Annotated in this window: 43 protein-coding genes and 1 pseudogene (1 of these 44 running past the window's edge); 20 read left to right on the forward strand and 24 right to left on the reverse strand. The window is 49.9% G+C overall.

The annotated features are described in order from the left end of the window. Positions 1–208: 208 nt before the first annotated feature. Positions 209–2,113: an alkaline phosphatase D family protein gene (locus AC6R0R_RS16805; protein ID WP_500627553.1), complete on the reverse strand. Its 1,905-nt coding sequence runs from the start codon at positions 2,111–2,113 to the stop codon at positions 209–211. Beyond that, on the reverse strand, positions 2,106–2,489 hold the full coding sequence (locus tag AC6R0R_RS16810) for a VC1380 family protein (RefSeq protein WP_500627554.1): 384 nt from the start codon (positions 2,487–2,489) through the stop codon (positions 2,106–2,108). Before AC6R0R_RS16810 ends, AC6R0R_RS16805 begins: the two co-directional genes overlap by 8 nt. Positions 2,490–2,605: 116 nt before the next feature. On the opposite strand from AC6R0R_RS16810, the gene AC6R0R_RS16815 reads away from it, so the two are divergent. The 5 genes from AC6R0R_RS16815 (at position 2,606) to AC6R0R_RS16835 (ending at position 11,891) form a co-directional block, all read left to right on the forward strand. Further along, complete coding sequence (locus tag AC6R0R_RS16815) at positions 2,606–3,949, forward strand: MipA/OmpV family protein (RefSeq protein ID WP_500627555.1); 1,344 nt, start codon at positions 2,606–2,608, stop codon at positions 3,947–3,949. A 125-nt stretch (positions 3,950–4,074) separates the two neighbouring features. Continuing rightward, entirely contained in the window at positions 4,075–7,998 is a 3,924-nt protein-coding gene (hrpA, locus tag AC6R0R_RS16820) for an ATP-dependent RNA helicase HrpA (protein ID WP_500627556.1), read from the forward strand. A gap of 147 nt (positions 7,999–8,145) precedes the next feature. Next, positions 8,146–8,628, forward strand: a complete 483-nt coding sequence (locus tag AC6R0R_RS16825) for an outer membrane beta-barrel protein (RefSeq protein WP_500627557.1) — start codon at positions 8,146–8,148, stop codon at positions 8,626–8,628. Positions 8,629–8,954: 326 nt separating this feature from the next. After that, positions 8,955–11,129 carry a catalase/peroxidase HPI gene (katG, locus tag AC6R0R_RS16830; protein ID WP_500627558.1) on the forward strand — a complete coding sequence of 725 codons (2,175 nt, stop codon included), beginning with the start codon at positions 8,955–8,957 and terminating at the stop codon, positions 11,127–11,129. A 195-nt stretch (positions 11,130–11,324) separates the two neighbouring features. Beyond that, positions 11,325–11,891, forward strand: coding sequence for an isochorismatase family protein (locus AC6R0R_RS16835; RefSeq protein ID WP_500627733.1), 567 nt, complete (start codon positions 11,325–11,327; stop codon positions 11,889–11,891). 53 nt (positions 11,892–11,944) lie between these two features. Here the strand turns inward: AC6R0R_RS16835 and AC6R0R_RS16840 are convergent, their stop codons facing one another. The 8 genes from AC6R0R_RS16840 to AC6R0R_RS16875 form a co-directional block, all read right to left on the reverse strand. Continuing rightward, entirely contained in the window at positions 11,945–13,201 is a 1,257-nt protein-coding gene (locus AC6R0R_RS16840; RefSeq protein WP_487901184.1) for a dicarboxylate/amino acid:cation symporter, read from the reverse strand. Positions 13,202–13,539: 338 nt separating this feature from the next. Beyond that, the gene (gene trpA / locus AC6R0R_RS16845; RefSeq protein WP_500627559.1) at positions 13,540–14,346 is read right to left on the reverse strand and encodes a tryptophan synthase subunit alpha; all 807 of its coding nucleotides are present in this window, start codon (positions 14,344–14,346) and stop codon (positions 13,540–13,542) included. After that, on the reverse strand, positions 14,346–15,536 hold the full coding sequence (gene trpB, locus AC6R0R_RS16850) for a tryptophan synthase subunit beta (RefSeq protein WP_500627560.1): 1,191 nt from the start codon (positions 15,534–15,536) through the stop codon (positions 14,346–14,348). Before trpB ends, trpA begins: the two co-directional genes overlap by 1 nt. Before the next feature lie 40 nt (positions 15,537–15,576). Beyond that, positions 15,577–17,016, reverse strand: coding sequence for a bifunctional indole-3-glycerol-phosphate synthase TrpC/phosphoribosylanthranilate isomerase TrpF (trpCF, locus tag AC6R0R_RS16855; protein ID WP_500627561.1), 1,440 nt, complete (start codon positions 17,014–17,016; stop codon positions 15,577–15,579). A gap of 12 nt (positions 17,017–17,028) precedes the next feature. Further along, positions 17,029–18,027 (reverse strand): anthranilate phosphoribosyltransferase, encoded by a 999-nt coding sequence (gene trpD, locus AC6R0R_RS16860; RefSeq protein WP_500627562.1) that lies wholly within the window; start codon positions 18,025–18,027, stop codon positions 17,029–17,031. A gap of 16 nt (positions 18,028–18,043) precedes the next feature. Further along, on the reverse strand, positions 18,044–18,634 hold the full coding sequence (locus tag AC6R0R_RS16865) for an aminodeoxychorismate/anthranilate synthase component II (protein WP_500627563.1): 591 nt from the start codon (positions 18,632–18,634) through the stop codon (positions 18,044–18,046). A 4-nt stretch (positions 18,635–18,638) separates the two neighbouring features. Beyond that, positions 18,639–20,201 (reverse strand): anthranilate synthase component 1, encoded by a 1,563-nt coding sequence (locus tag AC6R0R_RS16870; RefSeq protein WP_500627564.1) that lies wholly within the window; start codon positions 20,199–20,201, stop codon positions 18,639–18,641. 165 nt (positions 20,202–20,366) lie between these two features. Further along, positions 20,367–20,531, reverse strand: a complete 165-nt coding sequence (locus tag AC6R0R_RS16875) for a hypothetical protein (RefSeq protein ID WP_500627565.1) — start codon at positions 20,529–20,531, stop codon at positions 20,367–20,369. 126 nt (positions 20,532–20,657) lie between these two features. Here AC6R0R_RS16875 and rnm point away from each other — a divergent pair, with 126 nt between their 5' ends. The 4 genes from rnm (at position 20,658) to AC6R0R_RS16895 (ending at position 25,795) form a co-directional block, all read left to right on the forward strand. Next, complete coding sequence (gene rnm / locus AC6R0R_RS16880; RefSeq protein ID WP_500627566.1) at positions 20,658–21,521, forward strand: RNase RNM; 864 nt, start codon at positions 20,658–20,660, stop codon at positions 21,519–21,521. Positions 21,522–21,566: 45 nt separating this feature from the next. Next, positions 21,567–22,187, forward strand: a complete 621-nt coding sequence (locus AC6R0R_RS16885; protein WP_334552436.1) for an L-threonylcarbamoyladenylate synthase — start codon at positions 21,567–21,569, stop codon at positions 22,185–22,187. A gap of 108 nt (positions 22,188–22,295) precedes the next feature. Then, positions 22,296–23,240, forward strand: coding sequence for a 23S rRNA pseudouridine(2605) synthase RluB (rluB, locus tag AC6R0R_RS16890; protein ID WP_500627567.1), 945 nt, complete (start codon positions 22,296–22,298; stop codon positions 23,238–23,240). 281 nt (positions 23,241–23,521) lie between these two features. Further along, positions 23,522–25,795: a bifunctional diguanylate cyclase/phosphodiesterase gene (locus AC6R0R_RS16895; protein ID WP_500627568.1), complete on the forward strand. Its 2,274-nt coding sequence runs from the start codon at positions 23,522–23,524 to the stop codon at positions 25,793–25,795. Positions 25,796–25,855: 60 nt separating this feature from the next. Here AC6R0R_RS16895 and cydC read toward each other — a convergent pair whose 3' ends face one another. The 3 genes from cydC to trxB all read right to left on the reverse strand — a co-directional run bounded on the left by cydC (position 25,856) and on the right by trxB (position 30,455). Then, complete coding sequence (gene cydC, locus AC6R0R_RS16900; RefSeq protein WP_500627569.1) at positions 25,856–27,577, reverse strand: heme ABC transporter ATP-binding protein/permease CydC; 1,722 nt, start codon at positions 27,575–27,577, stop codon at positions 25,856–25,858. Then, entirely contained in the window at positions 27,570–29,357 is a 1,788-nt protein-coding gene (cydD, locus tag AC6R0R_RS16905; protein ID WP_500627570.1) for a heme ABC transporter permease/ATP-binding protein CydD, read from the reverse strand. The genes cydC and cydD overlap by 8 nt, the downstream gene beginning before the upstream one ends. A 129-nt stretch (positions 29,358–29,486) precedes the next feature. Beyond that, positions 29,487–30,455 carry a thioredoxin-disulfide reductase gene (gene trxB, locus AC6R0R_RS16910; RefSeq protein ID WP_500627571.1) on the reverse strand — a complete coding sequence of 323 codons (969 nt, stop codon included), beginning with the start codon at positions 30,453–30,455 and terminating at the stop codon, positions 29,487–29,489. Positions 30,456–30,841: 386 nt separating this feature from the next. Here trxB and AC6R0R_RS16915 point away from each other — a divergent pair, with 386 nt between their 5' ends. Further along, the gene (locus AC6R0R_RS16915; protein WP_500627572.1) at positions 30,842–31,501 is read left to right on the forward strand and encodes a 2OG-Fe dioxygenase family protein; all 660 of its coding nucleotides are present in this window, start codon (positions 30,842–30,844) and stop codon (positions 31,499–31,501) included. Next, complete coding sequence (locus AC6R0R_RS16920; RefSeq protein ID WP_500627573.1) at positions 31,485–32,720, forward strand: cysteine desulfurase-like protein; 1,236 nt, start codon at positions 31,485–31,487, stop codon at positions 32,718–32,720. Before AC6R0R_RS16915 ends, AC6R0R_RS16920 begins: the two co-directional genes overlap by 17 nt. A 134-nt stretch (positions 32,721–32,854) precedes the next feature. Here the strand turns inward: AC6R0R_RS16920 and AC6R0R_RS16925 are convergent, their stop codons facing one another. Then, a complete protein-coding gene (locus AC6R0R_RS16925; protein ID WP_500627574.1) occupies positions 32,855–33,679 on the reverse strand; it encodes a DUF2797 domain-containing protein in 825 nt (274 codons plus the stop codon). 219 nt (positions 33,680–33,898) lie between these two features. On the opposite strand from AC6R0R_RS16925, the gene AC6R0R_RS16930 reads away from it, so the two are divergent. Continuing rightward, on the forward strand, positions 33,899–35,197 hold the full coding sequence (locus AC6R0R_RS16930) for a GGDEF domain-containing protein (RefSeq protein WP_500627575.1): 1,299 nt from the start codon (positions 33,899–33,901) through the stop codon (positions 35,195–35,197). Between the two features lie 5 nt (positions 35,198–35,202). On the opposite strand, the gene AC6R0R_RS16935 is transcribed toward AC6R0R_RS16930, so the two are convergent. Genes AC6R0R_RS16935 through AC6R0R_RS16945 form a run of 3 tightly spaced genes read right to left on the reverse strand, consistent with a single transcriptional unit; the run spans position 35,203 to position 38,049 of the window. Then, positions 35,203–36,015 carry a SanA/YdcF family protein gene (locus AC6R0R_RS16935; protein WP_500627576.1) on the reverse strand — a complete coding sequence of 271 codons (813 nt, stop codon included), beginning with the start codon at positions 36,013–36,015 and terminating at the stop codon, positions 35,203–35,205. Continuing rightward, positions 35,988–36,317 carry a DUF3392 domain-containing protein gene (locus AC6R0R_RS16940; protein WP_500627734.1) on the reverse strand — a complete coding sequence of 110 codons (330 nt, stop codon included), beginning with the start codon at positions 36,315–36,317 and terminating at the stop codon, positions 35,988–35,990. Before AC6R0R_RS16940 ends, AC6R0R_RS16935 begins: the two co-directional genes overlap by 28 nt. Positions 36,318–36,360: 43 nt before the next feature. Beyond that, complete coding sequence (locus AC6R0R_RS16945) at positions 36,361–38,049, reverse strand: NAD-dependent malic enzyme (protein ID WP_500627577.1); 1,689 nt, start codon at positions 38,047–38,049, stop codon at positions 36,361–36,363. 178 nt (positions 38,050–38,227) lie between these two features. Here AC6R0R_RS16945 and AC6R0R_RS16950 point away from each other — a divergent pair. The 3 genes and pseudogenes from AC6R0R_RS16950 to AC6R0R_RS16960 all read left to right on the forward strand — a co-directional run bounded on the left by AC6R0R_RS16950 (position 38,228) and on the right by AC6R0R_RS16960 (position 41,889). Continuing rightward, positions 38,228–40,558: pseudogene (locus AC6R0R_RS16950) on the forward strand (DEAD/DEAH box helicase). A 202-nt stretch (positions 40,559–40,760) separates the two neighbouring features. Next, complete coding sequence (locus tag AC6R0R_RS16955; protein ID WP_334552424.1) at positions 40,761–41,138, forward strand: transporter; 378 nt, start codon at positions 40,761–40,763, stop codon at positions 41,136–41,138. Between the two features lie 82 nt (positions 41,139–41,220). Then, complete coding sequence (locus AC6R0R_RS16960) at positions 41,221–41,889, forward strand: outer membrane beta-barrel protein (RefSeq protein WP_500627578.1); 669 nt, start codon at positions 41,221–41,223, stop codon at positions 41,887–41,889. 135 nt (positions 41,890–42,024) lie between these two features. On the opposite strand, the gene AC6R0R_RS16965 is transcribed toward AC6R0R_RS16960, so the two are convergent. From AC6R0R_RS16965 to AC6R0R_RS16975, 3 genes are all read right to left on the reverse strand, one after another. Next, positions 42,025–43,215: an amino acid aminotransferase gene (locus AC6R0R_RS16965; protein WP_500627579.1), complete on the reverse strand. Its 1,191-nt coding sequence runs from the start codon at positions 43,213–43,215 to the stop codon at positions 42,025–42,027. A gap of 257 nt (positions 43,216–43,472) precedes the next feature. Further along, positions 43,473–44,873 carry an asparagine--tRNA ligase gene (gene asnS / locus AC6R0R_RS16970; RefSeq protein ID WP_500627580.1) on the reverse strand — a complete coding sequence of 467 codons (1,401 nt, stop codon included), beginning with the start codon at positions 44,871–44,873 and terminating at the stop codon, positions 43,473–43,475. 183 nt (positions 44,874–45,056) lie between these two features. Continuing rightward, positions 45,057–46,670: a methyl-accepting chemotaxis protein gene (locus AC6R0R_RS16975; protein WP_500627581.1), complete on the reverse strand. Its 1,614-nt coding sequence runs from the start codon at positions 46,668–46,670 to the stop codon at positions 45,057–45,059. 286 nt (positions 46,671–46,956) lie between these two features. Between AC6R0R_RS16975 and queD the strand changes: the two genes are divergently transcribed. Continuing rightward, positions 46,957–47,319 (forward strand): 6-carboxytetrahydropterin synthase QueD, encoded by a 363-nt coding sequence (gene queD / locus AC6R0R_RS16980; RefSeq protein WP_334552419.1) that lies wholly within the window; start codon positions 46,957–46,959, stop codon positions 47,317–47,319. A gap of 482 nt (positions 47,320–47,801) precedes the next feature. After that, positions 47,802–48,959, forward strand: a complete 1,158-nt coding sequence (locus AC6R0R_RS16985; RefSeq protein WP_500627582.1) for an amino acid permease — start codon at positions 47,802–47,804, stop codon at positions 48,957–48,959. 119 nt (positions 48,960–49,078) lie between these two features. On the opposite strand, the gene AC6R0R_RS16990 is transcribed toward AC6R0R_RS16985, so the two are convergent. From AC6R0R_RS16990 to AC6R0R_RS17000, 3 genes are all read right to left on the reverse strand, one after another. Further along, complete coding sequence (locus tag AC6R0R_RS16990) at positions 49,079–50,440, reverse strand: L-serine ammonia-lyase (protein WP_334552417.1); 1,362 nt, start codon at positions 50,438–50,440, stop codon at positions 49,079–49,081. A 92-nt stretch (positions 50,441–50,532) separates the two neighbouring features. Then, entirely contained in the window at positions 50,533–51,786 is a 1,254-nt protein-coding gene (locus AC6R0R_RS16995; RefSeq protein ID WP_334552416.1) for an aromatic amino acid transport family protein, read from the reverse strand. Between the two features lie 281 nt (positions 51,787–52,067). After that, positions 52,068–52,679, reverse strand: a complete 612-nt coding sequence (locus AC6R0R_RS17000) for a CoA pyrophosphatase (RefSeq protein ID WP_500627735.1) — start codon at positions 52,677–52,679, stop codon at positions 52,068–52,070. Positions 52,680–52,764: 85 nt separating this feature from the next. On the opposite strand from AC6R0R_RS17000, the gene AC6R0R_RS17005 reads away from it, so the two are divergent. After that, on the forward strand, positions 52,765–53,307 hold the full coding sequence (locus tag AC6R0R_RS17005; protein WP_500627583.1) for a heme NO-binding domain-containing protein: 543 nt from the start codon (positions 52,765–52,767) through the stop codon (positions 53,305–53,307). Positions 53,308–53,310: 3 nt separating this feature from the next. After that, positions 53,311–55,008 carry an ATP-binding protein gene (locus AC6R0R_RS17010; protein ID WP_500627584.1) on the forward strand — a complete coding sequence of 566 codons (1,698 nt, stop codon included), beginning with the start codon at positions 53,311–53,313 and terminating at the stop codon, positions 55,006–55,008. Here the strand turns inward: AC6R0R_RS17010 and pabB are convergent. Beyond that, positions 55,005–56,372 (reverse strand): aminodeoxychorismate synthase component 1, encoded by a 1,368-nt coding sequence (gene pabB, locus AC6R0R_RS17015; RefSeq protein ID WP_500627736.1) that lies wholly within the window; start codon positions 56,370–56,372, stop codon positions 55,005–55,007. The two genes, AC6R0R_RS17010 and pabB, sit on opposite strands and share 4 nt — an antisense overlap. 190 nt (positions 56,373–56,562) lie before the next feature. On the opposite strand from pabB, the gene AC6R0R_RS17020 reads away from it, so the two are divergent. After that, positions 56,563–57,671: the 5' portion of a fumarate hydratase gene (locus tag AC6R0R_RS17020; protein WP_500627585.1), read on the forward strand. Its footprint extends 415 nt past the window's final position; only the first 1,109 of its 1,524 coding nucleotides appear in the window; it begins with the start codon at positions 56,563–56,565; its stop codon lies beyond the right edge, outside the window.

The raw sequence follows: 57,671 nt of genomic DNA on the forward strand, positions 1-57,671 counted from the left end.
CAAGATGCGGATCTTGGCTTGATTGCTCTCCTAAGTCTTTGCCTTCCACCAATTGCTTAAAGAGTTTAGATAGCGCATTCATCATCGTTGTGACCTCAATACATTCGATATGATATATACATAGTGATGATTGACGGCGATCACAAGCCTCTTTACACAATCCTTACTTAACGCCACCTAAGAGCACCTAGTGGATGAAGTCGGGTCATTAACGGGATGGCGTTATGGGTGGAAAAGCGATGCGCTTGCCTTCAGACGTCAAAATTTCGATCGATTTGGGGGCGCCTTTTTCATCGAGGTGGAGCTCGCCAATCGCGCTGGCATTAATCAGTCTGCGCAGTCCCTGGCAATCAGGATCACGTTTACGAACCTTCAAACGCTTACGTTTGGTAAACCAGTTGAGTGGCGAGCGCGGTGAATAGAGCAGTCTGTCCGCGTGATCGCAGATCGCCAACAAGGGCTCTGGGAACTGGCTCTTAAAGCCACTGCAGGTGAACTGATAAAGGTGTGGGCTATTTTTACGAAAGCGCAACTCTATGTCATAAGCGAAAGAGTAGTGCACATCGCCAGAGAGAATAACAAAGTTGGTCGGCGTCTGGGTATGAGTGAAAATACTCAGTAAGGTGTTGGCGCTGCCCGGGTGCGCCATCCAGTTTTCCGCATCCACCATCAAAGGTTTACCTAATAGGGTAACAATGCGTTGTAGCGTTTCGATAAATTTAACGCCAAACATAGGTGCAGGAGAAACGATGATCACTTTTTCTTGATGGAGCAAGGCTTGTTGCAGTTCCATCAACGCTTCCCAATCCATCAAACCTGACGGTTTGTTCATCCTAGATTCCGAGCGCCAGCGGCGGGTACGGGTATCGAGCACCAAAACCTTTGGCGAGGTGTCAATGGTGTAATGCCACTGCTCAAAACTGAGCAAATGCGCGATAAAAGCATCGTGATTCTGGGGGACGGGGTCTTCAAAATAGCGCTGCGCTAGACTGATAAACTCGGCGTCAAAATGGTCGGGCTCATTGCCCCAACCCTGACACAACCAGTAGCCGATCAGCGCGTTGCCAATAATCCGTTTGGAAAAGGGGTGCTGATAGACCTGATATTCCCAGCCGACGGTTAAATTCCAATCATCGGTGACATCGTGGTCGTCGAAAATCATGTAAGTGGGAATATGAGCCAACAGCCGTGCTACCTTGGGCAAGCCCTCCACAAACGCCTCCATGACGTGGGCTTCCTGCTCAAACGTGGTTTGCCATTGCTCGGGAATGGTCGGTAGTTCCGTCTCAGTGTTAGGCTTGTTGAGGCGTTCTCGATCCACATGTCGCCATAAGACGGGCGACCACACCAATAGGTACATCGCGATAAATTCCGCGCAGGCAATCAGGTGGTTCTCTGCCCCCGTGGCGCTGAAAACAGGCTGCTCAGAGGGCTTAAAAAAGGCGTGCCACCAGCGCTTGTCTGGGTGGTAGGTGGGCAAAATGTGCTCTCGGCCATAAAGGTGATGAGTGTGTCGGCGCAGCGCTTTGTCATTGTCAACACAGGCCCCTTCAAACGTCTCTCCTCTCAGACCGAGCAGATCGATAACTTGATCAATGGCATCTAATGTCGGCCCTGCAACATGATCGGCGTAGATTTGGTCTCCGGCCATCATCAGCAAATCTGGCCGCTCTTCAGGTGATTGGGCAGACACTTTCGCTTCCATTGCCACCAGTGCATCACCGCTGGGGTGATGTGGGTTTCGGCACGACCCATGCACAACGTAGTTTGCTTGGGTCGACAGGTGAAAGTGTAAGCGGGTCTCACCGGGATAGAGCAAATAAGGCGCCAGCTCAGCCAGGCCACCGTGAGGGGTGACAAAGTCGTAACTCAGTGTTTCGTTGGCTGGGAAATGGCCGCGAAAATGTGCCAAGGTCACGTACGCGTATTCGCCTATCCGAATCGATGAACACTGACTGAGTGAATCCTTCAATAGCGGTTGCCCTTGCTGGTAGAGCTCAAAAGAGCCGTGCAAAGGGGCAGAGGTTACCAACCAAAACACTAGATGTTCAGGCGTCGCTTTGCGCAGGATAGGGCCTGCAATGAGGTAGGGTAGTGTCGTTTCTTTACTCATCACTCTCTTTGGGGTTTGATGGCTCGGGTGCCAGCTCGGGGTCTTCGAGTCGCTCTATCACTTCTGAACTGGATTGCTCATGCGCCATCAAGACCAAAGTCAGCAGTGCATCGATTTTGCTTTCGCTATCGCTAGGCTCATTGAGTAGCGAGCCTAAGCGTTGTCGAATGAGATCAATTTCGTGCTCGACAAAGCCTCGCCCTTCTTCCTCTCCGGAGGATTCATCAGGTGCAGTATCAAAATGCATAAACAGCAGATCACCGTCAACGTGAGTGTCGAGGAGTTGCTCGGGTAACCACTCATCGCCGGTGACGATGTCTGGGTCGTCACCTTGAGGTAACGCACTTAGAAGTTTCTTTAGTTCAGATGCTTTCACAATGGTTCGATTTAAGAGATCATATAGCTATTCTAGCGGCTAACCGCGCTCAAACATAAGTACTAAGCACACTGATTGGCGACAAATTGTGTGGTTCAATCAATATTGGATACAAAATGGCAACAACCTCATCTCTTCATTGGCGCTCGTTTCCCTGCACCGCAGCGCTCACTTTAGTCGGCATCAGTGCTGCTCATGCAGACGCCTCTCAACCGGTTACGCAAAGTGAGCAGCAGTGGGGCATTGCAGCCATGGTGCGTACGGCGTCCATCCCATTTGATACGACGACTGGCGATCAATCGGTCAACACCTTCATTCCTATGCTGTTTTTTAGCGGCGACACCTTTTACATCGATGGCACTGAAGGCGGGGCGCATCTTTGGCGTGACGACAGCGAACAATGGCAACTTAATGCGTTGATGCGCTTGCGATTTGTCGACGTCCCTGCCTCAAAGCAAAACCAGCTTATTACCGACACGCTAGACGCCGGATTACAAGCACAATATACGATCAATGATGAATGGCGAATGAATACCGAGTTAATGGCGGATTCCGATTTTCGCTTTTACGCCAACCTGACGTTTAAAGGGGAGTATCAGTCGGGTGATTGGCAATGGTCACCGTATGCCAAAGTGCGCTACAAAGACGCTGACTTCAACAGCTACTACTACGCGATGTCCGAGTTTAGCGGCGAGACGGTCGGGGCAGGCGTTGATGTGAATGTGGGCATGAGTGCCCGTTATCATGTGATCTCGAATCTCTATCTTTTGGGTGAGACCAGTGTGACGCGCCTTGATGACAATGCCTATCAGGCCAATATTGTCCAAGACCGCTATCAAGGCGAGCTGTTTCTCGGCTTTGGCTTTTTTAATGATCAAGCACGCGCGCCAAAGTCTGAGCTGAATAACCATCGTTATCTTCGCGTCGCACACGGTTGGGCGACACCATCGAATATAGGTGAAATCTTCCGTTTTGATGCGGAAAAAGATCCTGATAACAACCAGTTGACGTCGCTGTTTTATGGCCATCCCTTAACGGATGAGTTGTTTGGCTTGCAACTGGATATTTATTTAACGCCGGGGATCGTTCACCACTGGTCATCGGACGTACAATCGGCGTCAACCGAATACGTCGCGGCGATCAAAGCCTACTACACGTTCAACTGGCCAACGCAATGGCGCTTTGGCGTCGCGGAGGGGATGTCGTACATTGACAGCATAACCCATATTGAGGGGGCAGAAATGGAACGTAAAGATAGAGAACCCAGCAAGCTTCTCAACTATCTTGATTTCTCATTTGATGTCAATGTGGGGGCATTGCTCGGCAATACCGACCTGAAACGTCTCTGGTTTGGCTACTCTCTGCATCATCGCAGCGCCATTTTCGAAAAAGCCTCTCAGTATGGTCGTATTAAAGGTGGCAGCAATTACAATACCGTGTATCTGCAATACGAGTTCTAATGAGTCGGCGTATTAGCGCCTCCTTTTCCCTGTCACGCGCCCAGTATGTTTGCTACGGGCGCGTCGCCACACAGTTGTGATACAATCCGCGCAGTTTTATCGACAGTAACAAAATAGGACATGCTTTGACCTCGTCACAGCCAGATAAAAAGAGCGCGCCAGCCGCGCAAGTGAATTCACCCGCTCAATTACGTAAGGCGTTGGAGCAGTGTATGCTTCGCGATCGCTTTCGTTTCAGTAAACGCATCAGCGGGGCAAGTAAAATCAAAAAGGACGCGGCGCGTCATGCCGCGTTTGATGACATCGCACTCGATATGGCCAAGTCTATCATGCAGGCCGAGCTGCGAGCGCAACACACGCCGACTATCGACTACCCAGCGCAGCTGCCGGTCAGTCAAAAGAAAGACGACATCGCGAAGGCGATTGCTGAGCATCAGGTCGTGATTGTGGCCGGTGAAACCGGCTCAGGTAAAACGACTCAGTTGCCTAAAATTTGTGCCGAGCTTGGCCGTGGTCAGTATGGCTTGATTGGCCATACCCAGCCCCGTCGTCTTGCAGCGCGCTCAGTAGCGAACCGTATTGCTGAAGAGATGGAAACGCCGCTCGGCGAGTTTGTCGGCTACAAAGTGCGTTTTAACGATCAGATTTCTGACAACACCCAGATCAAGTTGATGACAGACGGTATTTTGCTGGCTGAAATTCAACACGATCGTTTTCTCAATCAATACGACACCATCATTATCGATGAAGCGCACGAGCGCAGTCTGAACATTGATTTCATCCTCGGCTATCTGAAAGAGCTGTTGCCAAAGCGCCCAGATCTGAAAATCATCATTACCTCGGCGACCATCGATCCAGAGCGTTTTTCAAAGCACTTCAACCAGGCTCCGATCATTGAAGTTTCTGGTAGAACCTACCCAGTGGAGACGCGCTATCGCCCACTGAGCGGTGAAGACGAAAGCGATCGTGATCAGCTTGAAGGTATTTTTGATGCGGTGGATGAGCTGTGCGATGAAGGGCTCGGCGACATTTTGATCTTCATGAACGGTGAGCGTGAAATTCGCGACACCGCGGACGCACTCGCTAAGCGCAATCTGAAAAGTACCGAAATTGTGCCTTTGTACGCGCGATTGTCCGCAGGTGAGCAGAACAAAATTTTCCAACCTCACGCAGGGCGTCGAATTGTGCTCGCGACCAACGTCGCGGAAACCTCGCTAACGGTACCGGGCATCAAATACGTGATTGATCCTGGTACGGCGCGCATCAGTCGTTATAGTTACCGCACCAAAGTTCAGCGCTTACCGATTGAGCCCATTTCACAAGCCAGCGCCAATCAGCGTAAGGGTCGTTGTGGACGTGTGGAAGAGGGGATCTGTATTCGCCTCTACTCAGAAGAGGATTTTAACTCTCGCCCAGAGTTTACCGATCCTGAGATCTTACGCACCAACTTAGCGTCGGTCATTTTGCAGATGACGGCTCTGGGTCTTGGTGATATCGAAGCTTTCCCATTTGTTGAAGCGCCTGATAAGCGCAACATCCAAGACGGTGTGCGTTTGCTCGAAGAGCTCGGGGCGATCAACGAAAAAGCCAAAGATCCGAAAAAACGTCTTACTCCGACTGGGCGTCAATTGGCCCGTTTGCCGATTGACCCACGTTTGGCGCGTATGGTGTTGGAAGCGCCGAAGTATGGCGCACTCAAAGAGGTGATGGTGATTGCCTCTGCGCTCTCCATTCAAGATCCGAGGGAGCGCCCAAGCGACAAACAGCAATCGTCCGATGATAAACATCGCCGCTTTTTCCATGAAGAATCGGACTTTCTGACCTTCGTTAACCTGTGGGATTACATCCAAAAGCAGCAGAAAAAATTGACGGGCAACCAGTTCCGTAAGCAGTGTAAAGAGGACTATCTCAACTACTTGCGAATTCGTGAGTGGCAAGATGTCTATTTCCAACTGCATCAGTCAATGCGAGAGATGGATGCAAAACTCAATGATGAGCCTGCGAGTTACCAAGGGGTGCACAGTGCACTACTAGTGGGGCTATTGTCTCATATCGGTATGAAAGATCAGGAGAAGAATGAGTACCAAGGGGCGCGCAATGCGCGTTTTCATATCTTTCCTGCCTCTGGCCTATTCAAAAAGCAACCTAAGTGGATTGTCTCTGCCGAGCTGGTGGAAACATCCAAACTTTGGGGCCGCATTATTGCCAAGATTCAGCCTGAGTGGGTGGAACCTCTAGCGAAGCACCTAATCAAACGAAGCCACAGTGAGCCTCATTGGTCGAAGAAACGCGCAGCGGTCATGGCGTATGAAAAAGTGATGCTGTATGGCATCCCTATTGTACCCAAGCGCTTAGTCAACTACGGAACGATTGATGCTGCGGTCAGCCGCGAAATCTTCATTCGCAGCGCATTGGTTGAGGGAGAGTGGGAAACCAAACACGCTTTCTTCAAGCAAAACCGTAAGCTGCTGCAAGAAGTGGAAGAGCTCGAGCACAAGTCACGTCGACGAGATATTTTGGTCGATGATGATGAGCTGTTTGATTTTTACGATCAGCGTGTGGGGACGGACGTCGTTTCTGGGCGCCATTTCGATACTTGGTGGAAAGCGGCGGCAAAAGAGAACTCTGAGCTGCTCAATTTCGAAAAAGAGATGCTGTTCAAAGGTGATGCGAGCCATGTGACTGAGCTCGATTATCCGAATTTCTGGTATCAAAATGGTCTCAAACTCAAATTGAGCTATCAGTTCGAGCCCGGTGAGAATAGTGACGGCGTCACTGTGCACATTCCACTGCCGATTTTGAACCAAGTGGAACCCGTGGGGTTTGACTGGCAAATACCTGGTCTGCGCCATGAGTTGGTTGTCAGCCTGATTAAATCCTTGCCCAAAACGGTGCGGAAAAACTTTGTCCCCGCGCCCAACTACGCGGATGCCTTTCTTGCCCGTGTGACGCCGACGGAGCTGCCACTGCTCGATGCATTGGAAAAAGAGCTGCGCCGCATGACGGGTGTGGAAGTGTTACGTGAAGATTGGAATCTTGCTCAGCTCCCTGATCATTTGAAAGTGACGTTCCGCGCGGTTGATCATCGCAACCGTAAACTGAAAGAGAACAGCGATTTGCATGCGCTCAAAGAGAGCCTGAAAGAGCAGGTGCAAGAGACGTTATCGAAAGTGGCCGATGATGATATCGAACAGCAAGGTCTGCACACGTGGAGTTTTGGTGAACTGCCAAAAGTCTACCAGCAGAAGAGGGGTGGGTATGATGTCAAAGCTTACCCTGCCATCATTGATGGCAAAGACAGCGTAGAAATCAAGCTATTTGAAACCGAGCAAGAGCAGATTCAAGCAATGCAAGCGGGTCAGCGCCGTTTGATTTTGCTCAATGTGCCATCGCCGATTAAGTATCTGCACGCCAATCTGCCCAACAAATCGAAACTCGGTCTCTACTTTAACCCGTATGGCAAAGTGATGGACTTGATTGACGACTGCATCGCGTGTGGCGTCGATAAGCTCATTGAAGAGCAGGGCGGTTTGGTGTGGCAGCCTGAGAAGTTTGAGCAGCTGAAAGAGCATGTACGCGGCGAGCTTGGCGACACGGTCGTGGATATCGCCAAGCAAGTCGAAACAATATTAACGACCGCGTTTAACATCAACAAAAAGCTCAAAGGCAAAATCGACTTTACGATGGCGTTCGCTTTATCAGACATCAAAGCGCAAATCGAAGGGTTGATCTTCAAAGGGTTTGCGACGGAATGCGGCTGGAAGCGATTGCCAGACATCTTGCGTTACATGAAAGCGATTGAACGTCGGATGGAAAAACTGCCCATCGACCCGAATAAAGATAGGCTGCATATGCTGAAAATTGAGTCAGTGACCAATGATTACAAGGAGCTGCTCAATAAGATCCCTAAAGGGATGGCTATTCCTGAGTCCGTTAAAGAGATCCGCTGGATGATAGAGGAGCTGCGTGTCAGTTACTTTGCTCAGCAATTGGGTACGCCTTACCCGGTGTCAGACAAACGGGTGAAGAATGCGATAGATGATATCTAAGGTTACTTACCGAGTACGATTAAGCAGTGAATAGGTAGGCATAATACTTGCTTAGATTTAATCACGGTACGGTATTTTGACGATTGACAGGTAATGGATTGCCGCTTGCTACTCTCCATTACCTTTTTAAACGAGAGAAGGTTAATTATGAAAAAAACACTACTAGCGCTCGCTTTGATTGGGGCATCAGCGAACGCGTCAGCAGACTCATGGATTTACGGCGGCGCTTCAGTCGGTAACTCGGATTTCTTAGGAGATAGTTCAACGGCGTACAATGTTCATGTCGGTACGGGTATTTTGCCTTTTATTGGCCTTGAGGCGGGCTACAACAATCTTGGTGAGTTTGAGACGGGTACTTCAAAGGTCAAACTTGACAACGTTTACTTTGCGGCAAAACCAAGCATCAATCTTGGTCCCCTTCAAGTGTATGGTAAAGCTGGCGTGCACTCTTGGGAGCAATCTTCAAGCAACGCAGCACTAGAAGATGATGGCTACGACATCATGCTTGGTGTGGGTGCGGATTACCAAATCTTTGGCCCGCTCACTGTCGGTGCCAAATATGAGAACTACAAAATGGATAAAGAAGACATGGGCGTGTTCTCGCTAACGGCGTCGTTGAACTTCCTATAATCTTTGTTTATCCAGTCTTTAATGACCCAATGATCGAGGCGGCCAAATTGGCCGCTTTTTTTGTTGTTATACTTTCTGTTTTCTTTTGGACTTGTCGTACTCTTAAAACGGCATAACTTAAAACCATAGGTTTTGACGATTGAATATATAGGCGAAATAACCTCGTGAAATAGACAAATCTTTTCTATGCTTCCTGTGTCAATTCAAGCAATTCCTACACAACGTCAGGCTGTGTTTTTGATTTAGATCAAATAGGGTATTCAGTGCCCCTGCCAACATAGATGTGGTTTAGGAACAAATACATAAAAGCAAGAAAGGGATAAGCAATGAAAGATCAAAGCACTCAAGGGGCTGGTCAATGCCCAGTAATGCACGGTAGCCATACCGATGCCAGTTCATCCAATGTCGCGTGGTGGCCAAAGGCGTTGAACCTAGACATCTTGCATCAACATGACAGCAAAACGAATCCTCTCGGCGCGGATTTCAACTATCGAGAAGAGCTCAAAAAACTCGACGTAGAAGCGCTTAAACAAGATTTAAAAGCGTTGATGACCAACAGCCAAGAGTGGTGGCCTGCAGACTGGGGACACTATGGTGGCTTGATGATTCGTATGGCGTGGCACTCAGCAGGTAGCTACCGGACCGAGGACGGTCGCGGGGGCGGTTCGACCGGTAACCAGCGCTTTGCACCACTCAACTCTTGGCCAGATAACGCCAACCTAGACAAAGCACGTCGGTTACTTTGGCCAATCAAACGCAAATACGGCAACAAAATCAGCTGGGCGGATTTGATGATTCTTGCCGGTAATATGGCGTATGAATCAATGGGCTTTAAGACCTTTGGTTTTGCCTTTGGTCGTGAAGACATTTGGCACCCAGAAAAAGACATCTATTGGGGTAGCGAGCAAGAGTGGCTAGCGCCATCTGGCTCAGAGAATAGCCGTTACTCCGGTGAGCGTGATCTTGAAAACCCATTGGCTGCGGTAATGATGGGCCTTATTTACGTTAACCCAGAAGGGGTCGACGGTAACCCAGATCCACTCAAAACCGCTCAAGATATGCGCGTGACGTTTGCGCGTATGGCGATGAACGATGAAGAGACAGTGGCACTGACGGCAGGTGGACACACCGTCGGTAAGGCGCACGGTAACGGTGACGCGGGCGAGCTTGGTCCAGATCCAGAAGCCGCAGGTCTTGAAGAGCAAGGCATGGGCTGGATGAACCATAAGTCGCGTGGCATTGGTCGCAACACAGTGACCAGTGGTATCGAAGGTGCCTGGACAACTAACCCAACCCAATGGGACGACGGCTACTTTGATTTGCTGTTTAAGTATGAGTGGCAGCTCACCAAGAGCCCAGCTGGTGCGTGGCAATGGGAGCCGGTGGATATCGCAGAAGAAGATAAGCCGGTCGATGTGGAAGACTCATCAAAACGTTACAATCCAATGATGACAGACGCTGACATGGCGCTGAAAGTGGATCCTGAGTACCGTAAGATTTCTGAACGTTTCCACAAAGATCCTGCCTATTTCGATGAAGTATTTGCTAGAGCATGGTTCAAGTTAACCCACCGCGATCTTGGTCCGAAAGCACGTTACTTTGGCCCTGATGTTCCAGCGGAAGATTTAATTTGGCAAGACCCAATCCCAGCAGGGAAATCCGACTACGATGTTGCGGGTATGAAAGCGGCGATCGAAGCAAGCAACCTGAGCGTCAGTGAATTGGTGACAACGGCTTGGGATAGCGCTCGTACCTTCCGTGGTTCGGATAACCGTGGCGGTGCAAACGGTGCGCGTATCCGTCTTGCTCCACAAAATAACTGGGAAGGCAACGAGCCTGAGCGTTTAGCCAAGGTACTGGCTGTGCTAGAACCGCTTGCTGCGCAGTTTGGCGCTAGTGTTGCGGATACCATCGTACTTGCCGGTAATGTCGGTGTTGAAAAAGCGATTAAAGCGGCTGGGTTCAATGTACCTGTTCCATTTGCACCGGGTCGAGGTGATGCGATCGATGCGATGACAGATGTGGAGTCTTTCGACGTGCTGGAGCCTTTAGCGGATGGTTTCCGTAACTGGCAGAAGAAACATTATGTGGTGAACCCAGAAGAAATGCTGCTCGACCGAGCTCAGTTGATGGGCCTAACCGCGCCAGAAATGACAGTACTGCTTGGCGGTCTGCGCGTTATTGGCACTAATCACGCTGGTACTGAGCATGGTGTGTTTACTGACCGTGTCGGAGCACTGACCAACGACTTCTTCGTTAATCTAACGGATATGGCCTACAGCTGGGAGCCGAAAGGTCGCAACCTGTACCACATTAATGACCGTAAGACAGGCGAAACTAAGTGGACGGCCACACGCGTTGACTTAGTCTTTGGTTCTAACTCTATCCTGCGCGCTTACGCAGAGGTGTACGCACAAGACGACAACCAAGAAAAATTGGTCAAAGATTTCGTCGCTGCGTGGACCAAAGTCATGAACGCGGATCGTTTTGATTTAGCGTAACTCTTGTTATCTAATCTAGGTTTCACAAACCGCTCTTCGGAGCGGTTTTTTTGTGGCGGATTTTTTGCGAGAGGTTGAGGGGTAGTGAATAGTGTGATCAAAGAGGTTTCCAATCATGAGCAAAATGGGTCACAGTGGTGCCATGTGAGTGACTCGAACCGATAAGGAACAGGCATGACTAATCAACTACCGCTGATGTTAAACAAGGCGACCACGGGATTGCTGATCATCGATGTGCAAGGTGAGTTAGCGCGTCTTGTACAAGAGAGTGATTCGCTGATAGCCCATTGTCTCGCCTTAGTCGAAGCAGCAAAAACGCTGGCGCTGCCTATTGTCTGGGTCGAGCAACACCCAGATAAATTGGGTAAGACCACGCCTGAGCTTCAAGCCGCCTTAACTCCGCATCAACCATTGGCAAAATGGACATTTGACGCCAATGCTGAGCCAGCGGTGGTGGAGGCTCTCAATCAAAGCGCTCGAACCCAGTGGTTAGTGTGTGGCATAGAGACGCACATTTGCGTCTATCAAACAGTGCTTGGGCTTAAGCGTTTAGGATGGGAGCCTCATCTTGTGGTGGACGCAACATCATCGCGAACGATGAGCAACAAGCAGTTGGCGTTAGAGAAGATAGCGCGAAGCGGTATAGCGCTGACTAGCGTGGAAATGGCGCTCTATGAACTGGTGAAAGATTGCCGAGCCCCTGACTTTAAAGCGCTATTAAACCTGGTGAAATTACTCTCCAACCGGCAATCTCCCAGATAACAAAACGGCCTCGTAATGAGGCCGTTGGACAATGAATAGCGAGTGGCTTGCGATTAAGCTTCTTGCTTTTGCAGCTCTTGCTGTTTCTCTTCTTCAACCAATGCATCAACGATAACCGCACACGCTGCATCACCTGTGATGTTAAGCGCAGTACGAATCATGTCAAAAATACGGTCTAAAGCGAACAGCAGTGGTAGACCTTCGATTGGAATACCAGCCGCAAGCAGGACAGCAACCACAAGGAATGATGGACCCGGTACGCCCGCTTGGCCAACTGCACCTAAGGTCGACGTGACGATGATCGCAATGTATGCACCCATCGATAGGTCAATATTGAACAGTTGTGCGAAGAAGATGGCCACCAAGCCGTAGTAAATGGCGTTACCAGACATGTTGATGGTCGCACCTAGCGGCAGTACGAATGATGCCGTTGAGTTTTTCACACCCAGCTCGTGCTCCACGGTGTCCATGGTGACGGGTAGTGTTGCCATAGAAGAGGCGGTAGATAGTGCAACGGCTTGTGGCTTCTTCATTGCAACTAGGAACTTCTTCGCAGATGTCTTCGTGAAGATGTGAACCATCAGCGGGTAGGCAATGAAACCGAAGATAAGAATCGCGGCAACGTAAACAACGAATAGTTTGAATACCACCATGAGTGCGCCAAATCCAAACGTACCGACTGCTTCAGCCATCAGGCCAAATACACCGATAGGAGCGATGATCATCACTTTGTTGATCATCCAAACCATCGCGTCAACAATGCAGTTTACGCCGTTGATGATAGGTTCGCGGCGTTCTTTCGCTTGCTTCGAAATCGCAATACCAAAGAACAGACAGAACACAAGGATCTGAAGGATGTTCGCATCATTGAGTGATTGGAAAACGTTGGTTGGGATCATACCAGTGACGGTTGCCCAGAAAGTTGGAAGTTCACCCTTTGAAGCATACTCAGCTGAGAACATGCCTTCAACACCAGAGACATCAACGCCTAGACCCGGTTTGAAGACTTCACCCATTACCAAAGCGAGGGCAACGGCAGCGGCAGAGGTCAGGCCGAAGTAGGCCAGTGTAGTGATGCCCACTTTACCCGCATTTGAGCTGTTGCCCAGACCCGCAGCCCCTGAGATCAATGCCACAGCGACCAATGGGATCACGAGCATCTTGATTAGGTTGATAAAGATGGCACCAAGAGGCGCAAATACTGTCGCACCATCACCCATCATGGCACCAACGGCAGTACCAACGATCATTGCAATCACGACTTGCACGCCGATGTTGCTTAGCAAACTCTTTTCTTTTAACACTTCCATAACCTCTGTGCTAATAAATTATAAAATCCTAGAATTACCCTCTAAGTGAAAACTTATCTTTGGATAATAATATCGTGAGGTTTTTTACACGTAATTTTTACAATTGGCAATAGTCGGAGGGAGTGATCGGAGGAATAAAATACAAATTTATTGATAAACGACAAGTTTTCACAACAAAGCAAACGTTTGCTTGTTTCGGTTTAATGGTAAATATAATGACTTGGCGAATAACTTGGTCTGGAATGATTGATTGGAGGGGTTGTTTGTTTTGTTAATGAAATGTTCGGTTTCTCACGAAAATGAGAAACCGACTTCATAGAAAGTAAAACGGAAAGGGGTTAGCGTTGTGTGGCCGCTTTCATCTCGCGAGTGAAAGTGGCGAGTTCCGTTAACATTTTTTCACAATCTTCGCGGTTTGTTTCGATGATGTTTACCACGGCCGACCCAGAGATCGCGCCTGCTGCACCGGCATCGAGCGCTTGTTTGACCTGACTAGGCTGCGAAATACCGAAACCGAGTAACGCCGGTGGCGCATCGAACTGGCGCAGTTTATCCAGCATATGATCAACGGGCATATTCGCTTTGGTTTCTGCACCGGTGACCCCAGCACGTGAGAGCAAATAGGTATAACCACCACCCAGGCTAGCCACCTGCTTCAACGTTTCGTCACTAGCGGTCGGCGGGGCGATGAAAATCGGGTGTACACCAAATTTCTCCGCGGCGGCGACAAACTCAGCACTTTCATTGGTGGGAACGTCGGCGATCAATACCGAATCAATGCCTACTTGGGCACAGCGTTGGTAAAAATGCTCAATACCGCGTGCGTAGACGAGGTTGGCATACATCAACAGACCGATCGGTAGCTCAGGGTATTGCGCTCGAATCTTGCCGATTTGCTCAAAACAGAGATCGGGTGTCGCACCGGCATCAAGGGCACGAATGTTGGCCCCTTGAATGGTCGGGCCATCGGCCAGCGGATCTGAAAACGGAAAGCCAAGCTCTAGCGCATCCGCACCTGATTCGACAAGGGTCTGCATTATGCGCAGGGATTGGTCTGGGTTTGGATCACAGACTGTGACGAAGGGGACAAATGCGCCTTGGTTACGTTCAGCGAGTCGCGCAAACATGTTTTGATAACGGCTCATTAGATCACTCCTTTTTCTTCTAATAGGGCGTGCACAGTGAAAATGTCTTTATCCCCACGACCGGATAGGTTGACGACCAACAACTGTTCTTTTTCTGGATTTTCTCGCGCCATTCGCAGCGCATGAGCGAGGGCATGCGAGGACTCGAGCGCAGGAATGATACCTTCATGACGAGCGAGTTCTTGGAAAGCGTCAAGGGCTTCGTCGTCAGTGACGTTGTCGTACTCCGCTCGGCCAATCGCATTGAGGTGCGCGTGCTGAGGACCAACCGATGGGAAATCCAAGCCAGCCGATACTGAGTAGGACTCTTCGACTTGTCCGTGCTCGTCTTGCATCAGAGGTGCTTTCATGCCAAAGAAAATACCGGTTTTACCGTGTTTGAGCGGTGCGCCGTGTTGGTCCGTATCGATGCCTTTGCCTGCGGGTTCCACACCGATGAGGCGAACGCTCTCTTCTTCAATAAAATCTGCAAACATGCCGATGGCGTTTGAACCGCCGCCTACACAGGCAATCACGGCATCAGGCAAGCGCCCTTCGCGGGCAAGAATCTGGTTCTTGGTCTCTTCGCCAATAATGCGCTGGAATTCACGTACAATGGTCGGGAAGGGGTGCGGGCCTGCCGCCGTACCCAAGAGGTAATGCGCGGTTTCGTAAGAGCCCGACCAGTCACGCAGCGCTTCATTACACGCATCTTTCAATGTCGATGAACCAGAATGGACGGGAATCACCTCTGCGCCCATCAATTTCATGCGAAACACGTTTGGGCTTTGACGTTCGACATCTTTTGCCCCCATGTAGACGCGACATTTAAGGCCAAGCAGTGCGCAGGCCAACGCGGTGGCGACCCCATGTTGACCCGCGCCTGTTTCGGCGATGATCTCGTCTTTACCCATGCGTTTGGCGAGCAGAGCTTGACCCAACACTTGGTTGGTTTTATGCGCGCCGCCGTGAAGTAAATCTTCACGTTTCAGGTACAGCTTTGTCTTGGTGCCTTTGGTGAGGTTGCTCGTTAAGGTGAGTGCGGTTGGGCGTCCTGCGTACTCTTGCAGCAGAGACATAAACTCACTGCGAAAGTCATCATCCTGCTGCGCGTCAATAAAGGCTTGCTCAAGTTGTTCAAGTGCAGGGACTAGGATTTGAGGGACATATTGACCGCCATATTCACCAAAGTAGGCGTCGAGTTTTGCCATGATGTAATTCCTATCTATGTTGTCGCGATTGCTCGCGCAATCAGTAATGTCTAATGGCTGCAAACGCTTGTTGCAGCTTCTCTTGATCTTTTTTACCCGGCTCGCTTTCTACCCCTGAATTGAGATCCAATCCGAGGCAGCCCTGTGAGGCCGCTTTTTGGGCATTAAATGGGGTGATTCCACCGGCGAGCATGATGCGCTCAGGGTTGTCAATCAGTGACCAGTTGAACACAAGGCCGGTGCCGCCTGTCTGGCTGCCCACCTTGGTGTCCAACAGATGACGATCCACTCCTTTATCGATAAGCGTCGGGAGCGAATCTTTAATGCCGTACGCTTTCCAAATCTCAACCCCTTCTGGCAGTGCGGCTTTCAGCTCGCGCACGTAGTTCTCATCTTCATCGCCGTGTAGCTGCACCGCGCTTAAACCGAGGGATTGTACGCGCTCAGTGACGCTATCAAGCGGCTGGTTTTGAAACACGCCGATATAGCGCAAAGGCGCACCGCTCATGGTTAATCGTGCAGTTTCAAGGTCTACATAACGTGGAGACGCTTCGACAAAAATCAGCCCGCCAAACACGGCGCCAGCTTGATACGCTTTGGCGGCATCATCAGGGTGAGTGAGGCCACACACCTTGTTTTCACCTAGGGTGACTTTGCGCACCGCCAGCTCAAGATCTTCTTCAGCCATTAAAGAACTGCCAATCAAAAAGCCATCGGCGTAGTGGGCCAGAACACGGACTTGCTGGTGGGTATAAATGCCTGATTCCGAGATGATAATGGCGTCTGGCGCAAGTTCGCGCAGCGTCGGCGCCAGTGCTTTCGTGCGACTAAGATCGGTGCTCAGGTCGCGCAAGTTACGGTTATTGATGCCAATGACACGGGCGCCCAACTGAACAGCGCGGTGCAACTCTTCTTCGTTGCTCACCTCGGTCAAAACGCCCATGTTGAGGCTATGAGCCGCCGACTCTAACGTTTTGTATTGCTCATCATTAAGGACCGAGAGCATCAGCAGAACCGCATCCGCGCTGTAATGGCGAGCTAAGTAGACTTGGTAGCTGTCGACCATAAAGTCTTTACACAACACGGGTTGTCTCACTTGGCGGCGCACTTGAGGCAGAAAATCGAAGCTGCCTTGGAAGTATTTCTCATCGGTCAGTACCGAGATAGCATTGGCGTGCTTGTCGTAGATAGAGGCGATGTAGTCCAGATTGAAATCATCGCGGATCAGCCCTTTCGATGGTGAGGCCTTTTTGCATTCGGTAATGAACACCGTCTGTTCACTGCTTAACGCGTCATAAAAACTACGATCAGAAGGCTCGAGTTCTGACTGAAATGTGCTCAGAGGCTCGGCGATTTTGCGCTCTGCGACCCACTGGTACTTATCACGTACGATCTTAGCCAGCACTTCCGCCATTTGTGCTTCTTGTTGTGAGACGTGTTCGGAGAGTTGCTCCGTTGAAGGTGTGTTGATGTCAGTCATGGTCTCTATTCCTTAAGCATGGGCGGCAAGGCGTTGAACAAGCTCAAACGCTTTACCGGAATTCATTGCCTCGATGGCTTGTTGAGTGTTGGCTTTGAGATCGTCGTGGCCAAATAAGCGCATCAACAACGCAACGTTTGCCGCGACCGCCCCGAGTTGCGCCTCTGTGCCTTTCCCGGTGAGCATATCGGTAATGATGGCTTGGTTTTCTTGTGGCGAGCCACCTTTGATCGCCTCTAGCGGGTGTTCACCTAAGCCAAAATCCGCAGGAGTGAGGGTGTATTCGATGATTTGCCCCTCTTTGATCTCAGCCACCGTTGTCGGGCCATGAATGGCCACTTCATCCAAGCCACTGCCGTGCACCACGGCCGCGCGCTTCATTCCCATTTGTAACATGGTTTCCGCAATAGGACGAACCAGTTCTTCACTGTACACGCCCATCAACTCGATGTTGGGGCGGGCTGGGTTAATCAGTGGGCCTAAAATATTAAAGATGGTGCGAGTTTTCATCGTTTGGCGTACCGGCATCGCATGACGCACGCCGCCGTGATATTGCGGCGCGAACAGGAAGGCGACGCCGAGTTCATCTACCGCTTTACGAGTCTCTTCTGAGCTCATCGCGAGATTGATACCAAACGAGTCGAGTAAATCTGATGAGCCAGATTTGCTCGAAACGCTGCGGTTGCCGTGTTTGGCCACTTTTAGCCCACACGCGGCGGCGACGAATGCTGCGGTGGTCGAAATATTGATGGTGTCGTGACCGTCGCCACCGGTGCCGACAATGTCGGCAAAATCGTAATCTGGACGTGGGAACGGATTGGCGTTCGCCAACAGAGCTTTGGCCGCACCAGCAATCTCATCGGGTGTTTCCCCTTTGATTTTCAGTGCCGTTAGCGCTGCGGCCATTAAGATCGGATCCAGTTCGCCACGGATAATGACATCGAACAGCTGTTGGCTTTCAGCTTGTGTCAGTGAGATTTGGTCATACAGTTTGTTGATGATGGCTTCCATTGTGCTTCTCCAATTCTTATCCGTGTTGTTTCTCAAGTGCCCAGTCAATCGCGTTGGCGAGCAGTGTGGCGCCATAAGTCGTCATAATCGACTCTGGATGGAACTGGAATCCACACACTTTATCCTCTTCTTGAACCACTGACATCACTAAGCCATCCACTTCTGCCGTGACCGTTAACGTCTCAGGCACCTTGGTGGCCACTAAAGAGTGGTAACGAGCGATGGCGAGCGGTGACGGTAAGTTTGCGTAGGTCGCGTGCTTTTGATGTGACATCATGGAGACCTTGCCATGAACGATGTCTCCCGCACCTTCCACCACGCCACCATAGGCTTCAACAATCGCTTGGTGGCCAAGGCAAATGCCGATCATCGGTACTTGGCCTTTTAGGCGTGTAATCAGTTCTGGCATTGAGCCTGCTTCGGACGGCGCCCCCGGACCAGGTGACAGCAACACCACAGGGTTGTCGAGTTGATGAACGGCTTGCTCAATTACCTCGGCCGCAATGTGGTTGCGATAAATTTTGACGGAGTGACCTAGTGAGCGAAATTGGTCGACCAAGTTGTAGGTAAAGGAGTCGAAGTTATCAATAAATACGATGTTCGCCATGAGATTACTCCTTATGAGCCGCTTGAATAGCGGCAATCACCGCCTGTGCTTTGCCACGGGTTTCGTCAGCTTCAGCTTGTGGGTCGGAATCAAACACCACACCAGCCCCCGCTTGGACTTGTGCAATACCATTCTCAACGTAGGCCGAGCGAATAACGATACAGGTATCGAGCGTCCCTTCGCCAGTTAGGTAGCCGACGGCACCGCCATAGCTGCCGCGCCTGGCGCCTTCGACATCGCGAATCAATTGCATAGCGCGAATTTTAGGCGCGCCAGTGAGGGTGCCCATGTTCATGCACGCTTGGTAGGCGTGCAGCGCATCAAGGTCGCTGCGCAGTTGGCCCACCACGCGTGAGACGAGGTGCATCACGTGGCTGTAACGGTCCACTTTGAGGAGATCGGCGACGTGGCGTGTCCCCGCTGCACTGATGCGAGCGACATCGTTGCGCGCCAGATCCACCAACATCATGTGCTCGGCGTTCTCTTTTTTGTCTGTGCGCAGCTCCAGTTCAATTCGGCTATCGAGGTCAAAATCAATCTCGCCGTTTACACGTTTACCGCGACGGCGGGTGCCGGCAATAGGGTAAATCTCGACCTGGTTGGTGTGGGTTTCGTATTTCAATGCACTTTCAGGTGAGGCGCCAAACAAAGTGAAGAGTTCATCTTGCATGTAGAACATGTAAGGGCTTGGGTTGCTCTCTTTAAGTGCTTTGTACGCCGCCAGTGGTGAAGGGCAGGGCAAGGTAAATCGGCGTGACGGCACCACTTGAAACACATCACCTTTAACGACGTACTCTTTGAGATCTCGAACGGTCTGACAGAAATCATCATCGCTGACGCTTGGTACGGCATCGACTTGAGCCAATTTTTTTGCCTCAGGCAAAGGTTTTAGTGCTTGGCACTGAGTTTTGATTGCCTCAAGACGAGCGCGCAGCGTCGGCGCTTCACTCTCGTTGGCAAATAGGGTCGCTTGAAGTTCGCAGCTTTCGCGTTGGTGGTCGACAACCAACAGAGTTTCAGCCACATAGAAGACGTAGTCAGGACATTGGTTGGCTTGGGTTGCATCACCGAGTGGCTCAAAATTGGCGACCAAGTCATAGGCAAATAAACCGCCAAGAAACAGCGCGTGCTGATCGTGCGCTTTGAGATCGAAGCTATGTTGAATCAAACGTAACGCATCAAACGACGATGCTTCGCACAGACGAGAGTCCTCATCGAGTGTGTCGCACGGTGCCTCAAAATGCAGCGTCAGCGTGGTTGGGGTCGCTTGGTGTCGAATCGTGTCACGAATATTGTGGCGAAGATGGTTAAGTAGGTGCTCGCCGTTGGCTGTGAGAGCAGTGAAGGTAACACTGTGGCCCATACAGACGATGCGCACTGCCGAGTCAACAATCAGCAAGCTTTTCAGGTTTTGCTTCGAGTCGATTTCTGCCGATTCAAGCAGCAGGCTATCTGTTTTGTACTCACACAAGGTGTGGAAAAGCTGCGTCGGGTCTTTGGCATACGGCGCACTGGCTTGAATGATATCAAGTTGACCTAGCTTTTTAATTTCAATGGCCTTGTTCACAAGACCTCCTTATTCATTCTTATATCCTGGTGCCATAGTGGCATAAAGCATCGGTTTACCCAATCGAGATTTGGCGAAAAATGCCTACTCTTTAAACACTTAAACCAGAATTGTAAACAACAAAAAGCCCGCATTGGAGCGGGCTATGACACGATGAAGAATCGATTACTTACGTGCAACTGCCCACTTAGCCTGTAGCCAAGTGCGCCACCACACCACAAGGTGCGTTGCAAACGTGGTTGGCAAACAAAAAATCGTATCCACCAGAACGCCAATCGCATCGGTAGCGATCACTTTCACATTCTGATTTAGGTTAATTTCTTGTAACATAGTGTGCCTTGACTAAAAAATAGTGCGCCTTAACGTTTTGCCGGTTAGCGAGCTAACTCAACGACTCTGAATTTGTGTACTAGTTAACTAGTGCAAAGATAAAAAGTCAACCAAAAAAATGAAAATATGAGAATTGATTTACACAGCCATACCACTGCCTCAGACGGTCGACTCAGCGTCACTGAACTGATCGACAGAGCGCTAGGCTTTAACATTGACGTATTGGCGATCACTGACCACGATACGGTTGAGGCGCTCGCACCTGCCCGCGCCTACATCAAAGAGCAAGCGCTGCCCATTGCCTTAATCAATGGAATCGAGATCTCGACCGTATGGCAGAACAAAGACATTCATATTGTCGGGTTGAATATTGATCCTTATGCCTCGTCACTAACCCAGTTGATTGAGCAACAGCAGCAGCACCGTGTCGGTCGAGCGCAGCTCATTGCGCAGCGTTTAGAAAAAGCGACCCGCGAAGGCATATTTGAAGACGTGAGTGCCATCGCGGGCGACGCGCCCATCACTCGCGCGCATTTTGCCAAGTGGTTAGTGGATAATGGTTTTGCGAAGACGATGCAACAGGTGTTTAAAAAATATCTAACACGCGGTAATCCCGGCTACGTGCCGCCCAGTTGGTGCTCAATGTCTGAGGCGGTAGAGGCCATTCACGCTGCGGGTGGTCAAGCGGTGCTCGCTCACCCCGGTCGCTATGACTTAACGGCCAAATGGCTAAAACGGTTGTTGTCGGCGTTTGTGGAAGCCAACGGCGATGCGATGGAAGTGGCTCAGCCACAACAAAGCCAACAAGAAAGACGCAATTTGGCCGATTATGCTATACAATACAAACTATTAGCTTCCCAAGGCAGCGACTTCCATTATCCTTCTCCTTGGATGGAACTGGGGCGCAATCTATGGCTGCCTTCTGGCGTCGAACCAGTATGGAAAGAGTGGGGCTTATCGCTCACTGATGACCTTACTGGCCAAGACTAAACATGATGTGTTATAGAGTCGTGAGACTCGATATTGAGGATTATTATGAGCCAGTTTTTTTATGTTCACCCAGAAAACCCGCAAGCGCGCTTGATTACCCAAGCGGTCGCCATCATTCGTAACGGCGGGGTTGTGGTTTACCCTACCGATTCTGGTTATGCGCTTGGCTGCCAACTTGAAAACAAACAGGCACTTGAACGTATTTGTCAAATTCGCCGTTTGGACGAGAAGCACAACTTTACACTACTGTGTCGAGATCTCTCTGAGTTGTCACTCTATGCTCGAGTGGATAACACCGCCTTCCGCTTGTTGAAAAACAATACGCCAGGTCCGTACACCTTTATCTTCAAAGGCACGAAAGAAGTCCCACGCCGTTTGATGAACGCAAAGCGAAAAACCATCGGTATCCGTGTCCCTGATAATCGCATTGCTCTGGATTTACTCGAAGCGTTAGGCGAGCCTTTGATGTCGACCTCGCTTATCTTGCCGGGCAACCAGCACACTGAGTCAGACCCGGAAGACATTCGTGATAAGTTAGAGCATGCAGTGGATGTGATCCTCAACGGTGGATACCTAGGCGAACAGCCCACCACAGTGGTCGATTTTAGTGATGGTGACCCAGTCATCGCGCGCATTGGCGCAGGAGATCCGCAGCCGTTTGAGTGATCAAAAAAACGTGATCTTTGGCAAGGATTTTGAGATAATATGCGGCCGCGATTTTTGGGTCGCACTTTTTTATTTCGACGTCTGTGAAGACGACACATAGGTAAATCAATGAACGAAAAATTACAGAAAGTTTTAGCACGAGCTGGTCACGGATCGCGACGCGAGTTAGAAGCTTTAATCAAAGCTGGCCGCGTGAGCGTCAATGGCGTTGTCGCTAAACTTGGTGAGCGACTAGAAGATGAGAACGCCATCGTTCGTATCGACGGCCACACTGTCAACGCTAAAGCGCAAGAAGAAGTGATTTGTCGCGTACTAGCGTACTACAAGCCGGAAGGCGAATTGTGTACTCGTCATGACCCTGAAGGTCGTCGCACTGTATTTGACCGTTTGCCTAAGATCCGTGGTTCACGTTGGATCTCAGTAGGGCGTCTGGATGCCAACACCTCGGGTCTGCTGTTGTTTACCACCGATGGAGAGCTTGCCAACCGTCTGATGCACCCAAGCCGTCAAGTAGAACGTGAGTACCTTGTACGAGTCTTCGGTGAAGTGAACGAAGACAAAGTGAAAAACTTGGTTCGTGGTGTTCAACTCGAAGACGGTTTAGCCCGTTTTGAGGATGTGGTTTACGCGGGTGGTGAAGGTATGAACCACACCTTCTATGTGGTGATCAACGAAGGTCGAAACCGCGAAGTTCGTCGTTTGTGGGAGTCTCAGGACTGTACCGTTAGCCGCCTGAAACGTGTGCGCTATGGTGATATATTCCTCGACAAAAAACTGCCTCGTGGCGGTTGGATGGAACTGGATCTCAAAGAAGTGAACTACCTGCGTGAATTGGTGGAGCTTCGTCCTGAAAAAGAAACCATGTTGGATGAGAACAAAGCCAACACCTCACGCAAACGTGAGCGCTCACGCAGCCAGAAGATTCGTCGTGCCGTGAAACGTCATGAAGAGCGCGTCAACAGTGGCGGTGGTCGTAGCAACAACCCTGCACGCCGTAAGCCACGCAAAGGCGCAACCGAGCAGTCACCTCGTAAAAATACCCGTCAGCGTTGATACCACAGGTGTTAATGTGTAGGTATCACTGATACATCTATTGATTGATGCCATTGTTCAATTTGTGAAAGCAGCCGAGTTAGGCTGCTTTTTTTTCATCAATTTATGACTAACCTTAACTTTAGAGTGAAAACTGATACTTATCTCAATTGTGATGGGTGAAGAGAGACAAAGAATCGTATAGTGTGTTCGATCTATTTTAGGTCGGTGAGCTATGACGCTTTACACTATCCTTAAACAGAACGGAAATAGAGCCGCGGCTTGTCAGGGATCTTAGACGTATGGCATTGATTAAAAAAAATATTTGGTTAGCGTTTTATTTTATTCTGGCTCTATGGTCAGTGATAAGCGCGATCGCTGCCTATATGTCGTACCAAGACTCCTATGAAGATATTACTCAATCGCAAGTTAACCTCACTCGTTTGACCGCGCACGCATTCAAGTCATCTCTGACCCAGTACCAAACCATCATAGATATTGTCGGCAGTGAATTATCACGATTGGATTTTGAGCACGATCTCGACCATATCAATGCCGTGCTCGACGATACCACCGGGATTGAAAAAACCATTTTAGCGCTGGCGCTGTTTGATGTAGAGGGCTATCCGCTCACGAGTTCGCCGCGAATGGTGGATGGGCACACCAACTATCTGCGCGATAATCCTGAAACCAAATTGACCTTCGAGAAAACCCTCGCAAGTGACGAAGCGGTGATCGGGCGCACCTATTTTCACAAAGACATTGGCGAGCTTATTATCCCTTTTCGCAAAGCCATTCGTGACGAAAAAGGTGTGCCTAAGTTTGTCTTGTCGATTTCCATCTCACTCAAAGGTGGCTTTGAGTACTTCTTGACTAATAAAACAAAAATGGAAATTCACAGCTTTGATACCTTCTTATTTCGTGAAAATGATCGTTACTTCCAGATTGCGCCAATGGAGCGCATTTACGATCCGCAAGTGTATCTATATCAACTACCACAAGAGGAGATCGATCGCAGTATAAAACGTTTAGAAGTTATGACGGGGATGACGTTTGAAGAGATAAAACAAAGCAACGACGTTTATATTAACGAATTGGCCTCTCCATCAAGGCAATCATACGCTGCCAGCACTTACATCAACAAATACGATCTTTGGATAACTACTGAAGTGAAAAAGAGCGTCATAATGGCGCGATTTGTTGAGAAATTGCCTAATCTTATCGCTCTCTATGTGGTGGCAGTGAGTGTGATGTTTTTCCTATTTCGTAATATTGCGCTCAGTGAACAGAGCAAGCAACAAGAACTTGCTCACCAAGCGAACCATGACTATTTAACCGGTATTGCCAATCGCTATAGTCTCGAGCGTTATTTATCGGGGTTGGATAAGCACGCTCGCTACAGCCTGCTGTGTATCAATGTCGACAGTTTTAAATTGGTCAATGACAACTTTGGTAACCCGGCAGGGGATGCGGTGCTGAAAAACATCGCCAATCGTTTAGTGGCCAGTGTCGGTGAAAAGCACGCGGTGTTTCGCTCTGGCAGTGACGAATTTGTTGTAGTGGCACATACGCTAGACAGAGAAGCGCTCGATGCCACCATTGATCTTTGCCGAAGCTGTTTTACCCAAGCGTTCCTCTATCGTGACTACGAGATTGTGTTAAGTTGCAGCATCAGCGTCGCCTCATCCGGTCAAGACGATGTCGATGCAGAAGCGGTCAAGCGCAACGCTGAACTGGCGATGTCACACGCTAAACAGACACGCAACGGGATTGTGTTTTACCAGCCGCGCTTTCTCACTGAGCACCTGGATAAGAGTAAAATCGAACTCGAACTCAAACGAGCGATTGAGCGCGATGAGATTTATATGATGTATCAGCCGCAATTTACCTCAAGTAAAACGCTTAAAGGGGTAGAGGCGTTAGTACGTTGGGAGCACCCTGAACTGGGTTTTGTACCACCGGATAAATTCATTCCTGTGGCTGAAAACTGTGGCTATATGAACGAGCTCGGTGAGTTTATCGTTCGCCGCACGTTAGCCGAGCTCTCTGAGCTGTTTGAGGCTTTGCAGGTGGAGCTGGATGTCGCGATCAATGTTTCCGTTAAGCAGTTTCAAAGTATGCAATTTATTCCAATGTTGGAACAGGCGATTGAGGAGCGACGCTTTAACAAACAGCGGTTGATTGTTGAGATCACGGAGAGCGTCTTAGCCGACGATTTTGAGCGCATTTGTGCCTTGCTCAATGCCCTAAAAGCCGAGCAGATACGTGTCTCATTGGATGATTTTGGTACCGGTTACTCTTCACTGAGTGTACTTAAACATTTCCCCATTGACGAAGTCAAAATCGATAAGAGTTTTGTCTCAGATATGTTGGTAAGTGAGTCCTCTTATTCTATGCTGGCTGGCGTGTTAGGCATGGTGCAAAAATTGGGGATGGAAACGGTCGCCGAGGGGATTGAATCAGAAGAGGAAGCGGGGGTGTTGAGGCGTCTCGGTTGTGATGTCTTCCAAGGTTATCACTTTGCCCGCCCGATGAAATTAGAGGCCCTTCGCCGCTTTATCCTCGACAACCGATAAGCTACTTCGCAGCACATCTAAAACACAACGGCAGCTTGTGCTGCCGTTGTGACTGATGGTTTAGAGCGTTTGAGTCAACTGATAATAACGACCTTGTTGTTCGAGCAATGAGGCGTGGCTGCCATATTCGACCACTTGACCTTGCTCGACCAGACAAATGGCGTCCATCTTATCCAAATGAACCAGTCTGTGGGTGATAAACAGGACGGTTTTGCCGACAAAGTGCTGCTCAAACAACGTCATGATCTGTTGTTCAGTTTGTTTGTCTAGCCCTTCCGTTGGTTCATCAAGCAGTAGAATCGGCGCATCATGCAGTAGCGCGCGGGCAATCCCGATGCGACGCTTTTCGCCGCCGGAGAGTTGTCTGCCCCCGTCCCCAAGCCAAATATCTAATCCTTGAATGTCGAGCAGTGCAGCAAGGCCAACTTTATCCAGTGTCGCGCTGAGCTCGGCATCATCGGCCTCTGGCTTAGCCATCAATAAGTTATCACGCAGAGAGCCGTTCAGTATGTCGACCCGTTGGCTGACCACACTAATAGCAGCTCGCAGCTGTGATTCACTCCACGCCGCTATTGGGCGCCCAGCGAGGCGTATCTCACCTTGATTGACATCCCAGTAGCGGTTGAGTAACTGAATCAAGGTCGATTTACCACTGCCGGTTTGGCCGACAATGGCGACACGATGTTGAGAGGGTATGGCAAGGGTAACGTCTTTAAGCACCCTCTGATGGCTATCAGGATAAGAGAAGCAGACCTGCTCATACTCGATGGAAAACTCGCCGTCATGAGCCACCTCTTGGTCAGGAAAGACCACATCCGGCTTAGACAAAATAATGTCATTGAGACGTCTTGCTGAAGTGAGCGTTTGGCCTAAATGCTGGAAAGCCGCGGCAATTGGCATTAGAAGCTCAACACTGGCCATGGTGGCAAAGACCACCAACGCAATTTTAGGATCCGGTGACAAGCCGCCCACGCCATCGGCCGCCAACCACAGCATTAAGACTAACGTCCAGCCATTGATCAGCAGTAACAGCGCTTGCGCTAACCCAGAAACATGAGCGTTGAGGCGCTGATTGGCGAGCAGTTTGTATTGGGCGTTGAGGATCGCGTCTCGGTAGCGTCGATTGGCGCCAAATAACGTCAGCTCGCTGTAGCCCTGTAGCCAGTCGAGCGTAGTAATGCGCAGATCGGCTTTATGTTGTGTCAGCTCGCGGCCATTGCGTTTGCCTAACTTATAGAACAACACCGGCCAGGTGAACAAGACCACCAATAGAATGGCGCCCAGCGTTAAGCCTAACTGCTGATCAAACCAAGCGACCAGCGCAGTGAGACCAAAGATACCGAGGGTACCAACGATCATTGGGCTGACTAAACGTAGGTAAACGTGATCCATCGCATCAATATCAGACACTAGGCGGTTGAGCAGATCGGCATCGCGCAAGTTTGACACTCGGCCCGGAATGAGCGGTGCGAGTTTGCTGAAGAAGAAAATACGTAGATCGGTGAGCAGTTTAAATGTGGCGTTGTGGCTGACCACTCGCTCACCCCAGCGTCCTGCGGTGCGTCCCATGGCAAATCCACGCACAAACGCCCCGGGTAACATGTAGTTGAAGGTTTCCCGTGCAATAGTCAATCCGGCCACGGCGGCGGCAGACAAAAACCAACCGGAAAGTGTTAATAGGCCGATGGAGGCAAACAGAGTAAGCAGCGCCAGTAGCATACCGAGCGACAAGCCAAACCAATGCTTTTTATACAATTTGAGGTAGGGGGCTAATTCACGCATCCAGGTTCCCCTTATCGGTGTTTGTCATAGACATACTGGCGTCCAACATCTGCGCAAAGCGTCCTGGTTGATGGGCTAAGCTGGCGAAGTCCCCACATTGAATCAACTGACCTTTGTCCATCACTAAAATCTGATCCACATTCTTTAAGGGCGTGAGTTGGTGAGTGACCATCAAACAGGTTTTGTCTTTGATTTTCGCATCCAGACCTTGCATAACAAGACGCTCGCTTCGTGCATCTAAGCTGGCGGTTGGCTCATCGAGGAGCCAAAATGCACCGTCTTGAATCATGGCTCGCGCGAGGGCTAAGCGCTGCGCTTGACCGACGGACAAGCCACCGCTTCGGTCTGTCACGACATACTCTAACCCGTGATGCTCGACAAATTCGCGGCTGAAAGATTCATCAAGCGCGCTATCCAGTGCTTGTTGGCTCGGCTTGTTGACCCCAAGCGTGAGATTGTCATAAATGCTGCCGTGCAGCAGCAGTGGGTTTTGTCCTACCCAACTGATCTGCTCGCGCCAGTGCGCCAAATCCAACTCACTGCGCTCAACGCCATTAATGGTTAAACTGCCTTGGTAAGGAAGGAAGCCGAGTAGGGCGTTAATCAGGCTCGTTTTCCCCGCACCGCTCGGGCCGACGAGTGCGCAGGTTTCCCCTGCTTTTAGTTCGAAACTGACAGGGCCGAGTAGCGCCGTACCTTGCGGAGAATAGACGCTTAACTCAGTGGCCTTAATGGTTATCATGGCCGGTTCAGTCAACTTGCGATCGCCTGATTTTACCGAAGTGACATCGGTATTAAGAAATGCCACGATGCTTTCTGCAGCGCCAACGGCTTGCTGTTTGCCATGATAAAAGGTCCCTAGGTCACGCAGCGGTTGGTAAAACTCCGGAGCGAGAATTAACACAAATAGGCCAGAAAATAGGGTGACGCCCGCGCCGTAGTCACCGAAATTGAGCTCACCAATAAACGCGAAGCCGAAATACACCGCAGTGAGGGCGATAGAGATAGAGGTGAAAAACTCCAATACAGCCGATGATAGAAACGCAATTTTCAACACGTCCATCGTGCGGGTACGAAACACTTCAGATGCGCCGCGCAGCGTGTCGGTTTCTGCGCGCGTGCGATCAAACAGTCGAATGGTGGTCATCGATTGTAAGCGGTCATAAAAGTGGCCAGACAGACGTTGCAGCGCCTTGAAGTTTTTGCGGCTGGCATCCGCCGCTTTGATGCCCACTAAGGCCATAAACAGAGGCACAAGGGGGGCGGTGATCAGAAATATCAGCCCGGCTGCCCAGTTGACAGGGAAGACCACTACTAAGATAACAAGCGGTATCAACACGGAAAGGGCCATTTGCGGTAAGTAGCGGGCGAAAAAGTCGTGCATATCTTCGACTTGTTCCAGTAACAGCGTTGCCCACGCCCCAGCAGGCTTCCCTTTGATATACGCAGGGCCGAGTTCGTCGAGCTTGTCGAGAATCAATTGACGAATATAAACGCGAATCTGTTCGCCGCAGCGAAAGCCGGCGATCTCTCGTCCCCAAGCGCACAGCGCACGCACAACGACAGTGGCGGCGAGCCCTACGAAATGGGGCATAAGTTCGGTTTTATCGACGTGTTCGATAATAAGAGCATGCAATATGTGAGCGAGGAGTGATGCACCAATCAGCAAAAATACGCTTGAGAGCACACCAAGGCCAACGGCAATCATCAACCAGCGCTTGGCTTGGCGACTTTGCTGCTTTAGCCATTGATTCAAGCTACGCTGTTTCTTTTTATCCATGGTAAAGGCTTAATGAGAATTATTATTTTGATTTAAGCCGCGCATTATACAAAAGAAAACCTCGCGGGAATACCGCGAGGTTTTAGGGATTTGAGATAAGCGCCAAAAAGCGCCACAAGCGATTGGCCGTTAGGCTGATTGCGTATCTGCGAGTCCATCCAGGTAGCGCTCTGCATCTAACGCTGCCATACAGCCCGTTCCCGCAGAGGTGATCGCTTGACGGTAATTGTGATCCATCACATCACCTGCTGCAAAAATGCCAGGGATGCTGGTTTGGGTCGCGTTCCCCTCTAGACCCGATTTCACCACGATGTAGCCATCTTTCATTTCAAGCTGATCAGCGAAAATGGCGGTATTGGGTTGGTGACCGATGGCGATAAATGCCCCCATTACGTCGATTTGCTCAACCGCATCGGATTGGGTGTCCTTGATGCGTACGCCTGTTACGCCCATGTCATCGCCAACGACTTCTTCAAGAGTACGGTCGGTGTGCAGCACAATATGGCCGCTTGCCACTTTATCCATCAAGCGTTTGATGAGGATCTTTTCCGCTCGGAACGTATCGCGGCGGTGAATCAAATGCACTTCAGAGGCGATGTTGGATAGGTACAGCGCTTCTTCAACCGCGGTGTTACCACCGCCCACGACCGCGACTTTCTGGTTACGATAGAAGAAACCGTCACAGGTCGCACAGGCGGAAACACCGCGCCCTTTAAACGCTTCTTCTGACTCCAGACCAAGGTATTTTGCCGAAGCGCCAGTAGAGATAATAAGAGCATCACAGGTGTAGGAACGGCTGTCGCCTTTGAGCGTAAATGGACGCTGACTGAAATCCACTTCATTGATGTGGTCAAACACAATCTCGGTTTCAAAGCGTTCTGCGTGCTCTTTCATTCGCTCCATTAAACCGGGTCCGGTGAGACCTTCAGGGTCGCCAGGCCAGTTTTCCACTTCCGTTGTGGTGGTCAACTGACCGCCTTGCTGCATGCCGGTAACCAGTACTGGGTTAAGGTTGGCTCGTGCGGCGTAAACCGCTGCCGTGTAGCCAGCAGGGCCAGAACCGAGAATGAGTAATTTACAGTGTTTTACGTCGCTCATTTGTGCTCCATCGCGGTGACGCTTATTGATTTTTAACTTCTCGATTATATGGGTCTAAGCACGGCGTTAACAAGGTCTGTCACTGGAATAAATGGTTATAGATTAGATCAACAAGGGTGGAGTGTGGGCGCAAAAACAGCCACTAACTCTTTGATTACAAGCATCCTCTTCAATTTGACTAGTGAACCGTGCTGGTTTTCTCATCTTCCTTTGTTGTCAAGTGGTTTACTTCACTAACTATTAATCACTAATTGGATAAATATTTTGTATTGTTAATATTGTTGGATGTAAATGCCAAATGAAGTTGATTTAACGGGATATGTGCGCAAATAATAAATGTAAAATATATGTTATAAAAATTGCAGTGTATCTTCATTAAGGAGTCGATGATGCTACATAACCATGAAACAACTCTACAATTAACTCAGCTTAGTGAGGAGGCGATTCAACAACTTGCGCCTTCCTTTTCCCATCTTCCGCACACTGAGCACGCCGATGGTCAGTATCGTCTGCGTCGCTACTCCGTGGTAGCTTTTCGTGATGGACAAGTGGTTGATCTGGATAAGCATGAGTTTATGCAAACCAACGATATCAACCGTTTTCAAGGGGATGTGGTGCGTCAGTTTGAACCCATTGAAGCCTCGACCTTGCAAAGTGATGGCATGAGAGAGATCTGTGAGGTGTTTGTCGAATCGAACGGTTTGGCCAATGGTCAGGAGATCGAAATTCATCAAATCCGTATTTCTGCGGTTTACGACGAAACCCAAGTGGCGCCAGAGGGCGTCCACCAAGATGGCTTTGACCATATTGCGATGGTCGGGATGGGCCGCCACAATATCGAAGGGGGTGACATCATGCTCTACAACAGCTTCAATGAAGCGCCGTTTTTTAGAAAAACCTTACAAAGCGGTGAAGTGGCGATGCTGGCTGACAACAAACTTTGGCACAATGCGACGCCGATTCGCACCGTGATAGAAGGAGAAGAAGGGCATATGGATGTGTTTGTGCTAACGGCAAAGGATGCGGTAAATGAACTTCACTCCTAATTTAGTCCGCTCACAATTTGGTGCCTTAAATCAGATCCACAACCAATTGCCAGTCATCTTTCTCGATGGTCCGGGCGGCTCACAAGTGCCATTTTCGGTGCTGGAAGCGATGCAGGGTTACCTTGGTCAATACAACGCCAATTTGGGTGGACACTATTTCTCCAGTCAGCACACGACCTCGTTGATGGCCAAAGCGAGGGAGGCCGCCGCTGCGCTACTCAACGCGCCTTCGGCTGACAATATTGTCTTTGGGTCTAACATGACCTCGCTCACTTTTCAGCTTAGCCGGGCCATCAGCCGTGACTGGCAAATCGGTGATGAAGTGATTGTGTCAGCGCTGGATCACTATTCGAACGTCTCTAGTTGGCAGCAAGCGGCGCAAGATAAAGGCGCGGTGGTTCATCAAGCACGCGTCAATCAAGACGATTGCAGCTTAGATATTGACCACCTGCTCACGTTACTTTCACCGCAAACTAAACTGGTGGCGCTGACTTTGGCGTCGAACACCACCGGTTCTATTGTGGATGTCAAACGTGTCGTTGAGGCAGCGCAACAAGTAGGCGCAATGGTGTACGTTGACGCAGTGCATTACACGCCGCATCACTTGGTGGATGTGATGGCACTCGGTTGTGACTTTCTTGCCTGTTCCGCCTATAAGTTTTTTGGTCCTCATGTCGGCATAGCGTATGTGGCGCCAAAATGGTTGCAGGTACTCACGCCTTACAAGGTGGAGCCCGCAACAGACTTCGGCCCCGGTCGCTTTGAGACGGGTACGCAAAACTTTGAAGGCTTGGCTGGGCTGACTGCCGCGGTACACTATCTTGCTCAGTGGGGCGAACAAGGCGATTCGTTACGTGACAAATTGGTGGTTTCATTTCGTCAATACAATCAGCATGAAACGGCACTCAACGAGCGTTTTCTCTCTCGTTTAGATGAGCTACAAGGTGTCACCTTGTGGGGGCGGACTCATGCGAGCAGTGAGCTGCGCACGCCGACCTTTGCCTTAACCTTTGATGAGTTTACGCCAGAAGAGGTCGCGAAACGTTTAGGTGAGCGCAACATCTGTGTCTGGAGCGGCCATTTTTATGCGCTAGGTTTGGTGAGGCAATTAGGGCTTGAAGCCAGTGGTGGTGTATTGCGTGTCGGTTTTATGCACTACAACACGCTACAAGAAGTGGATCTGTTTTTTGACGAGCTAAAACGCATTATCAATCCATAGCACATCGTCACACCATCCTTACGAAAAAAGCGCCAAAGGGCGCTTTTTGTACGTTGGGCACGATTCTTACGTTGGGAACAATGACTATGCGATCCACTCATCATTAAGTCTGCTGATGCGGTTGGGGGCAGTGATTATGCACTCACTTCCACTTCGTATGAGGTGAATTTACGAATATTGATCACACCTGTGTCAAAAATCATGTATTGACCTTTGATGCCTTGTAGAACGCCACTCACGACCGGCTCTTTGTCAAAGTTGTGCGAGGTGATCTTAGTCGGGTGCTCTGTCACGGGGTAGTGAATCGGAGTTATCTGGCTCGGTAGCACCTCAATCGCGTCGTCACCAAATTGTTGTTTGATCTCGGCGATCTTCTCTTCAACCAGCGGCAGTAGCTCGTCAAACTTCTCTTCCAGCGCTATTGGGGCACCGTCTTCTTTAAGCAGGGTTCGCCAGTTGGTTTTATCAGCAATGTGTTTGGCCAATTCCACTTCAATCAGACCAGAAATATGGCGCGTTTTCACTTTAAATATGGGAAGACCTTGCGTGGCCCCTTGGTCAATCCAGCGGGTTGGGATCTGGGTGTGTCTGGTAATACCCACCTTGAGACTAGAGGTATTGGACAGATACACATAGTGATCGACCATGCAGTTCTCTTCGCCCCACTGCGGCTCACGGCAGGTGCCTTGATCATAATGGCAGGTTTCTGGCTTCATGATGCACATATCACAACTGGCCAGTTTTTTCATACAGACAAAGCAGTGACCTTGTGAGTAACTTTTTTTGGTTTTCTTGCCACACGAACAGCAAAAGATGTTTCCAGTGTGCGTTAGGGTCAGCGTTTGACCGATGAGTGGGTTGAGTGCGACAGATGACTCACCGACAGGCAGTGAGTATTGGACTTGATCTCCCAGCGATGCCGTCATTTTGCTGAGGGTGCCTTTTACGATTAGTGACATGACATTACTCTGTTTTATTTTTTATCCGCATGGCTTACGCCAAATACGTGTTCGGCCTGAGTGTAACAGAAAACAGGATGGGATTCTTGCCACCATTTTTCGCGACATTGGCCGAGATTCTCGGGCGAATGTGTGACATTGAGTGAAGGATAATGTCGCATTGTGGTAGAGTCTGTCTCATACTTTATTGACTCTTTTCGTTATAGCTATGGGTGTAGATTGAAAGCGATCCATAAAACGGTATTTGGCCTTGTGGTGCTGACCTTAGTGGTGGTGGTGCTGTATGGGATATATGGTGACCGGCGAGTGTTAGCCGTGACGCCCGATGCGTATTCGTTTTATCCGACCAGTGATCAAGGCCAAGGCGGACGCTCTCAAGCATCGTTGGCGATAGAGTCTCAGCTCAGCGTACTCCAATGCAAAATTCGCCCCTCGGAGAAATACCGCTGGCCCTATTGCGGCGTCTCTATTCATATTGATAGCCAGCCTGATGTCGGGCTTGACCTGACCCATTACCACACCATCAAACTTGCAGTTTCACTCACAAATCAAGAGGGTGAAAGTGTGCCGATGCGTTTTTATTTGCGCAATTTTAATCCAGCCTATTCAACCATCGAAGATGAGTATACTCACAAATACAACGGGCTTGAGTTTCTGCCACCTGCTTCTGCGCAAGAGATGACATTACCCAAAGCCAATTTACAAGTGATGACGTGGTGGCTGGCGGATTTGGATATTCCTATTGAACATGCCGCGCCTGAGTTTACCAATGTGAATCGAATTGAATTTGCCACCGGGTCAGGCATGGACGAGGGCGACTACACTCTGGTGATTGAGCGCATTGAATTCATCGGGGAGTATGTCTCTGGCGAAACCTTGATGGCGCTATTGTTGGCCTGTTGGGTGGGCTTAGCGCTGTCTTACAGCATGTACGAAATTAAGCGAAGTCGCCTTGCCATTCAACGAGTCAAAGCGCGCCAACATCACTTACACGCGATGAACCAATCGTTGCGCGCTAAGAACATCGAGTTTGCCGAGCTTGCGCATCGCGATCCCCTTACCGGCGCGATGAATCGCCACGCGATCCGAGATTGGCTCAACAAGCATTATGATGATCTGCCGATAGGCGGCAAAGTGTTGTCGATTCTCTATTTGGATATTGACCATTTTAAACAGGTCAATGATGAGCATGGCCATGCCATTGGCGATGACATTTTAAAAGAGTTTACTATGGTGCTGCTGACGTCGCTCCAAGCAGAGCAGCGTTTGGTTCGTTGGGGCGGCGAAGAGTTTGTGGTGTTCTGTCCGGGGATGAATGTGCTCGACACCTACGAACTTGGCGAGCGGCTACGACGTAAAGTTGAGGCGCACATTTGGGTGCACGGTGACCCGCTCACCACCAGTATTGGTGTGGCAACACTGGGCGAAGAGCGCACCAATGAGATGTTGATTCGTGCGGATGAAGCGCTCTATAAAGCCAAGCGCAGTGGGCGGAATCGTGTTGAACTGAGCGAGTAGTGGCGTTATTGCGCTGATTCTGCGTCGCTGCCCGTTGCATCTAGATACTCGAACAGCGGTTCGTCGAAGTCGTCACTCTCTACCTGTTGTTCGACGGGCTCGGCGCTGGCCATAATTGGCTCTTTGGGGCCAAGAAATTTAGGCTTGGCGTTAGTGATGTAAAGGTCCAACACCGCTTTTGCCCGCGCAAACACTTCTCTTAAACGCACCTTAGATCCCGATTGATCCGATGGGCCTGCGACGGCATAACAGCGGGCGTTGATTTGGTGATAGTTGGCAATGAACAGCGCGCGTTCACAGTGAAATTTCTGGGTGATGATTAAGAAGTTATCGGTATCGAAAATCTCCTTGGCACGCACCACAGAGTCAAGGGTTCGAAAACCCGCGTAATCGAGAAAAATGTGGTTTTCTGGAACGTTAGCGCGCAAAAGATCGCGTTTCATTGTCCAGGGCTCGTTATACGAACGGTGGGCATTGTCACCGCTGAGCAAAAAGTTCGATACTTTACCTTGATCATAAAGAGCGATCGCGGCGTCAATACGGTTGATGTAGTATGTGTTGAGTATTTTACCGAGGTATTTGCTCGTCCCGAGGACCACGGCCACATCAAATTGGTCAATCTGCTCCGCGCTGGTAAACAACTGCTCGCGAGTTTGCATCGATACCCAACGATCAATCGCGACTAATGTGATGGCGAGCGCAAGCGTGGCCAATAGCAGCCATTTCACCAGTGATTTGATGATCCCCAGTGTGTGTTCGGTGGTTGAGCGGCGGTGAAACAGTTTACGCACTAAATTTGTCGATTCCTTTGAGCCCATAATCCTATGATGATGAAACAGAGTATCACGATGGAAAACATCATCCCAGGTTGGAGGTTTCTCAGTGTCATATTGAGGTAAGGCGTTGCTTTTACGATGATTAAGCCGTAACCAAACGCATTAATCAAGATAAACACTCCGGTGCGGATTAAGAAATGGTAAGGGCGTAACCAACGTCTCAAAAGCGCGTTAATATCACCCCCTCCCATGACGAGCAAACAGGCGATGAGTGCAGTGGATATTTCACTGAGGTAGGGCAAAAGCCCGCGACCCAATGGGTCAAGATAGTTAAATACAATCATCATAAATAAAAGCGCCTCTGCTGAGCAGAGGCGTTGAGACGGGTTAGAATGCAGTGCGCTTGTAGCGGCGGTACACCGGCTGCCAGAAACTGTTATCAATCGCTTCTTCTAGCGCTTCGTCAGTAATCTCAAGGGCGACCCCTTGTTCAATGGCTTTTTTGCCCACGGCGAAGGCAATCTTCTTCGATACAGAATGAATCGCTTCGAGCGGTGGCAGCAGCGCACCTTGACCATTAATCGCCAGTGGAGAGCAAGTCGCCAATGCACGGCTTGATTCCATCAGCATTTCGTCTGTCACTCGCTTAGCTTGTACGGCAAGGACGCCCAAGCCGATGCCTGGGAAGATATAGCTGTTGTTGCACTGTGCGATCGGGTAGGTTTTGCCGTCCAACACCACCGGCGCAAACGGGCTACCTGTTGCAACCAGTGCTTCACCATTTGTCCAGCGAAGGATGTCGTTTGGCGTCGCTTCCACGCGGCTGGTTGGGTTCGACAGTGGGAACACAATCGGGCGAGGGCAGTGCGCGTGCATCTCTTTGATCACTTCTTCACTGAACAGCCCTGGCGCGCCTGAAACGCCGACCAGCACAGTTGGTTTGGCGTTGCGGATCACATCAAGCAGCGAGAAGCCAGTCCCTTCAGATTGCCACGCTTTGGTGTTGCTGTGTTTTTGTACCAAACGCTGTTGGAAATCGAGTAGATTTGGCATGCCTTCTTGAAGTAGGCCCCAACGGTCGACCATGTAGACCTGAGAGCGCGCTTGCTCATCAGAAATCCCTTCAGAGACCATTTGCGCGATGATCGCTTCAGCAATGCCGCAGCCAGCCGAACCTGCGCCCAAGAAGGTGACGCGTTGCTCAGAGAGTTTGCTGCCAGCTGCCTGACACGCGGCCAACAACGAGCCCACAGTGACGGCAGCAGTGCCTTGAATGTCATCGTTAAAGCAACAGACGCGGTTTTTGTATCGCTCAAGCAGTGGCATTGCGTTCTTCTGCGCGAAATCTTCAAACTGAATCAACGCGTCAGGCCAGCGGCGGGCAACGGCTTGCATGAATTCTTCAACAAATGCGTCATACTCAGCACCAGTAATGCGCGGATGACGCCAGCCCATATACATAGGGTCAGCGAGGCGTTGCGGGTTGTTTGTACCCACATCCAATACGATCGGAAGCGTGTAGGCAGGGCTGATACCGCCACACGCAGTGTAGAGCGCCAATTTACCAATTGGAATGCCCATGCCGCCAATGCCTTGGTCGCCCAAGCCGAGGATACGTTCGCCATCGGTCACCACGATCACTTTGACATTGTGGTTCGATGCATTGTTGAGGATATCATCAATGCGATCTCGATTAGCGTAAGAGACGAACAAGCCTCGTCCGCGACGGTAAATATTGGAAAAATTCTCACATGCTGCCCCAACGGTTGGGGTGTAGATGATCGGCATCATCTCTGAGACATGATTTTGCACCAAACGGTAGAAGAGCGTTTCATTAGTGTCTTGAATGTTGCGCAAGTAAATGTGCTTATCCATGTCACTTTCGAAGCTTTTGTACTGTTGGTAAGCGCGTTCAACCTGTTCTTGAATGGTTTCCGTGGTTTCGGGAAGTAAACCTTCTAAGTTAAAAGAACTGCGTTCTTCTGCGGTGAACGCACTGCCTTTGTTGAGCAGAGGAGTGCTAAGAAGTGCTGGCCCTGCGAAAGGGATATAGAGTGGGCGTTTATCGTTATTCATCACATGCCTATAAGTAGGGTGTTGGCCAATGGACCTTTGGAACTAGGAACCTGAAAATGATAGGGATTCGCAAACCTAAAGTAAACCGAATATTAAACGCACGCACAGAGGGTGTGAGGTTGGGCTTTACCTCGATGCTCGTTATACTCACCCCTTTTACTATCAGCGCTCATCAACTATGTCATCGTTACCCATTGATCACTTAAAAACCGAGTTTCTCAAACGCATCCAGCACACGGATTTGGTGGTGGAAGCGCAAACTGGATCGGGAAAATCGACCCGTTTGCCTCTGTGGCTCAGTGACCTAGGTCGAGTGCTAGTTGTCGAGCCAAGGCGCATTGCCTGTACCTCGTTAGCGCAGTTTCTTTCAACCACTACCGAGAGTGAGCTTGGTAAAGAGATAGGCTATGCCATTAAGCTAGACAACTGCTACGACGACAAGACAAAAGTGGTGTTTGTCACTCCGGGCGTCGCACTGCGTTGGTACAGTGAGAACCAACTGGCCGATTTCGATTACATTGTGGTGGATGAATACCATGAGCGTCGCTGGGATACCGATTTACTGGTTGCCTTGCTTCGCCGCCCAAGAGCGCAAAAACTGGTGGTGACCTCAGCGACGCTGGATGGTGAAAAGCTTGCGCGTTACCTCAGCGCCGAACGTTTATCGGCAGAGGGTCGAGTGTATGAGGTCTCCCTTTGTCATCGTGCTACTCACTCGCAACAGTTGCCAGATGGACGTCGGTTAGACGAGCGAGTGTTCGAGGAGGTAGCTGCGATGCGCGATCTCGATGGTGACATTCTGGTGTTTCTACCCGGGCGTAAAGAGATCGCACAATGTGCCAGCCGACTTGCGCAATTAGAGCAGATTATCGTTGCGCCCTTGCATGCGTCTGTTACTGATCATCAACGAGATGTCGCCTTGACGGTACAAGCCAAGAAAAAGATCGTGCTGGCGACCAATGTGGCGGAAACGTCGTTGACCATTGATAACATCGGGTTCGTCATCGACAGCGGACTTGAGCGCAGAACCGAGCAACGCAATGGTAAAACGACCTTGAGTTAAAAAGCGATCTCAAAAGCGAGTGCCAAGCAGAGAGCGGGGCGAGCAGGGCGCGTGATGGAGGGCGTCTGTGTGCGTTTGTATGGTGAGCATGCAGCGCTGATTGAGCACACACCACCAGAAATGCAGCGTGAAGCCCTGACCGAAGCCATGTTAGCGGCGGCGGTGTGCGGCAAGCCTCTGTCACAGTTGGATTTTTTAGAGCCACTACCAGAGCGCTCCCTGAATCAAGCAGCGTCACTTCTTCGCGCGATGCAAGCGGTGGATGAGAAGGGCGTGGCGACGGAGTACGGTAAGCGACTCTATCCTTTACCCATTGACGCGCTCTATGCCGACCTTGTCTCACGTATGTCGAAAAAAGCACTCAAAGAGGCGATGATTGATATGACCGCAGTGCTGGCCACGCCGGCCTCACTATTCAAACTGACTGCGGATGAGGAGCGTCTGAGCAAGTTGGATCAGCAAGAGCCGCTAGGCTGTGATGGCGCCTTGGCCATTGGGTTAGTGCGTGGCAAGCGATATACCGGAGTAGAAGTCGACGCCGCTGCTCTTGATGAAGCTCAGCGGTTATCCATGCAAATGCGTGAGCTGTTTGAATTACCTCAACTTGAGGTGGCTTCTCGCTATCAACACAGCGAGCTGATTGCGGAAATCGCACGCTTGCACCCAGAGCTCGCGTTTGTGCGTCGCTTAAAACGACCAGACGCATTCGCTAATGGAGAACTGGAGGTACAACTGCCTCGCCAGCACCGCCTGAAAGCGCAGACGCAGGGGGCTCTGGTCTTAGATACGCACAGCTTACCGGGTCGAGGCGTCAAACAAACGCTGAATCTGGCAACGTTTATTCTGCCGTTGCCGTTAGACACCTTTGCGACGTTAAATCTTGGGGAGTGGCGAGAGGGTGAAGTGGTGGAGGGTGATCAAACCCAAGTCACCCTTGAGCTGGTGTATGCAGGAAGAGTCGTGGCTACTCGCCTTGAAGAAGCGACAGGGGCACTGGCGATGACGCCGCTCATGGACGCGGTGTATTCGCAGCGTGTGTTGCCAGGATTTGCTCACAAGATGACCAAAGCGATCAAGCATTACGTACTCTACCAACAGTTGGCGGGTGAGGTGGCGCCAGCGGTGACATTTGACTCTTGGTTCCGAGAACAGCTGGCGTTACTTGAACTGTCGAGTGTCGAAGAGCTCGCCCTATTTAGTGAAGACGACTTCGCGTTCGAAGGTATTCCGTATTGGGAGTATGAAGAGTTTGCTCAGGCGTATCCGTTTGAATGTTACCTCGGTGATTTAAACCTGCGTGTCGAATACTACCCGACAAGAAAATGTGTTGAGGTGATTTATGACTCGGGATTGAGGAAAGGCGACCCAAAACGTTGGGAGTTGCCAAAGTGGCAAGGGTGGCGCGTTCAATATCGCAAAGCAAGTCGAGTCGTCGATATTCGCTAGGATAAATTTCGCTGCTGAAAATATTTCTAGCCAATATCCAGCTTGTCTCGCTCTTGTACAGCAATTGTTACCGTATTGCTTTTTATATAGCTGTTTTAAACGAAATAGAGCTATAAAAGACCAATCTTCTATATCCTATTGCTATATGCAACCGAATCATTGATATTGAGTGGAACGTGTTGCCATGTGTACGGGGGATGATATGGAACATCAAAATAGCGCAAGAGTAGAATTTGACTACACGTCGTTCTTAAGTGCCTCATGCAGTAAAAAGTGGACATTTCTCGAAGCGATGAGCACTTTTGCCCCGATCTTTAGCCTTGCATGGAAAGACACCATCAAAGAGACGGTATCGGTTGAGGATAGGCTGTGGGACAACGCGCTAAAATCACTCTCGGCAAATCGCAGTGATGAATCCAATATTGTTATCCTGTTGGAACTCGCCAAGCTTGAAGGGATATCTGAACTCAAGTTGGTGATGCCCTACGAATTGGAGCCGTCTCAGATCGAGCGAGTATGTCGCCAGTCGCATGCTAAAATCGAATCTAATCAACAAGATGAGCTGATTATTACTTTGTAGATCAGGCGCACGCAGCCATGATGAAATTTGCGCTATAGTGAAAACACTGAGTGAATACTTTCATGGAGCGTAAGTAGTAACAATGAAACGCCATCTCACATCTTCTCTTCTCGCTAGCCTTGTCGCTTTGCCGATGAGTGTATGGGCGGAATCTTCACCGTCAGCGCCTTCTTCAAACTGGCACAACCACTATGATTACTTGGGTGCCTACCTCAGTGCTGGCTCAATGGATCAATCTGACGCCGATAGCAAAGTGACCGATCTCACCGTCGCTGGCCGCTGGGCTGTCGGGGAACACTGGTTTACTCAGCTCGATTACTCCGCGCGTTTTTTGCACCCAGACGACATCACCACCAACCTTTATACCCTTCTGCCAGGCGTCGGTTATCGTATTGCGGCCAGTGACAAACTTGATCTGTTTGCAATGGGTCAGTTTGGCTACCTCTGGGCTTCGCAAACCGATGATGCGACGGATGATAAATTTTACAGCGATCATACAGGCGTATGGGGCGCAAGTGTTGGTGCTCAATATGCGCTGTCGACACATTGGAAATTGGAAGGTCAGGCGCAGTTGACGCGCAGCAACATCGTTGATGAGCAGAGCTATTCCATTAGTGCGCATTATCGCGTCAGTCAACGTTTCGTTCTGGGCGGCTTTTACACTTATCGAGACAGTGATTATGATACTGCAAGCCAAGCCGGTAGCGCGCAAACCAACGAAGCGGGCGTGTCACTGCGATTTCTGCTCTAGCCTAGGCGACTGTCCCGCAAAATAAAGCGCTTATCGAGACGAGAGTATTTGGCAAACTAGCGGACCGATAAACCCCACAAACAAAAATAGCCAGCGTATCCGCTGGCTATTGTCTATCCACTTATCACTACCGAATTAAAGTACGGCGGCGATTCCCTGACAAAGTGGCAGCATGTTTGAACGTGTCATGCCTGCAACGCTGATGCGACCAGAGCCGACGATGTAGATAGCAAACTCATCTTTTAGGCGCGCGACTTGCTCTTTACTTAGGCCAGAGAAAGAGAACATGCCGTTTTGACGTTCAATGAAGCTGAAGTCAGCATCGACGCCTTGCTCTTTCAACGTCGCAACAAACAGTTCACGCATCGCTTGAATACGGTCGCGCATCTCTTTCACTTCCGCTTCCCACTCGGCACGAAGCTCGGTGTTGCCAAGAATGTGCGTGACGACAGCACTGCCGTGTGCAGGTGGGTTCGAATAGATCGAACGGATGATGGCTTTGACTTGAGAAAACGCAGTTTCAGCGATTTGCTCAGTTTGTGCTACTAAGGTGAAAGCACCCACACGCTCGTTGTACAGACCAAAGTTCTTAGAGAACGAGCTCGCGACCAAAATTTCTTTGTTATATTGAGCGAAAATACGTAGACCTTCCGCATCTTCTTCCACGCCTTTAGCAAAACCTTGGTAGGCGAAGTCAAACAGAGGGAGAAGTTGTTTTTCAGCAACCAGCTTTGCAAGAGTTTCCCACTCTTCCAATGTTGGATCGATGCCGGTTGGGTTGTGGCAGCAGCCGTGCAGCAGGACAACATCACCCGCAGACGCGTTGTCAAGATCGGCGAGCATTGCTGCGAAATCTTTGTCTTTAGTTTCGGCGTTGTAGTAGCTGTATTGCGCGGTTTCGATGCCTGCGGCGGTAAATACGCCGTTGTGGTTTGCCCAAGTAGGGTTACTGATCCAGATCTTCACATCGCCCAATTGACGCTTAATGAATTCGCCAGCTACACGTAGCGCGCCTGTACCACCAGGGGCTTGCGCTGTTTTAGCCAGTTTGTTCACGACAATGTCTGACTGCTCGCCAAACAGCAACTTTTGTACGGCAAGACCGTACTCTGCTGTGCCTTCAATCGTTAGGTATGACTTGGTTTTTTCAGTTTCGACCAGTGCAGCTTCCGCTTTTTTTACCGTGGCAAGAACAGGGGTTTCGCCTTGTTCATTTTTGTAGATACCGACGCCAAGGTTAATTTTTTCAGCGCGTGGATCTTTTTTAAACTCTTCAGTGAGTCCAAGAATAGGATCTGCCGGAGCAGCTACAACTTTTTCAAACATAATCGTCATCCATGTTAGTCGAAGGGAGGCGTTAATAAACTTGGTTATTTATACCTTTCTCCTAACAGCCATACAACCGACAATTCAGGGAAAAATGAAGAAAAGTTATATTTGGTCAATTTTTAACATCAACGTGCCTTTTTCTTGGGTTAAGTCCTCCCCTGAAGAGGAAAAGCGGGTCGCAATTTTTATGAGAAAGCGAAAAAAACCTCCGCGTGAGACGGAGGTTTTTTGCACTAAATCGAGAGGCCGAACGTTTAGAAGTTCGCCGAGCGTGGTGTACGTGGGAATGGGATTACGTCACGAACGTTGCCCATACCTGTTACGTAAGAGACGAGACGCTCGAAGCCTAGACCAAAGCCTGCATGTGGCACGGTGCCGTAACGACGTAGGTCGCGGTACCAGCTCATGTGCTCAGGATCGATGCCGACTTCGCGCATACGTGCATCTAGGATGTCTAGACGCTCTTCACGCTGAGAACCACCGATGATTTCGCCGATGCCTGGTGCCAGTACGTCCATTGCGGCAACGGTTTTACCGTCATCGTTCGCACGCATATAGAATGCTTTGATGTCTTTCGGGTAGTTCTTCACGATAACCGGTGCTTTGAAGTGTTCTTCAGCAAGGAAGCGCTCGTGCTCAGAAGACATGTCGATACCCCATTCAACTGGGAACTCGAACTCACGACCAGAATCAAGCAGGATCTGGATCGCGTCTGTGTAGTCCACTTGTGCGAAGTCAGAAGAGACAAACTGCTCTAGACGAGTGATGGCCTCTTTGTCGATGCGCTGTGCGAAGAACTCTAGGTCGTCACGACACTCTGCAAGAACGGCGTTAAAGACGTACTTCAGCATGTCTTCCGCCAGTTTAGCGACATCGTCTAGTTCGGCAAACGCCACTTCAGGCTCAACCATCCAGAACTCCGCTAGGTGGCGGCTGGTGTTTGAGTTTTCCGCGCGGAAAGTCGGACCAAAGGTGTACACCTTGCTTAGTGCACAGGCGTATGCTTCAGCGTTAAGCTGGCCAGATACGGTTAGGAAGGTCTCTTTACCAAAGAAGTCTTCGTTGTAGTCCACTTTACCTTCGTCAGTGCGTGGCAGGTTTTCCATGTCTAGCGTAGAAACACGGAACATCTCACCAGCACCCTCTGCATCAGAAGCGGTGATCAGTGGCGCCGATACCCAGAAGTAGCCTTGTTCGTGGTAGAAACGGTGAATGGCTTGAGATAGACAGTTACGTACACGTGCTACCGCACCGATTACGTTGGTGCGCGGACGTAGGTGCGCCACTTCACGTAAGTACTCGATAGAGTGGCGAGTTTTCGCCATAGGGTAGGTTTCTGCGTCTTCGACCCAGCCGACCACTTTAACGTTTGTAGCGGCAAGCTCAAAGTCTTGGCCTTTCGCAGGAGACTCAACAATCTTACCCGTTACTTCAACAGAGCAGCCTGTGGTGAGCTTAAGTACTTCGTCGTCGTAATTATTAAGATTATTAGGGACCACGGCCTGAATCGGGTCGAAACAAGAGCCGTCATAAATGGCAAGGAAAGAGATTCCAGCTTTGGAATCACGACGTGAACGGATCCAGCCTCGTACAGTGACTTCACTGTCTACCGCTAGCTGACCTTTCAAAACGTCTGATACAGGCGCGTAAGTCATGTTTTCAATATTCTCCATTGAGTAAAAATTCAACCCAATGTTTGCAAAACCGTCATTGGACAATGCGTGAGCAAAACATTGGGTTGGGTAGAATTCTAACTATTCAATGGCACATATTACCTTTCAATTAATATGCTTCAACCATTAATGTCGATAAGTTGGCGAAAAACCGTTCATATCCACTCATTTCGGTTGAGAAAGAGAAAACTGATTAAGAAGATCCTCTAGTTGCTCGGATAACTGTTCAAGATTCATACTAATGTCTCGTGTTTGTGCCGCAGAATCCGAGGTTGCCCGGGCGTGTTGAGTGATGACGTCGACTTTCTGCTGAACTTCTTGCGTCAAGTGGGAGGTATTGCTGCTCTGACTTTGAATGCTGGTGGCGTGGGAGAGGGCTTGCTGCATCTCTGACACCACTTCGGACATGGCGACGGACAGCTGCTCCACCTCACTTGATCGTTGATGGGCGGTGTCGCACACCGTATCGACGGACGCGAGCGACGTTTGGCTATCGCTTTGAAAATCCGCAATGATCTTTTCGATACTACCGGTCGCCTCTGCGGTGCGACTGGCCAGCTGCCTGACTTCATCCGCAACCACCGCAAAGCCACGTCCTTGTTCGCCAGCACGGGCCGCTTCAATGGCCGCATTCAGCGCCAATAAGTTGGTTTGCTCTGCGATGCCTTTGATAACTTCTAAAATCGATGAGACTTCGACGGTTTGCTGATTCAAATCGACCAAATTACCTTTGACTTGCTCAATGTCGGTCACAAGATGTTTGATTTCGTCACTGGCGTTGTGCGCCCTTGTAGCACTGTGCTCGGCAATCGTGGTGGTGTGCTTGATCAGTTCAGAGGCGTTCACTGTCGCTTGTTCGACATCGAGTTGCTGCGCTTGCATCTGCTCAATATTGGCTTGAACTTCGTCGGTCTCTTGCTGCTGGTTGCCAGCGGCATCGTCGGTAATTTGCGCCACGTGCGTTAACTGATTGGCTGAGTGAGCCACCTGATGGGAAGTCGCTTGAACTTGACTTAGGCTGCTGGTCACTGTGTCCATAAATGAGTTGATGGCTTTGGCCAGTTGGCCAATTTCATCACCTTGATTGGAGATGACTCGCTGAGTGAGGTTTTTGGAATCACTGACGCTTTGCATAAAGCGCGAGGTCTTTTGGATGGGCTGAACAATGGTTTTGCGGATGATGCCCATAGTGACGAGAAAACCGACGAACCCAAAGGCGGACATGATCGCTAAGGCGATCAGTGTACGCTGGCTGACCATTTGATTGACGTGTGACAGATTGTACTCAAGGCGGATAGCACCGAGCACTTCCCCTTCTGGCGCCATATGACAGGCCACGCAGTTCGTGCCGCGATAGTTCTCACTCGATTTCATTGGCATGGCGACCACAATCCCTGAGCCCCATTCTGCTTGAATGGGCTCAATCACCAATTCGCCGCTGAGCGCTCGTTGGTCAATGTCATCGACGGGGCTTTGATTGTCGTTGCCTGGGCCGTAGAGCTTGCTGACGAGATCCGAGCGCAACACACGTACTTGTTCAATGCCATCTTGAGCTAACGCCTTCTGACGCAAGGTTTCTTTTTGCGCCATCGTGCCTGTCAACATCATCATATTGAGGCTATCAAAGTAGTTGCTGGCTTTATCATGGAGCTGCTCACTGAGTACCGAATTTAATAGCTCACGTTGCTGAAGGTATTGGTAGCTTGTCGAGGCAAGCAACACCAAACCAAAAACGGAGAGTAGGGTAATCAAGAGTTTTGTTGTTATGGTTAGACGCATGATCGTTTCTTGGTATGAGTTGGAACTGACATCACTATGATCTTGGATAGATACCTCTATAGAAAGTAGGTTTATTTGAGACTGTGATGCGACACATGTTAGTAGTGTGTAAATGTGATGTGTAACTGTTGTAATCAAAAACTTGACGCTGTGACGTTTTTCCGCCGTGCTACAGATAAGAGGTGTGGAAGGGAAAGCGTTTGCTTGGTCATTCAACGGATTTCGCGCTTGTCTCGACTATACTAATTCCTTAGTATTGCCACTCTTTAAAAACCCGAGAGTCAAAATGAAAACTGAACTATACAAAGAATTCATGTTCGAAGCCGCGCATCACTTGCCCCATGTGCCAGAAGGACACAAATGTGGTCGCCTTCATGGTCATTCTTTCTTAGTTCGCCTGTATGTCGAGGGTGAGGTGGATCCTCACACTGGTTGGGTTGTCGACTTTGCGGAAATCAAAGCGGCGTTTAAACCGATTTATGACCGCCTTGACCACTACTACCTTAATGACATCAAGGGATTGGAAAACCCAACCAGTGAAGTACTGGCGAAATGGATCTGGAACGAGCTCAAACCGTCACTGCCGCTATTAAGCAAGGTTGAAATTAAAGAGACCTGCACGGCCGGTTGTATTTACAAAGGCGAGTAATCGCCACAGCGTAGTGGCCGGTAAAGAATTCTGTGTAAAAAGCGAAGAATAGATGACTTCGTTTTTTTTGTGTGTGCTCGTCCATCGACGTTGGGTTCATCGCGTTGCGCACTGCGCTGGCCAATAATTCATCACTCAACGTGGCAGGCGTTGCAATCACGAGGATGATGTTTAAGATGGGCTGGGCCCAAACTGGGCGCGGCAGCAGAGGATAGGCTGTTTTTCTGGCACGGATTGCTGCATCGCCTTGGATAGTTCAATGATTGTTAAAATTACTACGCCTATTATCGAGCCGACGGAAGGGTCGCCACACTGTGCTGTCACGCCTGTTCACTCGCTCTATTCTCATTCTGCTTCTTTATCGTCACTTTTCTCCCTATATCACGACGTCAAACACCATTATTCCTATTGTTTCTGACCGTTAGCCACCGCGCTAGGTAGCGCACATTTACTCCACACGCACTAACACAGAAAACAACGTTATGAATACAAAACTCTTGGGAAGCTCCCTTATTATCTCGGGTACGGCACTGGGTGCCGGCATGCTCGCTATACCTATGGTATTGGCGCAATTTGGTCTTTGGTCTGGCACCTTACTGATGATCGTGATCTGCGCGGGTACCACTTACGCCGCCTTGTTACTGCTTGAAGCAACGTTAAAATCCGGTGGCGGACTTGGCCTGAACTCCATCGCGCGCAATACGTTAGGAAAAAGTGGCCAATGGATCACCAACTCGCTTTTATACGCGCTGCTCATCTGTTTGTTGATGGCCTATATCTTAGGCGCGGCGGATTTGGTTAGTCAGTTGATGGCGGCAATGGGCTTGGCTATCACACCCACTCAAAGCCAGATTGGTTTTACTGTTCTCGCTGGTGGAGTGATCGCCGCCGGAACCGGCATGATTGATAAGCTTAACCGCGGCTTATTCTTGGTCATGATCGCGTGTCTCGCGACCACACTGGCGTTTTTGCTGCCAGATTTTCATTTTGATCACTTAAATCGAGTGCTCAATGACAATCATTGGCAACTGTTCAAAACCAGCGCCGTACTCTTTACCAGCTTTGGTTTTATGGTCGTGATCCCTTCTTTGGTTGCTTACAATTCGCAGGCGACGGACCGCGAATTGAGAAACATGGTCATCATCGGTTCGGTGATACCGCTTTTCTGTTATTTGTGTTGGCTGTTTGCCGTGGTCGGGAATCTGAACCCTACTCAGTTGGGTGAGTTGAAAGGGGTGGGCGATTTGATCGCGGCTTTCGAGCATCATTCCCGCTGGATCGGCACCTTGCTGTCACTCTTCACCGGGTTGGCATTGCTGACATCGTTTTTTGGTGTCGCTATGGCGCTGTATAACCAGAATCGCGATATGTTCCACCAAAACCGCGTCGTGACCTATGTGTTGACCTTCATCTTGCCACTTCTGGGATCGCTGTTTGCGGCGGATAAATTCTTAGCGGTGTTGGGCTATGCCGGAATTATCTTGGTGTTTTTAGCGGTGTTTGTACCGCTTGCCATGGTGTATGCGCTGCGACTGGCCGATACTCAACCACAGCGTTACACCACAGAAGGTGGGCCGTTGATGCTGGTGCTGTCATTGCTGTTTGGTAGCGCGCTGCTCGCTTCACAAGTGCTGTTGTGACGCGTATTTTCGAGCCGAATTAACCCAACGAAAAAGGGAGCGCTGATATTCAGCGCTCCCTTTTTATTCAAACCCGAACCAGTGTAACCGACTCAAAGGTAAGCGATGGCATCACCGGATTAGCAGATCACTTTAACGGCCAAACCACCTTGCGAGGTTTCACGATATTTGGCGTTCATGTCTTTCCCCGTCTCCAGCATGGTTTCGATCACTTTATCCAGTGATACTGTTGGTGCTGACGAGCGGCGAAGCGCCATGCGAGTCGAGTTAATCGACTTCACTGCGGCAATGCCATTGCGCTCGATACAAGGGACTTGAACTTGACCTGCAACAGGGTCACAGGTGAGGCCAAGGTTGTGTTCCATCGCAATTTCCGCTGCCATACACACTTGCTCTGGGCTACCGCCCATCAGCTCTGCAAGGCCTGCCGCCGCCATCGAACAGGCGACACCGACTTCACCCTGACAACCCACTTCAGCACCAGAAATCGAGGCGTTACGCTTGTACAGACCACCAATGGCGCCAGAGGCTGCAAAGTAGCGAATGTAATCTTTTTCTGTCACGGTTTGAATGAACTTGTCGTAGTAGGCGAGCACCGCAGGGATAATGCCACATGCACCATTGGTTGGCGCGGTTACGACACGACCACCTGCCGCATTCTCTTCATTCACCGCAAAGGCGAACATGTTCACCCAATCGACCACAGACATAGGATCATTGGTCGTCTTTTCAGAGGTCAACAGTTGCTGACGCAACGCCGCCGCACGACGTGGTACACGCAGTGGCCCCGGAAGAATACCTTCGGTGTTCATACCGCGATCCATACACTCACGCATGGTTTTCCAAATGTTGGCAAAGTAGGTGCGAGACTCTTCATCAGAGTGCATCGCCGCTTGGTTTTTCATTACCAAGGTGCTGATGGATAGCCCGCTCTCTTTACATTGATTGACGAGTTCTTCCGCTGATGTGAACGGGTAAGGCACCTTGATTGGATTGGCTTCTTCTTTACCAAAGTTTTCTTCGTCAACGATAAAACCGCCGCCGATAGAGTAATAGGTTTTAGAGTAGGCTTTCTCTTCACCAATCCAAGCATGAATCTGCATGCCATTTTCATGCAAAGAGAGGTTACTACGGTGGAAGTTCATTCCTCCGTCTCTAGGAAACGAGACGGTATGACAGTGCATGCCAACAGGAAGGCGTTCTGTTTCTTCAACGCGAGCGATAAAGCCTGGAATCGCGTCGATATCGACTTTCTCTGGGGTGTTGCCAGCAAGACCCATGATGATGGCGATATCCGTGTGGTGACCTTTCCCTGTCAGTGAAAGTGATCCATAGACGTCAACGGTGATTTTAGTGATGTCGCGCAATTTTCCCATTGCACGTAAGTCATCAATAAACTCTTTACCCGCCTTCATTGGGCCGACTGTGTGAGAACTAGAAGGACCAACGCCGATCTTATAGATATCAAAAACACTAATCATATTGATTACCTCAAAGTAAGCCTCCCGAGCAAGAGGGAGGCTTAGTATTATTCTATTTGTTTGCTATCCGTCCTGATGAATCAGAGCCCGGTTTATAGCGCGCCGTAGATTACAGAACTAATGGCAGCAAGACCACAGATAGTTGTGAAAATCTGTACAGGTGCAGAAGTTTTGTACTTCGCCATCGCTGGGACTTTTTGCATAGCAAAAACAGGCATCAAGAACAGGATGGCAGCGATCATTGGCGCGCCCATGGTTTCAATCATGCCAAGGATGCTTGGGTTAACAATCGCCACAACCCAAGTGGTTAGAACAATGAATACCATTGAGCCTTTTTCGATTTTGCTCACTGGCGTTTGTGAACGTGATTTGATAAGTCCAACTAAACCTTCATGTGCACCCAAGAAGTGGCCGAAGTAGCTTGAGGTGATCGCAGCAAATGCCACCAAAGGACCCATGTAAGAGATCAGTGGAGACTCATGCACATTCGCAAGGTAAGAGAGCACAGAGATGTTTTGCTCTTTCGCCATCGCAAGTTGCTCAGGAGACAGAGAGAGCACCACAGAGAACACAAAGAACATTACGAAGCCCATCAGCATCATCGCTGCGCCGCCGGTAATGGCGTCTGTCTTCTTCACTGCGTTGTCACCGTGAACGCGACGTTGCTCTTTAGAGAACTGAGAGATCACCGGGCTGTGGTTGAAAGAGAACACGATGATAGGAATTGCAAGCCAAACGATAGATGGCATTGATGACCAGTCTGGAGCGACCGACATCATAGAGCCGTTCCAGTCAGGGATAAGATAGAAAGAGAGCGCAAGCAAGATGAACACGAGAGGGTAAACCAGTGCGGACGTCGCTTTAAGCATCAGCTCTTTGCCGAACAAGACGCCCGCTGTCATCGCCGCGATCAACGCACCAGAGAGCAACCAGCGAGGAATCGACTCCATACCCATTTGGTTGACAAGGAAAGAGTCAACGGTATTGGTGATACCGACACCGTAAATAAGAACGATAGGGTAAATGGCGAAAAAGTAGGCAAAAGTGATGATGTTTGCGCCAGTCTTACCGAAGTGTTCTTCTACTGTATCTGTGATATCTGCGTCAGGGTTTTTCGCCGAGAGTACAAAGCGAGCCAGTGATTTGTGTGCAAACCATGTCATCGGCGCTGCGATTAGCGCTAAGATAACTAATGGCCAAAAGCCACCCGCACCGGCTTTGATCGGTAGAAATAGAACGCCAGCACCGACGGCGGTACCGAACAAAGAGAGACACCAAGTGAAGTCGGTGTAAGTAAACTTACTAGAAGATTGTGCGGTATTAACCGCAGTTGTTGTTGAATTCATGTTGTGATACTCATTTTTGGGAACAGGAAATAAGTCGGGTGCAATAGTGCCTTATTTTGTTTCACGAAAAATAGATCTAAATCATGCTTTGTGTCTGGTCGCACCAGTCGGTTTTCAAAACAGGTTTTTCATCACGAAAATGACGTGCCACTGGTGATTTATGCTAATTTTAATCATTACAAAAACTAATGCTAACTAAAAGGTGGCTAATTTGAGGTTGGCGCAAACGATTGGCTGTGTGAGATGAATAAAGTTGATGTGAATAGATGAAAAAAGATCACTTATTGACGAGGGAGCGATAAATGTTTTTGCAGTGCTTGAATGATCTGCGCCGTCATCCCCCAGATAAAATGGTGTTGGTAAGAGAGACCGAACACTCGATGGCGATTCTGGTTGACGAGAAAGTGCTGACTGACCAATTTGGATCGGTCCAACACTAAGTTCAGCGGCACTTCAAACACTTCTGCCACTTCATTGGTGTCAATGCGTGGGGTGTAGTCCGGCTCGATAAAGGCGAGAAAGGGCGTGACCGTAAATCGGCTGACGGTGACAAGTACCGGCATCTGGCCGAAAATGGCGATGCGCTTAGGGTCGATACCAATTTCTTCTTGAGTCTCTCGCAGCGCTGTATGGGCCAGTGTGCCATCACTCGTTTCATACTTTCCGCCCGGAAAGCTCACCTGACCCGGGTGGTGCTTTAAGTGCGCGGCCCGTTTAGTAAACAGCACGTGCAGGCCATTATTACGCTCAACAAAGCCTATCAGCACTGACGCTGGGCGCAGCGATTCCGCTTTGAAGTGCGAGACGCGTTTCAGTGCTTCCTGATGATAATCCACGGTTTGAAGAAACTGAAAACGTTGTATTAAGTGATTTTTATTTAGCACAGACAATATCTTAGCCCTTGGTCGTTATTTGAAAAACCGCCGCTTATGGATCATGCTTTATTGGGTAATGGTTATTGCAAGGATAGCGTATTTTATGAAGGGCATTATATTCACTGAGTTTCTCGCCTTGGTCGAGGAAAAATTTGGTCTTGAGCAGTTAGACGCCATCTTAGACGAAGCGCAAGACAGCGGGATATATACGTCGGTTGGCAGCTACGATCACAAAAATTTGGTCAAGTTGATTGTTATTTTAAGCAAACAAACCGGCATTCCGCCTGAAGATTTGCAGCGCGTCTTTGGCCAAAGCGTGTTTGATAATCTGTTCGCGACCTTGCCTGACGCCAACAGTTTGGGGGGCTGTAAAAACTCACTGCAATTTATCAAATTGGTAGAAGACTACATTCATATTGAGGTGAAAAAGCTTTACGCCGAAGCCAATCCACCGAAGTTTGTGTTTATCTCAGAAAGTGAATCTGAAGTGGTGTTTGATTATCAAAGTGCCCGATGTATGTCGCATGTTTGCCTTGGCCTACTAGAAGGCTGCGCGCGCCATTTTGGTGAAACATTGGCGATTGAAATAAAAGACAAGACCGGCGCGGGGGATGACGTGCGTTTCCATGTGGTACTTGAAGGCTAGCCTATGGATAGTCCATCGCCGCTAGAGCGCAAGTTAGCGCGAGAAATCGCTGCGCGTAAGCAAGCAGAAAAGCTGCTCGAAAATAAAAGTTTGGAGCTGTATGAGGCGAATCAGCAGCTTCAATTGGTCTTAGCACAACTCAAAAAGCAAACCCATAAAGATTTACGCAAGCTCGACTTTGAGCAGCAGATCAACGAAGCGTTGATCCATTTTGGTCGGGCGTTCTTAAGTCGCACACTTGATGATGGCTTAATTGCCAATTTCCTAGAGCGGATTCAATCCTCTTCCGTCATCTTACGCGCTGGGGTGTTTATCTCACCCAACTTATTGTCTACGGTGATCGCCGACCAATTTGGTCACGGTAGCCAAACGACGCTTGAGAGTATCAAGCCTTATGCGGTTTGGGATGAGACGACACTCAGGCTGCCACTTGAAGTGGATTACGCGGTGATAGGTGAACTTTGTGTAGGGGTAGAACCGAGCGTGATAGAGGCCGATTTTATCGAGAGCCAAATCGCGCTGGTAGGGGAGCTGCTCTGCAATGCCATCAGTCGCCAGCTTATTATGACCAGTAACCAAGAAGCGCGCGCACGTGCCGAGGAGTCAGAGAAAGCGACCAAGGAATTTGTCGCGATGATCAACCACGAGTTACGCACACCTCTTAACGGCTTGCTCGGCAGTGCAGAGCTGCTGTCTGAAACGGAGCTCAACGAAGAGCAGCGAACCTTACTCACTAACTTAGCCCATTCGGGTGGCCTGCTGCGCCATATCATCAATGACATTCTTGATTTCAGTAAGATGAGCGCCGGGATGATGGAATTGATTCCCAAAACCTTCCTTTGGGCGGATATTCGAGCCATGTTGCTCGGTGTGTTTGAACCAAGAGCGAGAGAAAAAGGCATTGGTTTTATTATCGACGAGTGCACGGAATTGCCAGAAGCCTTCACTGGTGACTTTGAACGCATCAGTCAAATCTTAGTCAATTTAGTGGGCAACGCGGTTAAGTTTACCGAACAAGGTCAAGTGAGTGTCTCTGCGAAGTGGCAAGAAGGGCAGTTACACATCAAGGTGGTCGATACGGGGATAGGGATTGATTTTGATTCGTTAGAGCAGCTGTTTACGCCATTTGTCCAAGCTGACCGAACGGCAAAACGTAACTATGAGGGCACTGGGCTTGGGCTCGCCATCTCGAAAAATCTTGTGGAGCTGATGGGCGGTGAGATCGCAGCAGACAGCGAGAAGGGCAAAGGCAGTTGTTTCTCTTTTCATATTCCCTTGACCTTGGCTTCAATAGAAGAGTGGTCGTCGGGGCAAGTCGAGGCGAAAAAACACCAAAAACCTTTAGACGATCTTACCATTTTGGTGGTGGATGATATCCGCATGAACCAAGTGATCATCAACCAGATGTTGAAAAAACTCGCTATTGTGCCTGATATTGCTAACAACGGGCTGGAAGCTGTCGAGGCGGTCACACAGCGTCACTACGATTTGATTTTCATGGATTGTCGCATGCCCGAAATGGACGGGTTTGAGGCGACGCAATATTTACGCGATCAAAACTACACCTTACCCATTATCGCGTTGACTGCTGGCACCACACTCGAAGAGCGCGAGCGCTGCATCGAGAGTGGGATGAACGACATTCTGACCAAACCCTACACTGCCAAAGACCTACATTTGATGCTTGAAAAGTGGGGTTAAGCACTCAACACGGGTAAAATGCGGCTGAGCTTATCGAGCGTCTCTTGATATTCGGCATCATTTTGACTGTCAGCCACCAAACCGCCTCCTGCCCAAACGTACATCTGGCCGCCTTCTGCCACTACGGTGCGAATAGTGATGCTGGTATCCATTCGGCCGTGGCGACTGATGTAGCCAATGCTGCCACAGTAGGCATTGCGGCGATGCGGTTCCAACTCTTCGATGATCTCCATCGCGCGCACTTTGGGTGCGCCGGTAATGGACCCCCCCGGAAAACACGCACGTAGCAAATCACTGGCACGGTATGACGAGTCCAACTTGGCGGTAATCGTGCTTACCAGATGGTGTACCGCTGGGAAGCTCTCAATATCAAACAATTTCGGAACGGCAACACTGCCTGGCGCGGCGACGCGACCGACATCATTGCGCAGCAAATCGACAATCATCAAATTTTCCGCTTGATCTTTCTCCGCGTGCAATAAATCGTCAGCGGCGCGCTTATCGCGTTCTGGGTTGGTGTGGCGTGGTCGGGTGCCTTTAATAGGTTTGGTCTCGATCTGGCCGGCATTGAGTTGCAGAAAACGCTCGGGAGAGACACTTAAAATCGCGCCTTGCTCGGTGCGAATAAAGGCAGAAAAAGGGCCTTGATTGACAGCTTCGAGTTTTTGATACGCTTGCCACTCATCACCTAAATAAGGGGCCTGAAAACGCTGAGCCAAGTTGATTTGGTAACAGTCGCCCGAGCGAAGGTATTGCTGCACTTGGTCAAACTTGCGCGCGTAATCCGCTGGCGTCATATTCGATTGCCACGGCCCTTGCAGCGCAAACGTCGGCGAGGATACCTCTGATTGAGCAAATAACCATTGGTGCGCCGCCTCGATGTCTTCACCAACCAAAACCGCACTCTGTTGCGAGTGATCGACCACCAGTGCCCAGCGATACAGGCCGACGGCCATATCTGGTGTGGTGAGATCGTGCATCGCATACACAGGTAATTGTTCCACGCGGCGGCCCAAATCGTAAGCAAAATAACCCAATGCACCGCCAACAAAGGGCAGTTCCCCGTCGTAGTCTGTGTCACTTAACCAGCGCTGTTGCGTGTCGTCGAGCAGCTGAAAAGGGTCTAACTTGCTGTCCATTTCCCCCTCAGGCGTGACCACCGTACTGATATCGCCACGCGTTGTGACGGTGGCAATCGGCTGGGCAACCAGAATATCGAAACGGCTGTCGACATGATCTCGTGACGGTGAGCGTAACAACATCGCCCACGGCATCGACGCAATCGGGGCAAATAGCGTCGTCGCTAAGTGCGGATCATAAGAAAGAGGTTTGATTTGTAAGCCATTTGGCGCGTTGTTATTCATTTGTTTAATTTGTGACAAAGAGATCGTTCGTTGCATGGTATCAGAGGGAAAGCAAGAGTATCATAATGGCAACTCAGGTCGCTACATCGGCGTTTGACCCTATTACGGCGTTGGTCATACGACTCCTCTTAAGCAAACGCGTATCTATCGGCCTTATAATAAGGAAGCATAACGATAAAAGAGGCATGCAATGACGGTAATTCGCAAGCAGGATGTGATCAGCAGTGTGGCTGACGCACTTCAGTACATCTCTTACTACCACCCATTGGACTTTGTTCAAGCCCTAGAAAAAGCCTACCACAAGGAAGAGAGCCAAGCCGCGAAAGACGCGATTGCTCAGATTCTAATTAACTCGCGCATGTCCGCAGAAGGGCACCGACCTATCTGCCAAGACACCGGCATTGTGACCTGTTTTGTCAATATCGGCATGGCCGTGCAATGGGACTCCACCGACATGACGGTGCAGGAAATGGTCGATGAGGGTGTGCGCCAAGCCTATACCAATCCTGACAACCCACTGCGCGCCTCAGTACTGATGGACCCTGCCGGTAAACGCATTAATACCAAAGACAACACGCCAGCGGTGGTACACATCAATATGGTGCCGGGTGACAAAGTTGAAATTCAAATTGCGGCCAAAGGCGGCGGCAGTGAAAATAAAACCAAAATGGTGATGCTCAACCCATCCGATGATATTGCAGAGTGGGTAGAGAAAACCTTGCCAACCATGGGCGCAGGGTGGTGTCCACCGGGTATGCTGGGCATTGGTATCGGTGGCACTGCTGAAAAAGCGGCGGTATTGGCGAAAGAATCATTAATGGAGCACATTGATATTCAAGAGCTCATCGAACGCGGCCCGCAGAACGCTGAAGAGGAGCTTCGTTTAGACATCTTCAACCGTGTGAACCGTCTAGGTATCGGCGCGCAAGGTTTGGGCGGCTTAACGACGGTTGTTGACGTTAAAATCAAAACCGCGCCCACTCATGCAGCCTCCAAGCCTGTTTGCCTAATCCCGAACTGCGCCGCAACGCGCCACGTTCACTTTACGCTTGATGGCAGCGGCCCTGCGGATCTGACGCCGCCGAAACTCGAAGAGTGGCCAGACATTACCTGGGAAGCGGGCGAGAATACACGCAGAGTGAATCTCGATACCGTGACGCAAGCAGACATCGAGCAATGGAAAACCGGTGAAACGGTGCTATTGTCAGGTAAAATTCTGACCGGCCGAGATGCGGCGCACAAACGCATTCAAGGGATGCTAGAGAGCGGTGAAGGCTTGCCTGAAGGGGTGGACTTAAA

The organism is Vibrio sp. R12-SW3-ISO1, from assembly GCF_059834005.1.

What these genes read in the sequence shown, in the direction of transcription:
- AC6R0R_RS16805 (WP_500627553.1), bottom strand. Translation starts at nt 2,113, where the DNA reads ATGAGTAAAGAAACGACACTACCCTACCTCATTGCAGGCCCTATCCTG.
- AC6R0R_RS16815 (WP_500627555.1), top strand. Translation starts at nt 2,606, where the DNA reads ATGGCAACAACCTCATCTCTTCATTGGCGCTCGTTTCCCTGCACCGCA.
- AC6R0R_RS16825 (WP_500627557.1), top strand. Translation starts at nt 8,146, where the DNA reads ATGAAAAAAACACTACTAGCGCTCGCTTTGATTGGGGCATCAGCGAAC.
- katG (WP_500627558.1), top strand. Translation starts at nt 8,955, where the DNA reads ATGAAAGATCAAAGCACTCAAGGGGCTGGTCAATGCCCAGTAATGCAC.
- AC6R0R_RS16835 (WP_500627733.1), top strand. Translation starts at nt 11,325, where the DNA reads ATGTTAAACAAGGCGACCACGGGATTGCTGATCATCGATGTGCAAGGT.
- AC6R0R_RS16840 (WP_487901184.1), bottom strand. Translation starts at nt 13,201, where the DNA reads ATGGAAGTGTTAAAAGAAAAGAGTTTGCTAAGCAACATCGGCGTGCAA.
- trpA (WP_500627559.1), bottom strand. Translation starts at nt 14,346, where the DNA reads ATGAGCCGTTATCAAAACATGTTTGCGCGACTCGCTGAACGTAACCAA.
- trpB (WP_500627560.1), bottom strand. Translation starts at nt 15,536, where the DNA reads ATGGCAAAACTCGACGCCTACTTTGGTGAATATGGCGGTCAATATGTC.
- trpCF (WP_500627561.1), bottom strand. Translation starts at nt 17,016, where the DNA reads ATGACTGACATCAACACACCTTCAACGGAGCAACTCTCCGAACACGTC.
- trpD (WP_500627562.1), bottom strand. Translation starts at nt 18,027, where the DNA reads ATGGAAGCCATCATCAACAAACTGTATGACCAAATCTCACTGACACAA.
- AC6R0R_RS16865 (WP_500627563.1), bottom strand. Translation starts at nt 18,634, where the DNA reads ATGGCGAACATCGTATTTATTGATAACTTCGACTCCTTTACCTACAAC.
- AC6R0R_RS16875 (WP_500627565.1), bottom strand. Translation starts at nt 20,531, where the DNA reads ATGTTACAAGAAATTAACCTAAATCAGAATGTGAAAGTGATCGCTACC.
- rnm (WP_500627566.1), top strand. Translation starts at nt 20,658, where the DNA reads ATGAGAATTGATTTACACAGCCATACCACTGCCTCAGACGGTCGACTC.
- AC6R0R_RS16885 (WP_334552436.1), top strand. Translation starts at nt 21,567, where the DNA reads ATGAGCCAGTTTTTTTATGTTCACCCAGAAAACCCGCAAGCGCGCTTG.
- rluB (WP_500627567.1), top strand. Translation starts at nt 22,296, where the DNA reads ATGAACGAAAAATTACAGAAAGTTTTAGCACGAGCTGGTCACGGATCG.
- AC6R0R_RS16895 (WP_500627568.1), top strand. Translation starts at nt 23,522, where the DNA reads ATGGCATTGATTAAAAAAAATATTTGGTTAGCGTTTTATTTTATTCTG.
- cydC (WP_500627569.1), bottom strand. Translation starts at nt 27,577, where the DNA reads ATGCGTGAATTAGCCCCCTACCTCAAATTGTATAAAAAGCATTGGTTT.
- cydD (WP_500627570.1), bottom strand. Translation starts at nt 29,357, where the DNA reads ATGGATAAAAAGAAACAGCGTAGCTTGAATCAATGGCTAAAGCAGCAA.
- trxB (WP_500627571.1), bottom strand. Translation starts at nt 30,455, where the DNA reads ATGAGCGACGTAAAACACTGTAAATTACTCATTCTCGGTTCTGGCCCT.
- AC6R0R_RS16915 (WP_500627572.1), top strand. Translation starts at nt 30,842, where the DNA reads ATGATGCTACATAACCATGAAACAACTCTACAATTAACTCAGCTTAGT.
- AC6R0R_RS16920 (WP_500627573.1), top strand. Translation starts at nt 31,485, where the DNA reads ATGAACTTCACTCCTAATTTAGTCCGCTCACAATTTGGTGCCTTAAAT.
- AC6R0R_RS16925 (WP_500627574.1), bottom strand. Translation starts at nt 33,679, where the DNA reads ATGTCACTAATCGTAAAAGGCACCCTCAGCAAAATGACGGCATCGCTG.
- AC6R0R_RS16935 (WP_500627576.1), bottom strand. Translation starts at nt 36,015, where the DNA reads ATGGGCTCAAAGGAATCGACAAATTTAGTGCGTAAACTGTTTCACCGC.
- AC6R0R_RS16940 (WP_500627734.1), bottom strand. Translation starts at nt 36,317, where the DNA reads ATGATTGTATTTAACTATCTTGACCCATTGGGTCGCGGGCTTTTGCCC.
- AC6R0R_RS16945 (WP_500627577.1), bottom strand. Translation starts at nt 38,049, where the DNA reads ATGAATAACGATAAACGCCCACTCTATATCCCTTTCGCAGGGCCAGCA.
- AC6R0R_RS16955 (WP_334552424.1), top strand. Translation starts at nt 40,761, where the DNA reads ATGGAACATCAAAATAGCGCAAGAGTAGAATTTGACTACACGTCGTTC.
- AC6R0R_RS16960 (WP_500627578.1), top strand. Translation starts at nt 41,221, where the DNA reads ATGAAACGCCATCTCACATCTTCTCTTCTCGCTAGCCTTGTCGCTTTG.
- AC6R0R_RS16965 (WP_500627579.1), bottom strand. Translation starts at nt 43,215, where the DNA reads ATGTTTGAAAAAGTTGTAGCTGCTCCGGCAGATCCTATTCTTGGACTC.
- asnS (WP_500627580.1), bottom strand. Translation starts at nt 44,873, where the DNA reads ATGACTTACGCGCCTGTATCAGACGTTTTGAAAGGTCAGCTAGCGGTA.
- AC6R0R_RS16975 (WP_500627581.1), bottom strand. Translation starts at nt 46,670, where the DNA reads ATGCGTCTAACCATAACAACAAAACTCTTGATTACCCTACTCTCCGTT.
- queD (WP_334552419.1), top strand. Translation starts at nt 46,957, where the DNA reads ATGAAAACTGAACTATACAAAGAATTCATGTTCGAAGCCGCGCATCAC.
- AC6R0R_RS16985 (WP_500627582.1), top strand. Translation starts at nt 47,802, where the DNA reads ATGAATACAAAACTCTTGGGAAGCTCCCTTATTATCTCGGGTACGGCA.
- AC6R0R_RS16990 (WP_334552417.1), bottom strand. Translation starts at nt 50,440, where the DNA reads ATGATTAGTGTTTTTGATATCTATAAGATCGGCGTTGGTCCTTCTAGT.
- AC6R0R_RS16995 (WP_334552416.1), bottom strand. Translation starts at nt 51,786, where the DNA reads ATGAATTCAACAACAACTGCGGTTAATACCGCACAATCTTCTAGTAAG.
- AC6R0R_RS17005 (WP_500627583.1), top strand. Translation starts at nt 52,765, where the DNA reads ATGAAGGGCATTATATTCACTGAGTTTCTCGCCTTGGTCGAGGAAAAA.
- AC6R0R_RS17010 (WP_500627584.1), top strand. Translation starts at nt 53,311, where the DNA reads ATGGATAGTCCATCGCCGCTAGAGCGCAAGTTAGCGCGAGAAATCGCT.
- pabB (WP_500627736.1), bottom strand. Translation starts at nt 56,372, where the DNA reads ATGAATAACAACGCGCCAAATGGCTTACAAATCAAACCTCTTTCTTAT.